43 protein-coding genes (1 of these 43 cut by a window edge) are annotated in these 41,718 nt (G+C 46.3%); 21 read left to right on the top strand and 22 right to left on the bottom strand.

Annotated features, from left to right (window positions below):
* The first annotated feature begins 52 nt into the window (after positions 1-52).
* The 7 genes from ftsA (at position 53) to VGD82_RS09025 (ending at position 8,251) form a co-directional block, all read left to right on the top strand.
* Positions 53-1,291, top strand: coding sequence for a cell division protein FtsA (ftsA, locus tag VGD82_RS09055; protein ID WP_135278625.1), 1,239 nt, complete (start codon positions 53-55; stop codon positions 1,289-1,291).
* An 88-nt stretch (positions 1,292-1,379) separates the two neighbouring features.
* Positions 1,380-2,558 (top strand): cell division protein FtsZ, encoded by a 1,179-nt coding sequence (gene ftsZ, locus VGD82_RS09050; RefSeq protein ID WP_015832935.1) that lies wholly within the window; start codon positions 1,380-1,382, stop codon positions 2,556-2,558.
* Between the two features lie 177 nt (positions 2,559-2,735).
* Positions 2,736-3,665: a UDP-3-O-acyl-N-acetylglucosamine deacetylase gene (gene lpxC / locus VGD82_RS09045; protein WP_331020087.1), complete on the top strand. Its 930-nt coding sequence runs from the start codon at positions 2,736-2,738 to the stop codon at positions 3,663-3,665.
* A gap of 76 nt (positions 3,666-3,741) precedes the next feature.
* Entirely contained in the window at positions 3,742-3,924 is a 183-nt protein-coding gene (locus VGD82_RS09040) for a hypothetical protein (RefSeq protein ID WP_331020086.1), read from the top strand.
* The gene (locus VGD82_RS09035) at positions 3,917-5,935 is read left to right on the top strand and encodes a lytic transglycosylase domain-containing protein (protein WP_331020085.1); all 2,019 of its coding nucleotides are present in this window, start codon (positions 3,917-3,919) and stop codon (positions 5,933-5,935) included. Before VGD82_RS09040 ends, VGD82_RS09035 begins: the two co-directional genes overlap by 8 nt.
* Before the next feature lie 144 nt (positions 5,936-6,079).
* Positions 6,080-7,027 carry a complex I NDUFA9 subunit family protein gene (locus tag VGD82_RS09030; RefSeq protein ID WP_331020084.1) on the top strand — a complete coding sequence of 316 codons (948 nt, stop codon included), beginning with the start codon at positions 6,080-6,082 and terminating at the stop codon, positions 7,025-7,027.
* Between the two features lie 15 nt (positions 7,028-7,042).
* A complete protein-coding gene (locus VGD82_RS09025; RefSeq protein WP_331020083.1) occupies positions 7,043-8,251 on the top strand; it encodes a multifunctional CCA addition/repair protein in 1,209 nt (402 codons plus the stop codon).
* Positions 8,252-8,336: 85 nt separating this feature from the next.
* Here the strand turns inward: VGD82_RS09025 and VGD82_RS09020 are convergent, their stop codons facing one another.
* From VGD82_RS09020 to VGD82_RS08995, 6 genes are all read right to left on the bottom strand, one after another.
* On the bottom strand, positions 8,337-8,558 hold the full coding sequence (locus VGD82_RS09020) for a DUF2788 domain-containing protein (RefSeq protein ID WP_304860071.1): 222 nt from the start codon (positions 8,556-8,558) through the stop codon (positions 8,337-8,339).
* Positions 8,559-8,594: 36 nt separating this feature from the next.
* Positions 8,595-9,152 carry a nucleoid occlusion factor SlmA gene (gene slmA, locus VGD82_RS09015; protein WP_135278620.1) on the bottom strand — a complete coding sequence of 186 codons (558 nt, stop codon included), beginning with the start codon at positions 9,150-9,152 and terminating at the stop codon, positions 8,595-8,597.
* A gap of 29 nt (positions 9,153-9,181) precedes the next feature.
* Entirely contained in the window at positions 9,182-9,811 is a 630-nt protein-coding gene (locus VGD82_RS09010) for a pyrimidine 5'-nucleotidase (protein WP_331020082.1), read from the bottom strand.
* A 111-nt stretch (positions 9,812-9,922) separates the two neighbouring features.
* Positions 9,923-10,807 (bottom strand): acetylglutamate kinase, encoded by an 885-nt coding sequence (gene argB / locus VGD82_RS09005; RefSeq protein WP_331020081.1) that lies wholly within the window; start codon positions 10,805-10,807, stop codon positions 9,923-9,925.
* 61 nt (positions 10,808-10,868) lie between these two features.
* Positions 10,869-12,470 carry an amino-acid N-acetyltransferase gene (gene argA / locus VGD82_RS09000; RefSeq protein ID WP_331020080.1) on the bottom strand — a complete coding sequence of 534 codons (1,602 nt, stop codon included), beginning with the start codon at positions 12,468-12,470 and terminating at the stop codon, positions 10,869-10,871.
* A 118-nt stretch (positions 12,471-12,588) separates the two neighbouring features.
* Positions 12,589-13,101: a class I SAM-dependent methyltransferase gene (locus tag VGD82_RS08995; protein ID WP_331020079.1), complete on the bottom strand. Its 513-nt coding sequence runs from the start codon at positions 13,099-13,101 to the stop codon at positions 12,589-12,591.
* A gap of 150 nt (positions 13,102-13,251) precedes the next feature.
* On the opposite strand from VGD82_RS08995, the gene VGD82_RS08990 reads away from it, so the two are divergent.
* Positions 13,252-13,632: a surface-adhesin E family protein gene (locus tag VGD82_RS08990; RefSeq protein WP_331020078.1), complete on the top strand. Its 381-nt coding sequence runs from the start codon at positions 13,252-13,254 to the stop codon at positions 13,630-13,632.
* 27 nt (positions 13,633-13,659) lie between these two features.
* Here VGD82_RS08990 and VGD82_RS08985 read toward each other — a convergent pair whose 3' ends face one another.
* Positions 13,660-14,394: a 16S rRNA (uracil(1498)-N(3))-methyltransferase gene (locus VGD82_RS08985; protein ID WP_331020077.1), complete on the bottom strand. Its 735-nt coding sequence runs from the start codon at positions 14,392-14,394 to the stop codon at positions 13,660-13,662.
* Between the two features lie 102 nt (positions 14,395-14,496).
* Here VGD82_RS08985 and VGD82_RS08980 point away from each other — a divergent pair, with 102 nt between their 5' ends.
* From VGD82_RS08980 to ppa, 10 genes are all read left to right on the top strand, one after another.
* Positions 14,497-15,063, top strand: coding sequence for a thioredoxin family protein (locus tag VGD82_RS08980; protein WP_331020076.1), 567 nt, complete (start codon positions 14,497-14,499; stop codon positions 15,061-15,063).
* A gap of 9 nt (positions 15,064-15,072) precedes the next feature.
* Positions 15,073-16,899: an AMP-dependent synthetase/ligase gene (locus VGD82_RS08975; protein ID WP_331020075.1), complete on the top strand. Its 1,827-nt coding sequence runs from the start codon at positions 15,073-15,075 to the stop codon at positions 16,897-16,899.
* 111 nt (positions 16,900-17,010) lie between these two features.
* Complete coding sequence (locus tag VGD82_RS08970; protein ID WP_331020074.1) at positions 17,011-18,084, top strand: Gfo/Idh/MocA family oxidoreductase; 1,074 nt, start codon at positions 17,011-17,013, stop codon at positions 18,082-18,084.
* Between the two features lie 223 nt (positions 18,085-18,307).
* Positions 18,308-20,293, top strand: a complete 1,986-nt coding sequence (tkt, locus tag VGD82_RS08965; RefSeq protein WP_135278612.1) for a transketolase — start codon at positions 18,308-18,310, stop codon at positions 20,291-20,293.
* Positions 20,294-20,491: 198 nt separating this feature from the next.
* Positions 20,492-21,511: a type I glyceraldehyde-3-phosphate dehydrogenase gene (gap, locus tag VGD82_RS08960; RefSeq protein ID WP_331020073.1), complete on the top strand. Its 1,020-nt coding sequence runs from the start codon at positions 20,492-20,494 to the stop codon at positions 21,509-21,511.
* 11 nt (positions 21,512-21,522) lie between these two features.
* Entirely contained in the window at positions 21,523-22,704 is a 1,182-nt protein-coding gene (locus tag VGD82_RS08955; RefSeq protein ID WP_331020072.1) for a phosphoglycerate kinase, read from the top strand.
* A gap of 104 nt (positions 22,705-22,808) precedes the next feature.
* Positions 22,809-24,245, top strand: coding sequence for a pyruvate kinase (pyk, locus tag VGD82_RS08950; RefSeq protein WP_331020071.1), 1,437 nt, complete (start codon positions 22,809-22,811; stop codon positions 24,243-24,245).
* A 191-nt stretch (positions 24,246-24,436) separates the two neighbouring features.
* On the top strand, positions 24,437-25,339 hold the full coding sequence (locus VGD82_RS08945) for a phosphoribosylaminoimidazolesuccinocarboxamide synthase (RefSeq protein WP_331020070.1): 903 nt from the start codon (positions 24,437-24,439) through the stop codon (positions 25,337-25,339).
* Between the two features lie 25 nt (positions 25,340-25,364).
* Complete coding sequence (locus VGD82_RS08940) at positions 25,365-25,661, top strand: YkvA family protein (RefSeq protein ID WP_331020069.1); 297 nt, start codon at positions 25,365-25,367, stop codon at positions 25,659-25,661.
* 104 nt (positions 25,662-25,765) lie between these two features.
* Positions 25,766-26,314, top strand: coding sequence for an inorganic diphosphatase (ppa, locus tag VGD82_RS08935; RefSeq protein WP_019897322.1), 549 nt, complete (start codon positions 25,766-25,768; stop codon positions 26,312-26,314).
* An 88-nt stretch (positions 26,315-26,402) separates the two neighbouring features.
* Here ppa and VGD82_RS08930 read toward each other — a convergent pair whose 3' ends face one another.
* From VGD82_RS08930 to VGD82_RS08920, 3 genes are all read right to left on the bottom strand, one after another.
* Complete coding sequence (locus VGD82_RS08930; protein WP_331020068.1) at positions 26,403-27,095, bottom strand: VIT family protein; 693 nt, start codon at positions 27,093-27,095, stop codon at positions 26,403-26,405.
* A gap of 162 nt (positions 27,096-27,257) precedes the next feature.
* Complete coding sequence (locus VGD82_RS08925; protein ID WP_331020067.1) at positions 27,258-29,285, bottom strand: sodium-translocating pyrophosphatase; 2,028 nt, start codon at positions 29,283-29,285, stop codon at positions 27,258-27,260.
* A gap of 226 nt (positions 29,286-29,511) precedes the next feature.
* A complete protein-coding gene (locus tag VGD82_RS08920; RefSeq protein WP_331020066.1) occupies positions 29,512-29,931 on the bottom strand; it encodes a DciA family protein in 420 nt (139 codons plus the stop codon).
* A 53-nt stretch (positions 29,932-29,984) separates the two neighbouring features.
* On the opposite strand from VGD82_RS08920, the gene VGD82_RS08915 reads away from it, so the two are divergent.
* From VGD82_RS08915 to VGD82_RS08905, 3 genes are all read left to right on the top strand, one after another.
* Entirely contained in the window at positions 29,985-30,953 is a 969-nt protein-coding gene (locus VGD82_RS08915; protein ID WP_331020065.1) for a M23 family metallopeptidase, read from the top strand.
* A 143-nt stretch (positions 30,954-31,096) separates the two neighbouring features.
* Positions 31,097-33,826 (top strand): preprotein translocase subunit SecA, encoded by a 2,730-nt coding sequence (gene secA, locus VGD82_RS08910; protein WP_331020064.1) that lies wholly within the window; start codon positions 31,097-31,099, stop codon positions 33,824-33,826.
* Positions 33,827-33,889: 63 nt separating this feature from the next.
* Positions 33,890-34,084, top strand: a complete 195-nt coding sequence (locus VGD82_RS08905; RefSeq protein WP_331020063.1) for a DUF1289 domain-containing protein — start codon at positions 33,890-33,892, stop codon at positions 34,082-34,084.
* 50 nt (positions 34,085-34,134) lie between these two features.
* Here the strand turns inward: VGD82_RS08905 and VGD82_RS08900 are convergent, their stop codons facing one another.
* The 12 genes in view from VGD82_RS08900 to rsxC are tightly spaced (at most 50 nt apart) and all read right to left on the bottom strand, a layout consistent with a single transcriptional unit that may run on beyond the window.
* Positions 34,135-34,884: a DNA-binding domain-containing protein gene (locus VGD82_RS08900; protein ID WP_331020062.1), complete on the bottom strand. Its 750-nt coding sequence runs from the start codon at positions 34,882-34,884 to the stop codon at positions 34,135-34,137.
* Positions 34,885-34,899: 15 nt separating this feature from the next.
* Positions 34,900-35,802, bottom strand: coding sequence for a DUF692 domain-containing protein (locus VGD82_RS08895; protein ID WP_331020061.1), 903 nt, complete (start codon positions 35,800-35,802; stop codon positions 34,900-34,902).
* A 23-nt stretch (positions 35,803-35,825) separates the two neighbouring features.
* Positions 35,826-36,152: a hypothetical protein gene (locus VGD82_RS08890; RefSeq protein WP_331020060.1), complete on the bottom strand. Its 327-nt coding sequence runs from the start codon at positions 36,150-36,152 to the stop codon at positions 35,826-35,828.
* A 50-nt stretch (positions 36,153-36,202) separates the two neighbouring features.
* Complete coding sequence (locus tag VGD82_RS08885; protein WP_331020059.1) at positions 36,203-36,460, bottom strand: zf-HC2 domain-containing protein; 258 nt, start codon at positions 36,458-36,460, stop codon at positions 36,203-36,205.
* A 9-nt stretch (positions 36,461-36,469) separates the two neighbouring features.
* Complete coding sequence (locus tag VGD82_RS08880; RefSeq protein WP_331020058.1) at positions 36,470-37,027, bottom strand: sigma-70 family RNA polymerase sigma factor; 558 nt, start codon at positions 37,025-37,027, stop codon at positions 36,470-36,472.
* 1 nt (position 37,028) lies between these two features.
* On the bottom strand, positions 37,029-37,466 hold the full coding sequence (locus tag VGD82_RS08875) for a DUF1841 family protein (protein ID WP_331020057.1): 438 nt from the start codon (positions 37,464-37,466) through the stop codon (positions 37,029-37,031).
* A 15-nt stretch (positions 37,467-37,481) separates the two neighbouring features.
* Positions 37,482-38,561, bottom strand: a complete 1,080-nt coding sequence (locus tag VGD82_RS08870; protein WP_331020056.1) for an FIST C-terminal domain-containing protein — start codon at positions 38,559-38,561, stop codon at positions 37,482-37,484.
* A complete protein-coding gene (gene nth, locus VGD82_RS08865) occupies positions 38,558-39,223 on the bottom strand; it encodes an endonuclease III (protein WP_331020055.1) in 666 nt (221 codons plus the stop codon). The genes VGD82_RS08870 and nth overlap by 4 nt, the downstream gene beginning before the upstream one ends.
* 17 nt (positions 39,224-39,240) lie before the next feature.
* Complete coding sequence (locus VGD82_RS08860) at positions 39,241-39,933, bottom strand: electron transport complex subunit E (protein ID WP_331020054.1); 693 nt, start codon at positions 39,931-39,933, stop codon at positions 39,241-39,243.
* Entirely contained in the window at positions 39,930-40,592 is a 663-nt protein-coding gene (gene rsxG, locus VGD82_RS08855) for an electron transport complex subunit RsxG (RefSeq protein WP_331020053.1), read from the bottom strand. Before rsxG ends, VGD82_RS08860 begins: the two co-directional genes overlap by 4 nt.
* 22 nt (positions 40,593-40,614) lie before the next feature.
* Positions 40,615-41,634, bottom strand: a complete 1,020-nt coding sequence (gene rsxD, locus VGD82_RS08850) for an electron transport complex subunit RsxD (RefSeq protein WP_331020052.1) — start codon at positions 41,632-41,634, stop codon at positions 40,615-40,617.
* A 37-nt stretch (positions 41,635-41,671) separates the two neighbouring features.
* On the bottom strand, positions 41,672-41,718 hold the 3' end of the coding sequence (rsxC, locus tag VGD82_RS08845) for an electron transport complex subunit RsxC (RefSeq protein WP_331020051.1). 1,891 nt of this gene lie beyond the right edge of the window; the window shows 47 of its 1,938 coding nt (coding positions 1,892-1,938); its start codon lies beyond the right edge, outside the window; it ends in the stop codon at positions 41,672-41,674.

Genomic DNA, 41,718 nt, shown 5'->3' with positions numbered 1-41,718 from the left:
GCAGTGAAAAAACGTACGGGAACCGTGACCTAATTCACGGAAGGGATGAAGAATGAGCAGAATTAAAGAAGATAAGAATTTGATTGTAGGCTTGGATATCGGCACATCTAAAATTGTGGCGATTGTTGCCGAGTTGCAGCCAGAGGGCACGCTGAAGGTGATTGGTTTAGGGCAGCACGTGTCTCGTGGCCTGAAAAAAGGCGTGGTGGTGAATATCGAATCTACCATGCAGTCAATTCAGCGCGCGCTGGAAGAGGCTGAGCTGATGGCTGATTGCAAAATCAATAATGTCTATACCGGTATTGCTGGCAGCCATATCAAGAGCCTTAACTCACACGGCATGGTGAAGATTAAAGATGCTGAAGTCTCACAAATGGATGTAGACCGTGTGATTGAAACCGCACGCGCCATTGCCCTACCGGCAGACCAGCAGATTCTGCATATCCTTACCCAGGAATTCATTATCGACGGTCAGGAAGATGTACGCGAGCCATTAGGCATGAGCGGTATGAAGCTGGAAGTAAAAGTGCATATCGTGACCGGCGCGGTAGCTGCTGCACAAAATATTGTGAAGTGCATCAAACGCTGCGGTATTGAAGTTAGTGATTTGATTTTACAGCCTTTGGCTTCAAGCCTTGCTGTACTGACCGAAGATGAAAAAGAGCTGGGCGTGTGCTTGGTGGATATCGGCGGCGGCACGACTGATATTGCAGTATTCAAACAAGGTGCGATTCGCCATACCGCAGTGGTACCTATCGCTGGCGACCAAATGACTAACGATGTGGCGGTTGCTTTCCGTACACCTACGCAGTCAGCTGAAGACATCAAGATCAAGCATGGTTGCGCATTACGCCAACTGGCTGATCCACGTGAAGTGGTAGAAGTGCCGGGTGTAGATGGCAGAGACCCGCGCCAGTTATCGGTACAGACCCTAGCTGAGGTTTTAGAGCCGCGCGTAGTAGAGCTTTATGAGCTGGTGCTAAATGAGTTACGCCGTAGTGGCATGGAAGACATGATTGCATCAGGCATCGTTATCACTGGTGGTTCAGCCATGATGCGCGGCATGGTGGAGTTGGGCGAAGAAATATTCCATATGCCAGTACGTTTAGGCATGCCGCGCTATGTAGGCGGTCTATCAGAAGTGGTAAGTAATCCACGCTATGCAACAGGTGTAGGCCTAGTGTTAATGGGCAAGCAGCAGTTGGAGCGTCATTTAACCGGCCAGATGGAATCAAGCTCATTCGGACGGATTTTGGAAAGAATGAAAAGCTGGTTCCAAGGTAATTTTTAACAGGTAAGTTGTAGTAAGTGTTTAGCAGTGAAAAGTAGTAAGGCAGAAGTAACAGTTAAAGTAAACGCTAAAAAGAGGAGGCAATAAAATGTTTGAGATTATGGAAAAAAATTCCCAGGAAGCCGTGATTAAGGTTATTGGTGTTGGTGGTTGCGGCGGCAATGCAGTGGCACACATGATTGAAAAAAATGTGGGCGGTGTTGAATTTATTTGCGCTAATACTGATATGCAAGCTTTGAAAAAGAGCCAAGCAAAAACTGTATTGCAAATTGGTGAAGCAATGACCCGTGGTTTAGGTGCAGGCGCTAAACCAGAAGTAGGCCGTGAAGCTGCGTTAGAAGACCGTGATGCGATTGCAGAGCTGATTGATGGCGCTGATATGTTGTTTATCACTGCTGGTATGGGTGGCGGTACTGGTACCGGTGCGGCACCAGTGATTGCACAAATCGCTAAAGAAATGGGCATCTTAACGGTTGCAGTAGTGACTAAGCCTTTTTCATTCGAAGGTAAGCGCACTAAAGTTGCATCTGATGGTCTAGATGAGTTATCAAAGTATGTGGATTCACTAATTGTGATTCCTAACGAAAAATTGATGGAAGTATTGGGCGAAGACGTACCGTTCTTAGAAGCATTCAGAGCCGCTAACGATGTATTGCACAATGCAGTATCAGGCATTGCTGAAATCATCAATTGCGCAGGTATGGTGAACGTGGACTTTGCCGACGTCCGCACTGTAATGAGTGAAATGGGTATGGCAATGATGGGCTCTGCATTAGCAACTGGTCCAGACCGTGCACGTATTGCAGCAGAACAAGCAGTTGCAAGCCCATTGCTGGAAGATGTCAACTTGGCGAACGCGCGTGGCGTTTTAGTGAATATTACAACATCAACTGCTTTCAAAATGAAAGAGTACTACGATGTGATGAATACCATTAAAGAATTCACCGCAGAAGATGCAACGGTAATTGTAGGTAACGTGTTTGATGACAGCATGGGTGATGGTTTGCGTGTAACAATGGTGGCAACAGGCTTGACTGGTGCACAACGCCGTCAACAAAAACCAGAGCTACGCGTAATGCCACAACAAGTAGTACGTGATGGTACGACCAACCAACCGATTTTTGTTGGTAATGCCAATATCGCTACCGATGACGAAGCACCGGCCGTATTTGGTTCAAACAGCCGTCGCGCACAAGTGGAAGCGATGAAAATGTCAGGGGTAGAAGAGTACGATATTCCAGCATTTTTACGTAAACAAGCTGACTAAGTAACATTGTACTAAGGGTCTGTGTGAATAGGGCAGTGTAGCCAGCGAAAGGCTGTCCCCGCGAATTATGTTATTATTTAGTTGATTCGTAAGGAAATAGTCTTGTTCGAATTGTTGGTGAGTGCGCTGTATTGGAGCTAGTTGCACTGGAACTTAGAGAATGGAAATTAATTAAGCATGTTAAAGCAACGTACACTTAAAAAAGCGATAAGCGCCACAGGCGTCGGGTTGCACAATGGCGAAAAGGTTACTCTTACCCTCCGCCCAGCTGCACCAGACACTGGTATTGTTTTCAAACGGGTTGATCTGCCTCAGCCCAATGAAATCGTGGCTACTCCAGGCGTTGTACATGACACAAGAATGTGCTCTGCGCTGGAGGCTAATGGCGCACGCGTTGCTACTGTTGAGCATGTGATGTCTGCACTTGCAGGTTTGGGTGTGGACAATGTGTATGTAGAGGTTGATGCTTCTGAAATTCCGATTATGGATGGAAGCTCAGGTCCTTTCGTATTTTTATTGCAGGAGGCGGGCATTGTTGAGCAAGCCGCTGCTAAAAAATTTATACGCATTACTAAAACAATAGAAGTAAAAGAGGGTGATAAATGGGTGCGGTTTGAGCCATATCATGGTTTCAAAATTGATTTCACCATTGATTTTAACCACCCGGTATTTGAACACTCAGGTAATAACGTCAAAATAGATTTCGCCGCAGATTCTTATATTAAAGAAATCAGCCGCGCACGTACTTTTGGCTTTATGCATGAAGTTGAGTATTTGCGCTCCAATGGCTTGGCGCGTGGCGGTAGCTTGGATAATGCAATTGTGCTGGATGAGTACCGTGTATTGAACGCGGATGGCCTGCGTTATGACGATGAGTTTGTTAAACATAAAGTGCTCGATGCGATTGGTGACTTGTATATGTTAGGTCATCCAATCTTGGGGGCTTTTTATGCTTACAAATCCGGACATTCGTTGAATAATCAGTTGTTGCGTGCACTTATGCAGGACACAACGGCATGGGAATACACTACTTTTGAGAAGCAAGAAGATGCACCAGCTACATTCTTGACACAGCAAGCCCAGTTGCTGGCAAAGCCTGTGTATTAAGTTGGAAAAAATAATTGGTGGTATAGCTACCAAGTTTGGTTGTATCAAGTTTAGTGATTGTTAAGTGGAGGCGTATATGTTGATGATTCGCCTGATATTCGTGTTGCTAGTGATTACCGCAATGGTATTGCTAGGCCTGTACTTGTTATCAAGCGATAAAAAGTATCTACATTATTTCAAACAAACTGTTAAATATACGTTCTTTTTGGCCATAGTCGCGGCCGTACTTTTTGTGTTGCGTCGTATTCTCTATGTTTAGCCTATTCGAAAAACTATCTTTACGCGTAATGCCTAAGCAGCTAAGTCAACTATGCTTAGGCGCGTTGCTAGTGTCTGGCCAAGCCGCTGCTATGTCCGATCAGGCCTTGTTTGAGCATGCGCGTGAGGCTTATGCTAAAAAGAATGAATTAGTATTGGCTGAAGATGTGAGCCAGCTCAGCAGCCAGCAATACATACTGGCGCCCTATGCCGCTTACTGGTTAATGTTGCTGAGGATAGACCAAGCTGATAACGCAGAGGTGCAGGCCTTTATTACCCAATATGCCGATATGGCATTTGTAGACCGCTTACGGGGTGAGTGGCTTAAAAAACTGGGTAAAAAACAAGACTGGACAGTGTTTTTTGAGCACTACCCAAATTTTAAACGTAGCGATATAGCTGTGGAGTGCTATGCACTGTATGGCAAACACCAGTTTGATAATCAGGAAGTATCTGTACAGGTTAAGAAAATATGGATGAGCTCTGCAGACTTGCCAAGTAGCTGCACTCCATTGTTTGATGCGATGCAGGAGGCTGGCACGCTGAGTGCTAACGATATCTGGGCACGGCTGCGCATAGCCTTGCAGGATGGCAAGCTGAGCGTAGCCAAGAGCATCATTGCGCGTTTACCTAACTTTGATAAAAGCAATCTGGAATTACTCGCGGTGGCAGAGCAAACACCAAAACTTTTGCTCACCAGCAAAACCGTAAATATCAAAATTAATAATAAAAAAGCCACATTAAAAACGCCGGCTTTTAAAACACGTGATGATATAGAGGTCAATCTATACGCACTGGATCGATTAGCGCGTACCAATATAGTAGATGCGATTACTGTTAATCAGTCATTGCAAGATAAATGGTCTGCGAATGATGCAGCCTTTGCATGGGGACGCATTGCTTATCATGCAGCACGTACGCATCACCCTCAGGCGCTTGAGTTTTATGCCAAAGCCAATGAAACGCCATTAGATAAAGAGCAGCTGGCATGGATGGCACGCGCCGCCATGCGTACCCAAAACTGGGATGTGCTGTTAGATGCCATAGGCAAAATGAACCCTGAGCAACAGCAAGAGGGTGCGTGGCGCTATTGGAAAGGTCGCGCGTTAAAAGAGAAGTCTATGGTGGTGGATGCCAACAAAATATTAGGTCCACTGTCTACTGAGCGTCATTATTATGGCTGGCTTGCGCTGGAGGAGTTAGGCAGTGTGATGAATAGCCCGCAACAGCAATATACGCCAGTGGAACAAGAGGTACTGGCGATTGCCAGCCAACCGGGAATCAAGCGTGCATTAGAGCTGCAAAAGCAAGATATGCGCTGGGAAGCTAAAGCAGAGTGGGTGTGGGTCACACGCGATTATGATGACAAGCAGTTGCTGGCCGCCGCTGAATATGCCCAGCGGCAGAAATGGTACGATGTTGCGATTAGCACCGCGGATAATACCAAACAACTGCATGATTTTAACTTGCGCTATCCTGTCCCCTATCGCGATCTATTCCGCGCTGCAGCCGTTAACGAGAACGTAGATGAGGCCTGGATTTATGGCTTAACCCGTCAGGAAAGCCGTTTTATGCACTATGCTAAGTCAGGCGTAGGCGCATCTGGCTTAATGCAGTTGATGCCGGCTACTGCTAAATGGGCAGCACAGCGCATGGGCTTAAGTGACTACAGCCAAGAGATGATTCATGACATCAAGTTTAATGTTGGTATCGGTACTTACTACATGCGCTATACCCTGGAGGCTATGAACGGACAGGCTGTGATGGCAACCGCTGCGTATAATGCAGGCCCTAGCCGTGCGCGGCGCTGGGCGGCAGATGAGCCAATGGAGGCCGCTATTTATATCGAGACCATCCCTTACGGTGAAACCAGAAGTTATGTGCAAAAAGTGATGGCAAACGCGCAGATTTATGCGCCTAAGCTCGGTTACCCGGTGCAAACTTTAAAAGCCAGAATGGGGACGATTCCAGGGCGCGCAAAACCAGACGTGATATTGGCAGATGTTGAATAATATTGATTGATGAGTAAGGCTGTCTCATCATTAGTTAAACATTGCCTTTGCGACGATTGCCAGATGCCAAGTTTGCCAAATAATGAGTATAGTAGACGGTTGGTGATATTTTTTAGAGTGAATACGTAAGTTAGAAGGATAGTCATGCAGTTAAACAAAATATGTGTGTTAGGCGGATCAGGATTTGTCGGTAGCGCTATTGTTGCTAAGTTGGATGCAGCTGGGTACGAGGTAACCGTATTGACGCGCAGAAGAGAGACTGCCAAACATTTATTTTTGTTGCCGAATGTGACTGTGGTTGAGTGTGATGTGCTGGATTATCATGCTCTGAATGTACTGCTCAGGGGAACTGATGCCGTGATTAACTTGATTGGTATTTTGCATCAGAGCCATCGTTTAGGCTTTAATGCGATTCATCACCAGTTGCCAGCCCAGCTCGCCAAGATTTGTGTTGATTTGGGCATCAAGCGCCTGATTCAAATGAGCAGTTTGCGCGCAGATGAACATGCGCCAAGCCAATATCTGCGGTCAAAAGCTGCCGGTGAGGCGGCATTAAAAGCACTGCAGGACAAAATTAATATCACCATCTTTAAGCCATCTATCATTTTTGGGCGCGGTGATAAATTTACCAATCTTTTTGCCACGTTGATTAAGCTGTTGCCAGTGGTGTTATTGGCAAAGTCGAATGCTAAGTTTCAACCGATCTGGGTAGAAGATGTATCGAGCTGTTTTGTGAATAGCTTGGAAAACAATGGTACCTACGGCCAGACCTATGAGTTGGCTGGGCCCAAAGTGTATACCTTCCGTGAATTGTTGCTGCAAATCATGCAAGCCTTGTCGATTCAACGTCCGATTATTGGCTTAAATAATACACTTTCATATGTGCAGGCGTTAACCATGGAGTTTCTGCCAGTAAAGTTAATGTCACGTGACAATATTAAGTCCCTGCAGGTTGATAGCGTTAGCCAGCAGCCCTTACCTGCAATTTTAGCGGTGGAGCCTAGTGCATTGGAGGCTGTGTTACCTGAGTACTTGGTAGATCGTAACGCACGTGGTGCTTATGATCGTTTCCGTAGTGTAGCGGCACGCTAACTCGTAGGCTGCGTTATGCAAACTTATATCGTGGGTGGCGCAGTACGTGATGAACTGCTGGGCTATGCGATTAAAGATAAAGACTATGTCGTCGTCGGTAGTACGCCGGAGCAAATGGTAGCTGCCGGCTTTAGGCCGGTTGGTAAAGATTTTCCCGTGTTTTTGCACCCGGCTACACAGGCAGAATATGCGCTGGCACGTACCGAGCGCAAAACTGCAAAAGGTTACAAGGGGTTTGCTGTACATGCATCACCCGAAGTCACGTTGGAGCAAGATTTAGCCAGACGTGATTTAACCATCAATGCCATTGCCAAAAGTGAGTCAGGTGAATTGATTGACCCGTTTAATGGTATTGCCGATATCCAATCCAAGACACTGCGTCATGTTAGCGAGGCCTTTGCTGAAGACCCTGTGCGCATTCTGCGAATTGCGCGCTTTTCTGCACGCTTTACCGATTTTCATGTGGCGCCAGAAACACTAAGCCTGATGCAGCATATGGTCGAAGCGGGTGAGGTAGATGCCTTGGTTGCCGAGCGTGTATGGCAGGAACTGGCTAAGGGTTTAATGGAGTCTCAGCCGTCACGTATGTTTACCGTATTGCGTGCATGTGGCGCTTTAAACAGACTCATGCCTGAGCTAGATAGGTTATGGGGGGTGCCGCAGCCACCGCAATATCATCCGGAGGTGGATACCGGGGTGCATGTGATGATGGTAGTGGATTATGCCGCGCGCAATGGTTTTACACTGCCAGTGCGTTTTGCTGCATTGATGCACGACCTTGGCAAAGGCACTACGCCTAAAGAGATTTTACCCAGACATATCGGTCACGAAGAGCGTGGGGTGCATTTGGTGACAGACCTATGCAAACGATTGCGTGTGCCGAATGATTGTAAAGAGCTTGCGTCAATCGTGACTAAGTTCCACGGTAAGCTGTACCAATCGTTAGAGATGCGCCCCAGTACCTTGTTGGAGTTTTTAACCCATTTAGATGCAATCAGGCAGCCCACAAGGTTTAAAGAGTTTTTATTGGCGTGTGAGGCTGATTCACGTGGTAGAACAGGCTTTGAGCAGTGCCCCACGGCGGCTGCAGATTTAATGCTTAAGGTATTAGATGCTGCACTGAGTGTGGATGCAGGTGTTGTTGCTAGCGCTCACACCGAGGTTGAAAAAATCAAAGCTGCGATTTTTGAGGCTAGAGTTAACGCAATTAAAGCTGTGCTTTAGTGCTTGCTAACACAGCGGTCGCTATCATGCTTTATTAGTGACGAAAACAGCCACACACTTTGTGGCTTGCTGAAGAGGGCTCGATTTAAATACCCAGTGAGTTCTGGATGAAGTACTTAGCCACGTAACCAACCAGCCCAAAGGTCAGCCCCAGAAATAATACAAATGCGCCAAACTTACCGGCTTTTGATTCCCATGCCAGGTGCCCCACAATAAATAGCATCAGCAGCATTAAGCCGCCAACGCCAAATGTCATACCAAATTCGGTGATTTGTGCTTCAGTGAAGCCAAAAATTGTACCTTCCAACGTGATCTCCTAAGTAGGGTTGGCTCGTGGTTTTAATTACAGTAAGTTAGGCAGTTGCTGCTCAATAAACTCTGTAGGTTTGCGTTTGAAACCGCTTTTTGCGTATTGGTTCCAGCGGCCGATAATATAGCAAATAATCAAGTTTGCCTGCGCTTCTGCATCTTGCTTTTGTCCGGTTTGTGTTTCCGCAATACGCAAACATTGTTTCAATGTGACCTCAATACGGTCATATAGCTGGTTAATGCGCAATTGTAATTTGTCGTCTTCATTAACTAGCGCATCGCCGATCAGTACGCGCGTCATGCCTGAGTTTTTTTCTGCAAACACCATGAGCATGGTGACGATGCGTTGCACCTGTCTTAAGCCTTCTGGTTCTTCTGTGCTAATTTTGTTAATCAGGCCAAAAATGGTTTCTTCAATAAACAGAATCAAACCTTCAAACATTTGTGCTTTATTTGCAAAGTGACGGTAAAGCGCAGCTTCACTCACTTCTAATTTTGCTGCTAATGATGCGGTGGTGATTTTCTCTCTTTTTGGAGATTCCAGCATTTTTGCTAAAGTTTCTAGAATTTGCTGTTTACGTTCGCCGGCCATTTTATTTCCTTAACAAATAATTGATTTAATTATAGCTTAATGTGAGTAAGTGCTAACACTGAGGTTAGGCGATAATCCACAAAATTTGGTTTATTTAATTGTTTTGATATCCAGATGGTTCTCATGCCTAGGCGCTTGGCGGTCATCAGTGCGGGTAGGTTATCTTCCAGCATGATACAGTCACTCGCTTTGGCATTAATGGTTTTGAGTAAACGCTGAAAGCCTCGGGGCGACGGTTTAGCATGAAACTGTGTAGATTCCACGCTGAAAATTAGCTCAAACACATCCGCTATATCTAGTAATTCCAATACGCGCATAGCGTAACTGCGAGGTGCGTTGGTGAATACTAACTTACGCCCTGGCAGCGATGTAAGCATGTGTTTCAAGCGTTTAGTTTGAATTACCATCTCAGGTAAGCTGGTTAAACGGTGTGTTTCATGCAGAAAGTGATGCGGGTCTGTACCATGGTGGCGCATCAGCCCTTTGAGGGTGGCTCCATAAATACGCCAGTAGTGTTGGCGTAGTGCATGGGCTTCAGGCTCGCTCATGGAAAGTTCATCCATGATGTACTGCGTCATGCTGCGGTTCATGACCGGGAAAATATGCGCACTGGCATTATGCAGTGTGTCGTCCAGGTCAAAAATCCAGATTCTGCTCATGCTTGATGTAGAGGTTTTATATGGGGCACAGATACGTTTAACTGCAGTTTCATCCGATTGAGCGGCTCCGCAGTAAGCTATCTGTGCCTTGTGGGCTATTTGGCTTTAATACTATTTAGCTTTAATTAAAGTGCCAACACCCTCGTCTGTTAGTACTTCTAACAGCAAGGCATGCTCAACACGGCCATCAATAATATGCACAGCTTTTACGCCGCTGCGTGCAGCATCTAAGGCTGAGCTGATTTTTGGCAGCATGCCGCCAGATAGCGTGCCATCTGCCACCATGTCGTCAATTTGTCTTGGAGTTAAGCCGGTGAGTAGTTCGCCGCTTTTATCTAGCACGCCTGGTGTGTTGGTAAGCAGAATCAACTTTTCGGCATTGAGAATTTCAGCCAGTTTGCCGGCAACTACGTCGGCATTGATGTTGTAAGTTTCGCCATCTACACCTACGCCAATCGGGGCAACCACAGGGATAAAATCACCCGTATCTAAAAAGTTGATGATGCTAGGGTCAATCGCAGAAATTTCACCAACTTGCCCAATATCAATCATCTTGGTAGCATCGTCTTTATCTGCCATCAATAGCTTGTGTGCGTGGATAAAGTTACCGTCTTGACCGGTCAGGCCAACCGCCTTGCCGCCGTGACGGTTGATTAAGTTAACAATCTCTTTGTTCACTTGGCCGCCGAGCACCATTTCTACAACATCCATGGTTTCTTCATCGGTTACGCGCATGCCTTGAATAAACTCGCCTTTTTTGCCTAGTTTGTCCAGCATTTCGTTAATTTGCGGGCCGCCGCCATGTACCACAACAGGGTTCATGCCCACCAGTTTCAACAGTACTACGTCTTTGGCAAAGCACTCTTTTAAGTGCTCATCTGTCATGGCGTTGCCGCCGTATTTAATGACGATGGTTTTATCAAAAAAACGTTTAATGTAAGGTAACGCTTCAGCCAGCGTCTTTGCTTTTTTTGCAGCAGTTGATTGGTTTAGCATGAGTTTTCCGTAAGCTTAATTTTTGGTCAATTTGGTTTCCGTCATTGTAACTAAATTTTGTTTACAATGTTTTGCTAAACACCTTAGATTTACGTTGGTAATTGTAAAGTTTTTGTTTCTCCGCCGGCAGCTTTTCAACCCCTTGTTCAGTGAAACCGCGCTCCAGAAACCAATGCTCGGTACGTGTAGTCAGGCAGAATAAACTTTTAAGGCCGCGCTGTTTGGCAACGTTCGCGCAGTAATAGAATAATTTATCACCGCGCCCGCCACCACGGTATGCGGGGTCTATGGCTAGGCATGCAAATTCGGCGGTCTGTTCTGATTCAAACGGGTAGAGCGCAGCGCAGCCGATAATACGGTTGTCGTGCTCCATCACGTGAAAGTGATTGATCTCCATTTCCAGCCGTTCGCGGCCGCGCCTGACCAAAATACCATCGTTTTCCAGCGGCTCTATCAGCTTTAAAATGCCGCCCACATCGTCAATATTGGCTTGGCGCATGCTTTCTAGGCTTAGCTCGGTCACCATGGTGCCAATGCCATCCAGCGTGAATAGCTCTTGAATAATGGCACCATCGATATGCCGGCTGATTAAGTGTGTTCTGGCGACGCCATGCTCACAGGCGCGCACTGCTGCAGGTAGGTAATAGGTCACGTCTTCCGAAATGTTGATGGCTTGCTCGGTTTCTCTTACGTTTCTTAGCAGATTTTTGGCTTTTTCTGCTGTCATTTCACGCAGGAGTTCACCGCGCAAGTTGTGTACACCTTCTGAATCCATTAAGAAGATGAGTTTGTCTGCGTCTAGCGCCACTGCGGTGCTCACTGCAACGTCTTCCAAACTGAGGTTAAATGCTTCACCTGTTGGCGAGTAGCCTAGCGGTGATAGCAATACCATCTCGTTGTCATCTAAGCGTTTTTGGATGCCAATTGCATCTACTTTACGTACCTCGCCTGTGTGCTGCAAGTCCACGCCGTCATGTACGCCTAGTGGTTTGGCAGTGACAAAGTTGCCGCTTGCCACGCGGATATCTGCGCCTGCCATTGGCGAATTGGCAATGCCCATGGAGAGTAGTGCCTCAATTTCTACGCGGATAGCGCCATTAGCTTCTTTTACTGCCTCCATTGCGTCATCGTCGGTAACCCGTAACCCGTTGTGGAAGAGCGGGGAGATGTTGTCACGCTTTAAACGCTGCTCAATTTGTGGACGAGAGCCGTGCACTAATACCAAGCGTACCTCCAAGCTGGCGAGCAGGTTTAAATCGTGCGATAACGCAATAAACTGCTGCTCACTCACAACCTCGCCACCAAACGCAATCACAAAGGTGCGTCCGCCAAAGGCATGGATGTAAGGTGTGGCGGAGCGGAACCATTGCACAAAGTCTTTAGCATTGGTGCTGCTAGCAGGATTGGCTTGGTTTTTGTTGTAAGTGGGCACTTGCTCACGCACTTGGGTAGGCTGCTGTTCTGCATCACTTTCCGCATAAAGATTGGCTGGCGTAGTATCTAACGCGGACGCAATTTTGCGTAGCAATGATTCTGAAACACCCAGTTCGCCACGTTCAATACGCGACAAATTACCTGCGTCTGCATCAATTTTGGATGCGAGTTGTTGCAGCGTTAAGTGGAGTGATTTACGTTTACTGCGTATGCATAGACCAAGCGACATGATTAAACCTTAGTTTGTATCTTAGAGTTAATTTGTATTATTTACATTAATGTAAATTAAAAATGTAAAAAATACAAATTAAACATGTGGCTGATGCGTGGTTTGGCATGCACTAGGGCTAAATGTTCTTTTGTGCGCAAATTCGTTGCAGCATCGCAGGCTTAGGTTCTTGTACTTCACCTTGTTCAAAACTAAGCACGTTGAGTAGCGGTGTGTAAGTGTTTAGCAGTTCATCTGGCATTAACAGGAAGTCAGGGTTGCTAGGTTTGCCGTAGCGCTCGTTGCCGCGCATAAAGGTTTCATAAATCAGTACACCGCCGGGCTTGAGTATGGCTGCCAGTGTGGTCAGTAGCGGGCGGTGCAGATAGCGGCTGACGATAATGCCGTCATAAGTGTGCTCAAAACTTGGCGGCTCGTCTGTTTCAAGATCTATCAGCTGGGTGCTTATGCCATCAATGCCTTGAATGCTAGCAATTGCAATCGGGTCGCGATCTAGTGCGTGCACCTGATAGCCTTGCTGCGCCAGCCATTTGGCATGGCGCCCGCTGCCGCACGCTAAGTCTAATACATGTCCTTGGCTTTTGATCAGCGGGGCAAATTTTACAATCCAAGATGAAGGTGGTTCTTGCATATTGAGCCTAGGGTTAATAATGCTGCGACATTGATATTTTATAGAAGTGAAGCACGCATGCGATACCCGATACATTATTTTTAGTTTGCATCAGGATTTAATCCTATAGAATCCAGCAATTGCAATCCATATAAGGCACCAAGGTAAAGTATGCATAAATTTTTGATGGTAGTTTTAGTTATGTGGTCAGGCCAAGCACTGGCTGATTGGACCATGGTGCAAACTAACGATAATGGCAATATGTATATTGATTTTGATACAGTGCAGAAGTCTGCAGGCTTGGTGACCGTATCAACCTTGAATGACTATTATGTGCAGCAGGCCAAGGGTGAAATGTCGTCGCAATGGCTGGAGCTCCATGATTGTAAAAATAAGAAATTTAAGGCGCTTTCAATTCAATACTATGCTGACAATATGGCAAAAGGCGAAGTGTTGGCGACTTATCGCCTGCCGGCAGCAGAGACTGGCTGGTCAGATGTGGTGGCGTATAGCATAGGCGAAGTAAAAGCCAACGTGATATGTAGCCGCTAACTGTTTCAATATCCTGAATCTTGTTGGCTAAAAATCCCCCCACGCCAACTGCATGGCGGCAATCGCAGTTAAGGCGGCGGTTTCTGTACGTAAAATACGTGGGCCCAATACAATAGACTGAAAACCATGGGTAGTAGCCAAGTCAATCTCTTCTTGGCTAAGCCCGCCCTCTGCGCCAATCAGCAATTGAATCTCAGTACTGGGCTTAGTGATTTCTGTCAGCCGTACTGCACCGATTGGATTAAGTAAAATACGCGTGCTATTAGCGCTAGGGTTCTTGCTCAGCCATTGTTCAAGTGATGTGGGCGCGAGTACACTAGGTACGTAGGCACGGCCAGATTGCTCACATGCCGAAATGGCAATATTCTGCCAGTGTTCGGTGCGTTTCTCTGCACGTTCGGCAGATAGCTTTACCACACTGCGCTTACTGCTAATCGGCTGGATATTTTTCACGCCAAGTTCCACTGCTTTTTGAATAGTGAAATCCATTCTGTCGCCGCTGGAAATCGCTTGTACCAAAGTGATGTTGAGCGGTGATTCGTTATGCACTGCGGTGGCGCTGTTTACAACTGCGGTTACGCTATTTTTTTTAATATCGGTGAGTGTGCAATTGTAATTAAAGCCATCGCCGTTAAACAAAATCACATCATCACCAACGTTAAGACGGAGCGCACGAGTGGCATGCGCGGCCGCACTTTCTGAGAGTTGAACCGATGCACCAAGTGCTAAAGGTGAAGGGGTGTAAAAGCGCAAATTGGCCATAAAACGGGCGACTCCAAAAGTAAAGCAAACAGTAAAACAAAAGTGATAATATAAACATTAACGTTGTCAGAGTAATAAGTATAACGAAATAAGGAGAATAAAATGGTTAGCTTAAATCCCCCAGTCTGTAATTTTGGTCAGCCAGCGGTAGATTTCGATTTGTTAGGGGTGGATGGCAAGCGATACACGTTAGCAAATAGTGCAGGTAAAAACGGCTTGCTAGTGATGTTTATCTGTAACCACTGCCCTTATGTGAAAGCCATTAAAACGCGCTTGGTGGATGATTGCCGAGAGCTTTTGCAGTACGGCATCAACACGATTGCGATTCAGAGTAATGACACTGTGAATTACCCTGAAGATTCTTTCGAGCGCATGATGGAAGAGGCTAAATTATTCCATTTCCCTTTCCCTTATGTGCTGGATGAGACGCAGGAAGTGGCTAAAGCCTACGGCGCGGTCTGTACCCCGGATTTCTTTGGTTTTAATGCAGATCTAGAGTTGCAGTATCGTGGGCGGTTTGATGCAGCCGGACGCCGTCAGTCGGATGAAAATCACCCGAGAGACCTGTTTAACGCGATGAAGATGATTGCTGAAACCGGAGAGGGCCCTAAAGAACAAGTAGCAAGTATCGGTTGCAGCATTAAGTGGTTCCCGCAGGAGTCCATTTAAAAGCTAGCGATGAATCCGTGTGTTGTGGATTACATTTCACCTGAGGCAGTACTCACGCTAGATGGTTTGTTTCATGAGCGTGTCAGGCGCTCGCCGCATCATGTTGCGTATCGCTATTTTGATGAGGGGGCGGGCGATTGGTGTGAGATAACTTGGTTATCCGCCATGCAGCAGGCGGTTAGCTGGCAGCAGGCGTTATTGGATGAAAACTTGGCAATTGGCGACCGTGTTGCCATTATGCTTAAAAATTGTCCGAGTTGGGTGATGTTTGACCAAGCCGCATTAGGGTTGGGTTTGGTTACGGTTCCGCTTTATGTTTCCGACCGGGCGGAAAATATCGCGCATGTGCTGCAAGACTCTGGCGCTAAATTATTGCTGGTAAGTAGCGTTAGTGATTGGCTGGCGGTTCATACACTGGGTGTTGATTTCAAAAACTTGCAGCGCGTGGTCGTCTGCAAGCCTGTGTCCGCCGATGCTGACGATCAGCGCATACGTAGTCTGGACGCATGGCTGCCGGCTACTGGTGCGCAGAATGAGTTTCAGCGCCGTGTATCGGACGCCAATGCGCTGGCAACCATCATTTATACATCAGGCACAACCGGTAAGCCTAAGGGTGTGATGCTCACGCACCGTAACCTCATGCACAATGCTTGGGACTCGTTACACTACTTCGCTGTTTACCCGCATGATGTGTTTCTCTCGTTCTTGCCGTTGTCGCATGCGCTGGAGCGGATGGCAGGATATTGTCTGCCGATGATGTCTGGCGCCAGTGTGGCGTTTGCACGCTCTGTGCAGCAATTGCAGGATGATTTGCTTAAAGTGCAACCTACTATCATTGTGACCGTGCCGCGCATCTTTGAGCGGATTCAAGTTGGGTTACGCAATAAGTTAGAAGCGGGCCCTACTTACGCGATGCGCTTATTTACGCTGGCGGTGCGTGTAGGCTATAGCCGTTTTGAATATGCGCAGGGTCGAGCTAATTGGCAGTGGCGGCATTTGTTATGGCCGATTTTAAAGCGCTTGGTTGCCAGTAAATTACAGGCACGTTTAGGTGGGCGCTTACGTTTGGCTGTTGCAGGCGGTGCTGCATTGTCTGCAGATAATGCGCGCACTTTTATTGGCTTGGGTGTACCCATCGTTCAGGGTTATGGGCTCACTGAAACTAGCCCGGTGATTAGCGTAAATAGGGCTGAAAGTAATGTGCCAAGCAGTGTAGGGCATGCTTTACCAAGTGTGCATGTGCGCTTAGATGCGTCTGGTGGTTTGGAGGTGCGTGGCCCTAACGTGATGCAAGGGTATTGGAACAATCCGGATGCAAATAACGCTATATTTACCGCCGATGGCTGGCTAAAAACCGGAGACGTGGCAAACATTGACCCGACTGGACGCATAACCATTACTGGGCGCATTAAAGAAATTATAGTGTTGTCCAATGGCGAAAAAGTGCCTCCTACCGATATTGAAGCTGCAATAATGGCAGATCCCTTGTTTGAGCAGGTAATGCTGGTAGGTGAGGGTCAGCCATATTTAAGTTTACTGGCGGTAGTGAATCAGGATAAATGGCTGGAATTTGCGCAAAAGCATCATTTACCTAGTGCTTGGCCGGAAGTGCTGGGGGAGCGTGACGCAATTGCTTTAGCTCTTGCGCGTGTGGCAACGCAGATGAAACCATTTCCTGGCTATGCCAAAGTTAGAAAAGTTGCTTTGCTACCTACACCGTGGACTATAGAGAATGGTCTGCTCACACCTACTTTGAAGGTTAAGCGGCACCTTGTTTTGCAGCAGTATGCTACGCAGTATGAAAAGCTCTACGAAGGCTTTAATTTTAATCTGTAAGCTTTGTCTGGCCTGGCGGTGATGTGTAAATTGCGATATGTATTATAGTGCGCATAGCTGCAAGCTACAGCGCAAATTTCAAGTTGATTTAATAAGAGTAAAGGATAAATTGTGACGCAGGCCGTGATTGAGCAGAAAAAATTACGTTGGGGTATATTAGGGGCTGCGCGCGTTAACGAGCGCTTACTACCAGCGATTACCGAAGCACCTAATGCCCAGCTGGTGGCGATTGCCAGCCGCCGTGCGGGTGCAGCTAAGGCTACTTTGCAAAAGTACGCGCCTTGCCATGCGAGCGAAGTGCAATGTTATGACGAGATGGATGCGCTGATTAACGATACCAATGTAGAGGCGGTTTACTGCCCTATGGCCAATAATGAGCATGCCGACTGGGCGCTCAAGGCAATCAATGCCGGTAAGCATGTGCTGATTGAAAAACCGATGGCACTGACCGTGGCTGATATTGAGCGCATTGAGCAAGCTGCGCTTAAGAATAATGTGAAAGTGATGGAAGGCTTTATGTATCGCTTCCATCCGCAGCATGCGCGTATCCAGGAAATTGTGGCGTCTGGCCTGATTGGTGACGTGCTTTCTGCACGTGCCAGCTACTCATTCCTAATGCGCCCGGCGCGTATGTATCGTATTGCCAGCGCTGTCGCACAAGGCGGCGGCGCGATGTGGGACATTGGCCCTTATGCCATCCACTCTTTGCGCTGGGTGATGGGCTTGCAGGTTGGTAGCAATAAGGTGCAGCCGTTAGAGCCGGTATCCGTAATGGCGCATGCTAAATTAAACGACGTAGGTGCGGATATTGTGACCAGTGGCGTGCTGGATTTTGGCCGCGATGCAGAAGGTCGTGCGTTATTTGGTCATTTTGATGTGAGTTTTGAGCGCTCTCGTAAATCTGAGTATGAAATCATCGGCACTAAGGGTTGGGTAAAGTGCCATGCTGCGTGGGTGTTTCAGAATGATGTGCCAGTCATTTCATGGGCAACTGAAGATGGCAAATATACCGAAGAGCGCTTTGCGCCAAGCAATCACTTTAATTTAGAAATAGAGCATTTCAGCGATTGCGTACTCAACAATCAGCCTACACACCTCACTTTTTCTGATGCAAAAGCAAATTGCAAAGCAATTGAGGCAGTGCTTGAATCTGTAGCTAGCCAACACTTGGTAAAAATGGATTAAATTCAGCGGCATTTAGCCAATATTTTGAGAGTGGGGTCTCCTTGAAGGTCCCACTTTTCTTACGTTCTACTTGCCGAAAAAAGCTATCTAAGCAATAATTTAGCTTTCACGGAAAAGCAGTGGATTTTGCTGTCTTTTTGAGAACTTCAATTAAGGTTTATGAGGTTTCGCGCAAAACGCTATCTTTATAAGTCCTCAAGTATTAATCATTAGGGAGAAAACAATGGCAACACGTAAAGACCTAGCTAATGCAATTCGTGCGTTATCTATGGATGCAGTGCAAAAAGCTAACTCAGGCCACCCAGGTGCGCCTATGGGTATGGCTGAAATCGCAGAAGTATTGTGGAATCACCACTTGCGTCACAATCCAACAAATCCAAACTGGGCTGATCGTGACCGCTTTGTGCTCTCTAACGGCCACGGTTCAATGTTGATCTACTCATTGTTGCATCTAACAGGTTACGACTTGCCTATGGATGAAATCAAAACATTCCGCCAATTGCACTCAAAATGTGCTGGTCACCCAGAGTACAGCTACGCACCAGGCATTGAAACAACGACAGGTCCATTAGGTCAAGGTATCACCAACGCAGTTGGTTTTGCAATGGCAGAAAAACTATTGGCTGACCAATTCAACAAACCAGGTCACGACATCGTTGACCACTACACATACTGCTTCTTAGGTGACGGCTGTATGATGGAAGGTGTATCTCACGAAGCTTGTGCTTTGGCTGGTACATGGGGCTTAGGCAAATTGGTTGCTTTCTGGGATGACAACGGTATTTCTATCGATGGTCACATTGAAGGCTGGTACACAGACGACACAGCTAAACGCTTTGAAGCTTACGGCTGGCACGTTCAATCAGTAGATGGTCACGATTCTGCAGCTATCGACGCAGCTGTTAAAGCGGCTAAGGCAGTAACAGACAAACCATCATTGATCTGCTGTAAAACTATCATCGGCATGGGTTCACCAAACAAATCTGGTTCACATGACTGCCACGGCTCTGCATTAGGTTTAGAAGAAGTTGCTGCTACTCGCGCTAACATCGGCTGGCCACATGAGCCATTTGTTATTCCTGCTGACGTTTACGCTGGTTGGGATCAAAAAGCTAAAGGCGCTTCAACTGAAGCTGCTTGGAACGAAAAATTTGCTGCATACGCTGCTGCATTCCCAGCTGAAGCTGCAGAGTTCAAACGCCGTATGGCAGGCGACTTGCCAGCTAACTGGAAACAAGCAACTGATGCATTCATCGCTGCTACAAACGAAAAAGCTGAAGGCGTTGCAACACGTAAAGCTTCACAAAATGCAATTACTGCACTAGCTCCATTATTGCCAGAGTTCTTGGGCGGTTCTGCTGACTTGACAGGTTCTAACCTGACTGCAGCTGCTAGCTTCAAACACGTATCTGGTAAAGAGCCAGGTAACTACATCTCTTACGGTGTACGTGAATTCGGTATGTACGCAATCATGAACGGTATGGCATTGCACGGTGGTTTGATTCCATTCGGCGGTACATTCCACATGTTCTCTGACTACGCGAAGAGCGCATTACGTATGGCTGCATTGATGAAACAACGTACTATCGCTGTTTTATCACATGACTCTATCGGCCAAGGTGAAGATGGTCCTACTCACCAACCAATCGAAAATACATCAGGTTTACGTTACATTCCTAACATGGATGTATGGCGTCCTGCTGACTCAGTAGAAACTGCAATCGCTTGGGTTGCTGCTGTAGAACGTAAAAATGGTCCATCAAGCTTGGTGTTAAGCCGTCAAAACGTGCCTGGCATTAAACATGATGCTAAAGACTTTGACCTAATCCGTAAGGGTGGTTATGTGTTCTCAGACGTTGCTGGTAAAGCTGACGTGATCATCATCGCTAACGGTTCAGAGTTAGACTTGGCTATTAAAGCTGCTGCTGAATTGAACGCTGCTGGTACTAAAGTACGTGTGGTTTCAATGCCATCAACTAACGTGTTCGATCGTCAAGATCAAGCATACAAAGACAGCGTATTAACAGCTGGTGTTAAACGTGTTGCAGTAGAAGCTGCTCACCCAGACTTCTGGCGTAAATATGTTGGTTTAGAAGGTGCTGTAGTTGGTATCGCTACATTCGGCGAATCAGCACCTGGTGGTGTATTGATGAAGCACTTCGGCTTCACAGTTGAAAACGTAGTTGCAACTGTTAAATCGGTGCTTTAATACACTACTACTGACCAAGCCCATTTGTAATATCAGTTTGGTCAGTTAGTTTTTAAAAGGCACCTCAAGTTTGGGGTGCCTTAATTTTTTATAGCGTTGGTGTTTTTGTAGCGGATGTCTAGCTTTAAGTGGTAGATGAATTTAAGCTATGTATGCTTTAACTGGCTTGCAGTTAATTGAAAATATTTAGGAATTATCATGGCAATTCGAGTGGCAATTAATGGTTATGGTCGTATTGGACGCATGGTGTTGCGTGCTTTATATGAGTCTGGTCGCAAGGATATTGAAATTATCGCGATCAACAGTTCAGGCGGTGATGCGGAAGAGAATGCCCATCTGACGCGTTATGACAGTGCGCATGGCAGATTTCCATTTGATGTCGGTGTTGATGGCGATGCCATGATTATCAACAGCCATAAAATCAAAACATTTTCAACGCGTAACCCAGCTGAGCTGCCATGGCGTGATTTAGGCATTGATGTGGTGCTCGAATGTACTGGTGCCTTCAATAGTAAAGCCAAATCGCAAGCACATATCGATGCAGGCGCGAAAAAAGTATTGTTATCAGCCCCTGGTGAAAAAGATATCGACGCAACTGTAGTTTATGGTGTTAACCATCAAGTTATCAAAGCCAGCCATACCGTGATCTCTAACGCTTCTTGCACGACTAACGGTTTAGCGCCAATGGTACAGCCATTGCACGAGAAAATCGGTATCGTGAATGGTTTGATGAATACCATCCACTCTTTCACTAATGACCAAGTGCTGACTGACGCACACCACAAAGACATGCGTCGTGCGCGTTCTGCAACCGCTTCGCTGATTCCAACCAAAACCGGCGCGGCTGCGGCTGTGGGCTTAGTGTTGCCAGAGTTGAATGGCAAGTTAGATGGTTTTGCGATTCGCGTACCAACTATTAACGTGTCGATTGTAGACTTAACCTTTACGCCATCACGTCCTACGACCAAAGAAGAAGTTAACCACATCATGCACGAAGCGGCTAACACCGGAGCGCTGAAAGGTATCTTGTCTTACAACGAGGCACCATTGGTATCTATTGATTACAACCACACTAGTTTCTCATCCAACTTTGATGCGACTTTAACTAAAGTGACTAAAGATGGCATGCTGGTTAAAGTATGTGCATGGTATGACAATGAGTGGGGCTTTAGCTGCCGTATGTTAGATAACGTAGTTGCTATGATGGCGGCTGAATAAGGAGATTTGTCATGAACGTGATCAAAATGACAGATCTGGACTTAAACGGCAAACGCGTACTGATCCGTGCCGACCTTAACGTACCAGTAGCTGATGGTAAAGTAACATCTGACGCGCGTATTACTGCTTCAATGGCAACAATCGAGTTTGCCATGAAGGCAGGTGCCAAAGTGATGGTGACATCACATTTGGGTCGCCCTGAAGAAGGCGTTTACTCAGCAGAGAACTCACTGCAACCGGTAGTTGATGTGATTTCAACTAAACTGGCAAAGCCTGTGCGCCTAATTAAAGATTGGGTGGACGGCGGCTTTGATGTGGCTGCTGGTGAGTTGGTGGTATTGGAAAACTGTCGCTTTAACAAAGGCGAGAAGAAAAGCAATGACGAATTGTCACAAAAATATGCGAAGCTATGCGATATTTTTGTGATGGATGCTTTTGGTACTGCGCATCGCGCAGAAGCCAGCACACATGGTGTTGCAAAGTTTGCACCAGTGGCAGCAGCCGGCATACTATTAGTAAACGAGTTGGAAGCGCTGACTAAGGCGTTATTGAGCCCTGCACGCCCGATGGTGGCGATTGTTGGTGGTAGCAAAGTATCTACTAAACTGACAGTACTTGAGAGCTTGTCTGAAAAAGTGGATCAGCTGGTAGTGGGCGGCGGCATTGCCAATACCTTCTTAAAAGCCTCTGGTTTTGAGGTTGGTAAATCATTGTGTGAAGATGATTTGGCGCCAGTAGCGCGCACCTTAATGGACAAAATGTCCCAAAGAGGCGCAGCAGTGCCAGTAGCAGTAGATGTAGTCTGTGCTAAGAAATTTGATGCAAATGAGCCAGCAGTCAAGAAAGACGTGGCTGATGTGGCAACAGATGATATGATTTTTGATATTGGCGCGAAATCTGCTAATGAATTAGCAGAGATCATTAAAAATGCCGGCACTGTGGTGTGGAATGGCCCTGTGGGTGTGTTTGAGTTTGACCAGTTTGGTGAAGGCACTAAAACTATTGCGCATGCGATTGCAAACACAAAAGCATTTACATTAGCGGGTGGTGGTGACACGATTGCTGCTATTCAAAAGTACGGTATTGAAGATAAAGTAGACTACATTTCAACTGCGGGTGGCGCTTTCTTGGAGTTTTTAGAAGGTAAAAAATTACCAGCAGTGGAGATTTTGGAATTACGTGCTAAAAGTTAACTAGCTCTAACCTTTAGTGCTAAAAAAAGTAAGACTTAAAAATGGGGCTAGTAGCCCCATTTTTATTTTGCGAGCGTTATTTTTTGAGAAATTAAGGTAACAGTTTGACACTGCGTAAAACAAAGATTGTAGCGACATTAGGTCCATCATCAAGTAGCGATGAGATGCTGGCACGCATGATCACTGCCGGTGTTAATGTTGTACGTTTAAACTTTTCACATGGTAATCCGGAAGATCATATTAAGCGTGCTGAAATCGTACGTAATATTGCCCTAAAGCTCGGTCGCCCTGTTGGCGTGTTGTGCGACTTACAGGGTCCAAAAATCCGGATTGGCAGATTTGAGCTGGGCAAAATAACGCTCAAGACTGGTGATATCTTTATCCTGGATGCAGATTGTGAGTTGGGAGACCAATATCACGTTGGATTAGATTACAAAGCACTGCCACAAGAGGTGGTAGAAAATGCGATATTGCTGCTAGATGATGGTCGCATCACGATGCAAATTAATCGTGTCAAAGGCAATCAGATTCATTGCGTAGTGCTGAGTGGCGGCGTGCTATCTAATAATAAAGGGATTAACCTGCAGGGCGGCGGCTTGTCTGCAGATGCATTAACCAAAAAAGACCGAGAAGACATTAAAACTGCGGTAGCGCTTGATGCGGACTACATTGCAATTTCATTCCCTAAGTCTGCACTGGATGTTGAGTTGGCAAGAACCTTAGTGCGCAAGGCCGGTGGTACTGCAAGTATCGTCGCCAAAATTGAGCGTGCAGAGGCAATTAATGATTTAGAGGCAATTATTGACGCTTCAGATGCCATCATGGTGGCGCGGGGCGATTTGGGGGTTGAGGTCGGTGATGCAGCAGTACCTGGCCTGCAAAAACGCATGATACGTATGGCGCGCGCGCAAAATAAACTGGTGATTACCGCGACGCAGATGATGGAGTCGATGATTACCAGCCCCATCCCAACCAGAGCGGAAGTTTCTGATGTCGCCAACGCGGTGCTGGATGGCACTGATGCTGTGATGTTGTCTGCTGAGACCGCGGCAGGGCAGTACCCATTAGAAACGGTAGAGGCGGTGCATCGCGTAGCCCTTGAGGCCGAGAAGGAGTACTTTAGCCAGCAACATGCGCAAAAGCTTGATCAAGTGTTTATTAAGACCGATGAAGCGCTAGCCGCAGCCGCTATTTATACAGCGCAACACCTAAAAGTAAAAGCAATAGCCGCGCTGACGCAATCTGGTAATGCGGCGCAATGGCTGTCACGTGCTGATGCCGAGGTGCCGATTTACGCCTTGTCGCCAGACAAATATGCACGCAGAAAACTCACCTTGCACCGTGGCGTATACCCTTACCCAATTGAGCAGGCTGGCAAAAATCGAGATGAGATTATCATGGAGATGGAGCAGGTGCTGCTAAGGCAGCGTGTGGTAAATCTGGGGGATCTTGTGTTGTTAACCTTCGGTGAACCGATTGGCCACCCAGGCGGCACCAATACGCTAAAAATCATTAGAATTGGCGAAAACCTAAAAGATTAAGACCTAGGTTAATATCTGTTTTAATCGATTGTGGATAGCACCTTGCAATATTTGTGTTTGCTCGCTCCGCAAGCCTAATGTTTATTCCAATATTTTTGTGCTGGATTCTGCATTTTAAATTCATCAGAATTAAACTACGTTTATAATGTCCGCTTAGGTTAATTTACCCATTTATATAGTCATCATCACTCATGAATAATCCACTATTAGAAACCAGCATCCAAAGTTTAAAACGTATCCATCAAGGTAAGGTGCGTGATATTTATGATATCGACGCCAATACGATGTTGCTGGTGAGTACAGATAGATTATCTGCATTTGATGTGATTTTGCCTACCGGTATTGCCAATAAGGGCGCAATGCTGACACAGATGGCTAACTTCTGGTTTGAGCAGCTAAAAGATGTAGTGCCTAACCATTTGACTGGGATAGAGCCAACCAGCGTGGTGACTGACCCGGCAGAAAAAGCACAGTTAGCTAATCGCTCTGTGGTGGTGAAAAAGCTGAAGGCATTGCCGATTGAGGCGATTGTGCGTGGCTACTTGGTTGGTAGCGGCTGGAAAGAGTACAAAGCCAAAGGCACAGTGTGCGATATCCCGCTGCCAGCTGGACTGCAAGAAGCATCTAAGTTACCAGAGCCTTTGTTTACGCCATCTAGCAAAGCAGCGGTAGGCGAGCATGATGAAAATATCAGTTTGGCACAATGTGCAGCGCTGATTGGCGACGAGATGGCTGCGCAAGTGGCAAAAGCTGCTATTGCTTTGTACACACAGGCTGCTGAGTATGCGCTTACCCGCGGCATTATCATTGCCGATACCAAGTTTGAATTTGGATTAGATGAAAACGGTGTATTGCATGTAATGGATGAAGTTTTAACTCCGGACTCTTCACGCTTTTGGCCGGCAGAGAGTTATGCGGTAGGTAAAAACCCACCTAGTTACGATAAACAATATGTACGCGATTGGTTAGAAGCTAGTGGTTGGGATAAAACCCCGCCAGCACCAGCGTTACCAGTCGATGTTGCCAGCAAGACCAGCGAAAAGTACATGGAAGCGTTTGAGCGTTTAACCGGGCAGCCATTGACGCTTAAATAAGCGATTATCCGTAGCCAATTTTGACGTGTTAAAAAAACTTAAATCACTGGCCAAGCAACTCAAGCAAGAGTTAGCGGTTTATCGTTTGGTGTTAAAGCACCCACAAACCCCTTGGCTGGCAAAATGCCTGCTATGGTTGGCTGTGGGTTATTTATTGCTACCGTTTGACTTAATTCCCGACTTTATCCCGATCTTGGGTCAGCTTGATGACTTAGTGATTATTCCTGCTTTATTGTACTTTGCCTTGTTATTAATTCCCCCCTCTGTACTGCAAGCCTGCCGAGAGCAAGTGCAGCAAGCAGTGATAGCAACAGATATTTAAGCACCAATACACTTTGTTACGACTTTTTTCTGTGCGTTTATTGCGAGCTTGCTATAATTGCGCCTACAAAATTCATTAGTAGTATTTATATTTAGGAATAGACCATGTCATTAAACCAAGTGCCAACCGGTAAAGATGTCCCTAACGATTTCAATGTAATCATTGAGATTCCAATGCAGGGTGACCCAGTAAAATATGAAGTAGATAAAGAGAGCGGCGCAATTTTTGTTGATCGCTTCATGGGCACTGCGATGCAATACCCAACTAACTACGGTTACGTGCCACACACCTTGTCTGATGATGGTGACCCTGTTGACGTATTGGTAATGACACCAGTGCCGTTGATTCCTGGCGTGGTAGTGCGTTGCCGTCCACTAGGCGTGCTGTTGATGGAAGATGAAGCAGGCTTGGATGCAAAAGTGTTGGCAGTACCTGTAGACAAAGTTTGTGGCCTATATGGTCACTTGAAAGCACATACCGATGTTTCAGAATGGCGCTTGAACATGATTGCCCACTTCTTTGAGCATTACAAAGATTTAGATAAAGGCAAATGGGTTAAGATCAATGGCTGGGGCGATATCGAAGCAGCTAAAAAGGAAATTTTGCAAAGTGTAGAGAATTACAATAATGCACAAGTTAAACCAGCGTTTTAATTAACCTAGGTTTAAACTAACAAAAAAGGCAGTGTAAGCTGCCTTTTTTGCATTTAGGGTTTAGTTAAATCTTGTTGATATTAAAAAGCTAAGCTGTCACCACGCCAAATAGCTTACCCACACTGGCTGTGGCAGCCATTGCCACTACGCCCCAAAATGCAACGCGCGCTACGCCCACCATAATATTGGCGCCGCCCGCCTGTGCCGCTAGCCCGCCTAGTACCGCCAAGAACACGAGGGATGATGTGCCTACATACAGTGCAGTGCTGGCTGCAGGCGCAAAATAAGTGACTAATAGCGGTAATAAAGCGCCGACCGCAAAGGTTGCGGCAGACGCCAACGCGGCTTGCATCGGGCGTGCATTCATGGCCTCGGTAATGCCAAGCTCGTCTCTGGCGTGTGCGCCCAATGCATCGTGATGGGTCAGTTGCACCGCTACCTGATGCGCCAGCTCCGGGGTTAAACCGCGGCTGATATAAATGCCGGTCAGTTCTTTTAGTTCGCTTTCGTGGTCGCTGGCTAATTCTAAGCGTTCACGTGCCAGGTCTGCTGTTTCGGTGTCTGCTTGTGAGCTGACAGAAACGTACTCACCTGCTGCCATCGACATTGCTCCAGAGACCAAGCAGGCTACACCCGTGATGAGTATGCTGCTGTTTGATGCCCCAGCAGAGGCCACGCCTATGATTAAGCTGGCAGTGGAGATAATGCCATCATTTGCCCCTAGTACTGCAGCACGCAACCATCCAATACGATGTGAGCGGTGAAATTCGGAGTGTCGCATAAGGGCTCTTCACTTAAAGTTAAACGTAGTGTTATTGTATAACGTAAGTTTGGTGATGTTTAGATTGCTGCGGCTATATACATCTTGGTAATAGCGTATCAGCTCTGTGAGCTTTAAGGCTAATGAAAAAGGCGGCCTAAGCCGCCTAGTGTGAGTTGTGGCTTAAAGTAAAGGCACAATCAGTAGTGCCACTATATTGATAATTTTAATCAATGGGTTCACTGCAGGGCCAGCCGTATCTTTGTATGGGTCGCCTACCGTGTCGCCGGTTACCGCAGCTTTATGTGCATCAGAACCCTTGCCACCATGGTTGCCATCTTCAATATACTTCTTGGCGTTATCCCATGCGCCACCGCCGGTACACATGGATATGGCAACAAACAAACCAGTCACGATGGTTCCCATCAGCAACCCACCAAGGGCGACTGGGCCAAGCGTTAAGCCTATAATCACTGGCACAGCCACTGGTAAGAGTGAAGGGATCATCATTTCCTTGATCGCTGCTGTGGTCAGCATATCTACCGCTTTGCCGTACTCTGGTTTTGCCGTGCCCTCCATAATGCCTTTAATGTCGCGGAACTGGCGGCGTACTTCTTCAACCACAGCGCCAGCAGCGCGACCTACGGCCTCCATTGCCATGGCCGCAAACAGGAACGGAATCAAACCGCCAATAAATAAACCAATAATCACCATTGGGTCACTTAAATCAAATTTGACTGCAATGCCTGCGCCTTCCAGTTTGTGCGTGTAATCAGCAAACAGCACTAGCGCTGCTAAACCTGCAGAGCCAATAGCATAGCCTTTAGTCACGGCTTTAGTGGTATTACCGACAGCGTCTAATGGGTCAGTAACATCACGTACGCTACTGGGTAATTCTGCCATTTCTGCAATGCCGCCAGCGTTGTCGGTAATTGGGCCATAGGCATCTAGCGCCACCACGATGCCTGCCATGCTCAGCATTGCTGTAGCCGCAGTTGCAACACCATATAAACCCGCTAAATGGTATGAGGTGTAGATGGCGATACATACAGAAATAACGGGTAAAGCGGTAGATTTCATTGAAATGCCGATACCAGCAATGATGTTGGTTGCGTGGCCGGTGGTAGAGGCTTGTGCTACATGCCTAACCGGAGCGTAATCCGTACCAGTGTAGTATTCAGTAATCCACACCAAAGCGGCAGTTAGCACTAAACCAACGGCACACGCGCCAAATAATTGGTTGGCAGAAATAGCTAGCTCTCCAGCAGTTACGCCATTTGGAAACATTTTAGTGGTAACAAAGTAAAAGGCGATCAGTGATAGTAAGCCTGCTACTGCTAAGCCTTTGTACAGCGCTGGCATCACGTTTTTCATGCCAGGGGAGGCTTTAACGAAGAAACAGCCAATAATGGATGCCACGATAGAAACTGCGCCCAACATTAATGGGTAAATTACGCCGTTAGCGCCTGCGCTGGTAAGTAGCAAGCTGCCCAGCACCATCGTCGCAATCAAGGTTACAGCGTAGGTTTCGAATAAGTCAGCCGCCATGCCTGCACAGTCACCTACATTATCTCCTACGTTATCGGCAATTACCGCCGGGTTGCGTGGGTCATCTTCCGGAATGCCAGCCTCTACTTTACCTACTAAGTCAGCACCAACATCGGCACCTTTGGTAAAAATACCGCCGCCTAAACGTGCAAAAATTGAGATAAGAGATGAGCCAAATGCCAAGCCGATTAAGGGGTTTAAGTTGGTGGTTGCCTCTCCGCCTAAATAAGCATAAAAGCCAGTTACGCCTAATAAACCTAAGCCTACCACCAGCATGCCGGTAATGGCACCGCCATTAAATGCTACATTAAGTGCGGGAGCAATGCCTTTTGTGGCTGCTTGTGCGGTACGTACATTGGCCTTAACGGAGACATTCATGCCGATAAAGCCACATGCCCCTGATAGCACTGCGCCTATCACAAAGCCTATAGCAGTAGCGGCGTTCAGGAATACCCCAATTAAAACGGCTAGGATGATACCAACGATAGTGATGGTTTTGTATTGACGGGCAAGATATGCGGCTGCCCCTTGTTGAATTGCACTGGCAATTTCTTGCATGCGTGCATTGCCAGCTGGTAAACCTGTAATCCACTTACTCATTACTGCGCCGTATAGTACCGCTAACAGCGCGGCGCCTATGGCAATCATTAGTTCGACTGACATGACTTCTCCCTATCTAAATTTTTATTAAAACTGCAAAATAAAACTCGTGTGAAACGAAACTAGGTACTAAATAAAATCAGGTGCTAAACATGTTGCAGATAAAGCTTAAGTTGAGGTTTAACGCTCCTTAAAATTGTAAATAAAATGTAACGTGACTTCATTATTGCACTATTAAGCTAGGTCAACAATAGCAGTGATTGCTAACTGCTGGTTGCATCGTGTTAGGTTACTTGTTTGCGTTCTTAAGGAGTCTGGTGAGTGAGTCACCCAGGGTGGTGCCAGATAGTCTTAGCTCAAGTTTTTGCAACTGACTAACAGCCTCTAAGCTCAGCGATTTTGTGGATTTTGGTGTAGGTAACGGGTTAGATTTTGCTTGCACTTTTATGCGAATTGCAGTAACTTCGTACCCTTGCTTTTCTAGCTTAATCAATAAGCTAGGAATTAAAAGTTTAATTTTTGCAGCCACCGCGTTGTTGTTTGCATATACGGTAATTTGTTTGTTTTTGATGCCGCTGATATGGCTGTAATTTGCCATGCCGTCAGGCGCAATCTCCGCCCAAAGTTTTTGCGAAGCCTGTGCTTCCAAAGTGCGTTGATTGAGCTCGTTTAACTCAGGCTGCGTAAGTAATGTATTAAATCTTTGCATAGTGCTTGATAGTTAAGTGCTTTTATAAGTGGCTGGCAGGGATTAGGGGTAGTATGAATATCATTTTAGTCTCAAACAATATGGCAAAAGCCAAAACGCTGTCTATACTGCAAGTCAGTATGGTTGTGTTTGCACTGGTGATGTTGCCAGTCCTGTTCATGCTTATGTTCATTGTGCCACAGGAGCCTTCTGCACAGAAGGGCGTAAAGTCACTGATTCCACATCATTTGCGTTTTTCTTTCAATAATCCACAAAAACATCTGGATGCTTACGCAGTGCAGTTGGGCGAAATGCAGGCGCGTATGATGCGTCTTGATGCGCAAAGCGAGCGTTTAGCCAATCTAGCTGGCGATAAAAAAAACGTACGCAATAATAAAGTTGAACCCAGTGTTACCCCTAAACCAAATTACTCACCAACCTCTAGCCTTGATTCTACCCTCGCTAACCCTGTCATTAATGGGTCAATCGGCGCTAATCAGGGTGGGCCATTAGTGCAAAGTGCACCGTTGTCCGAGGCTGAGTTGCAAACTAAGATTGCCGATTTAATGGCAAAAATCGAGCTCAAGACCGAATACTTAAGTGATATCGAAGCAAAGCTACTACAGCAAAGCGTTCTAAAAAACACCTTGCCGAATAGTAGCCCGGTGGATGCCGCATTTAATTCTTCTAGCTTTGGCTGGCGTTTAGACCCGTTTAACGGCAGTAAAGCCTTTCATGAAGGTTTGGACTTTACCGCCGCAACTGGTACTGCAATTTACGCTGCCGCTGGCGGTATTGTATCAACGGCAGAGCAGACCCCTGATTATGGTAAAATCGTCAAGATTGACCATGGCTCTGGCTTAGAAACACGTTACGCTCATGCTTCCAAGTTGTTGGTGAGTGTAGGGCAGCGAGTAGCAAAAGGACAAGTTATTGCCGAAGTAGGGAGTACCGGGCGTTCAACCGGACCGCATTTGCATTATGAAATCAGGTTGAATGGTAACCCGTTAGATCCAAGAAAATATCTTAGTGCATCGCGCTAACTCTTGAAATAATAAAAATAAACCCCACTTAATACCTTATGATTTATTACCTGTCAGGCATTTCGAGTTTACAATCTCACACTTAACTTCAATCTTTACTCAATTTAAAGTTGTTTATCCTCTAGCGGAAAGTATTTCATTTCATGATATCTACGTTGTTCAAAAAATTATTCGGTAGCCGTAACGATAGGCTGGTTAAGCAATATGCACAGAAAGTAGAGCAAATTAATGCATTAGAGCCTGCAATGCAGGCGTTGAGTGATGATGGCCTACGCGCGAAAACAGAGGAGTTTAAGCAACGTTTTGCTAATGGCGAATCTTTAGAAAAATTGCTTCCTGAAGCGTTTGCCGTGGTACGTGAAGGCGGTCGTCGTGCCCTAGGTATGCGCCACTTTGATGTGCAGCTTATTGGCGGTATGGTGCTGAACGCGGGCAAAATTTCCGAAATGCGTACTGGTGAAGGTAAAACCTTGGTGGCAACTTTGCCTACCTACTTGAATGCTATTACCGGTAAAGGTGTACATGTCATTACGGTGAATGATTACCTAGCTAAACGCGACGCGGAGTGGATGGGTAAGCTTTATAACTTCTTAGGGTTATCGATAGGCATTAATTTATCGCAAATGCCGAATGAAGCTAAGCGTGCCGCTTATGCAGCAGATATTACTTACGGTACCAATAACGAATTTGGTTTTGACTACCTGCGTGACAACATGGTTTACAGCCGTGAAGAGCGCGTGCAACGTGGTTTGAACTATGCATTGATCGATGAAGTGGATTCGATTCTGATTGACGAAGCACGTACGCCGCTGATTATTTCAGGTCAGGCTGATGATAGTGTTGCCCTCTATACGCAAATCAATGAAGTGGCTGCCAAATTGATTCCACAAAAAGAGGAAGAAGGCGAAGGCGACTTCTGGGTGGATGAAAAAGCACAAAATGTGGTCATGTCTGAACAAGGTCATGAGCATGCTGAGGCGGTATTGGCTGAGGCTGGCTTGTTGGCTGAAGGCTCAAGTCTATACGAGGCATCTAATATTACTTTAGTGCATCATTTATATGCTTCGTTACGTGCGCGCAACCTTTACCACCGCGATCAGCACTATGTGGTGCGTGATGGCGAAATCGTGATTGTGGACGAGTTTACTGGCCGTATGATGGCAGGCCGCCGTTGGTCTGATGGTTTGCATCAGGCAGTTGAGGCTAAAGAAGGCGTTGAGATTCAAAAAGAAAATCAAACGCTGGCGTCTATTACCTTCCAAAATTACTTCCGTATGTACAACAAACTGTCTGGTATGACAGGTACGGCCGATACCGAAGCTTATGAATTTAACCAGATTTATGGCTTAGAAACCGTTGTGATTCCGACACATCGCCCGATGCAGCGTAAAGATGCAATGGATAAAGTGTACAGAACCTCACGTGAGAAATATGAGGCGGTGATTTTAGATATTAAAGATTGCCAAAGCCGTGGACAGCCAGTGCTGGTAGGTACGACTTCGATTGAGAACTCGGAGCTGATTTCTAAATTATTAACTGAAGCCAAGCTTGAGCATCAGGTATTAAATGCTAAGCAGCATGAGCGTGAGGCGCATATTATTGTGCAGGCAGGACGTCCGGGTGTGATTACGATTGCTACCAATATGGCTGGCCGCGGTACCGACATTGTATTGGGTGGTAATCCTGAGCCTGAAATCAGTGCTGTGCATAATGATGAATCATTGACCGAGGCGCAAAAAGAAAGCCGCGTAGCCGAGATTAAAGCGGCCTGGCAGCAGGTACATGATGCTGTGTTGGCAGCCGGTGGTTTACATATCGTGGGTACTGAGCGCCATGAATCACGCCGTGTAGATAATCAACTACGTGGACGTTCAGGCCGTCAAGGTGATGTGGGCTCTAGCCGCTTCTATTTGTCTTTAGAAGACCAATTGTTAAGAATTTTTGCTTCTGATCGCGTTTCAGCGATTATGGGTAAACTGAACATGCCGGATGGCGAGGCGATTGAGCATCCTTGGGTTACCCGTGCGATTGAAAACGCACAACGTAAAGTTGAAGGCCGTAACTTTGATATTCGTAAGCAATTATTAGAGTTTGATGATGTATCGAATGACCAACGTAAAGTAATTTACGAGCAACGCAATGAGTTATTGGAAGCTGCGGATGTTGGTGAAACGATTAAAGCCATGCGTGAAGACGTGATTGTGACGATGGTGGCTACTCATATTCCACCTGATAGCGTGGAAGAGTTGTGGGATGTGCCAGCGTTGGAGCGTGAGCTGAAAGCTGATCTTGGTTTAGAGGTTCCATTGCAAAAAATGCTGGAAGAGAACCCAGACCTGCACGAAGAAACATTGCGTGAACGCATCCTTGCTGCTGCAAATGCGGCGTATCAGGCAAAAGAAGATTTGGCCAGCCCAGATATCTTGCGTCAGTTTGAACGTTCAGTCATGCTGCAAAGCTTAGATAACCACTGGCGTGAGCATTTGGCAGCGTTAGACCATCTGCGTCAAGGCATTCATTTACGCTCTTACGCGCAGAAGAATCCTAAACAGGAATATAAACGCGAAGCGTTTGAGCTGTTTGAAGGCTTGCTGAATATCATCAAAACTGAAGTAACTAAAGTGACCATGCTGGTACAGGTGAAAACTGAGGCGGATGTTGAGGCAGTGGAAAGACCGGTTGAGGTTGAAAATGTACAATACCAGCATGCAGATTATGCAGAGGCGCTGGCGAGTGATGCATCCGATACCGCTGAGGTGAATGTTGCTGCACAGCAGCCAGTGGTGCGTGATGGCGTTAAAGTAGGCCGCAATGATCTATGCCCATGCGGTTCAGGTAAAAAATACAAGCAGTGCCATGGTGTATTAAGCTAAGCGTATTAAGCTAAAACATGGTGTATTAAAAGCAAGCTTATTAAGTTAAGAATAGGGTTAGCAATGTCAGACAATACAGTAGAAGTACAATCTCCCTGTATCGGGGTTTGTAGCATTGATGAAACAACAGGCTTTTGTCATGGTTGTTATCGTACCATTCCGGAAATTAGAGGCTGGTGGGATATGCAGCCAGCAGACCAGCAGAACCTGCTGGCTGTGTTAGAAACGCGTCAGAACGAGACTGTTAGTTTCGATTAAGTAAGGCGAAGGGTGTTTTTCGGTATTAGTCGATGATTATCCCTTTGATATTATAGCGGAGCTGTCCCAAGGATAATGCCCTGGTTTTTCAAGTCCAGTAAAACCCCTAATCCAAATTGCATAATGATTTGTGGTTGGGGGTGTTTTAATTCATCCGCAAGCATTGTTAGAGCTTGTTCCGCAGTAAATTCTCCAGATTTTAATAGTGTAATCAGTTTAAATGTCATCGGGTTTAGCTCGATAAATTTAATCTTATCGTTTACATCACGGTGTACTAGCAGATAGCTAGGTTCTTTGACCTTAGGTTTCTGCCTAGGGGAGATTTTATGTACTGCGTAGTCGTAAGCGAGCAGTTGCATCGCCTGTGTAAATATTAACGCTTGATGCGCTATATCACCATACATGTCTACATCTTGATGGTTGGGTGCAGGTAAGGCACTTAGGTAAAGCTCTATCCACTCATAGTGGCATAGTGCCTGCAAATAAGGCGGCAACACCAGATTGGTGTGTTGTAAAAAAGCTAAGAACTCTTCTGGAATTTTACGGAACAGTGGCGAATTTGCTGAGTGCTCTTTTAAAAAAGCCTGCACTAATTTTAGCCAGGTGGCTTTACCTAAGGTTTTACGTGCTACCGGAAAGCATGCTGAAACGGATTCCAACATATTGTTAAATACAATTTCGTCATAAACCGCCATGCGTTCAGGCGCTACACCTGTCGGAACTGGCTGATTGCGTGCGTCGCGTAAGCGTGCAGTAAACGCTAGTTGATATTGCTGAAAATTGGGCAGTTCGTTAGTCATGATGATTAGACTGATTTAAATCGCCACTGGAGTAAGCCGATTTACATCAAGTTTACTAGGGCGAGGTATGGCCTGACGCTGCAAATCAGCGATTTGGTTCACTTCATGCATCAGGATGTCTAGCGTTGGAATATTACTATCGCGCTCTAGTAAGGTAGGAAACACGCCAAATAAGTCGTAGGCGTCTTTTAGAAGCGCCCAAACCGGGTCGATGACATCCTCACCATGAGTATCAATGAGTAAATCTGCGGATTGCTGATAATGCCCAGCAATATGGCTATAAATAATGCGTTCATGCGGTATGCCACGCAAAAATGCGAATGGGTCAAAGTTAAAGTTTACGCTGTTGACGTATATGTTATTAATATCCAGATGTAGCAGGCAATCTGCCTCGCTAAGCACTGCATTAAGAAAGGTGAGCTCACTCATTTCTGAGATGGGGGCAGCCGCATAAAACGAGGCGTTCTCTATGCCGATGCGTCGCCCAAGTATTTCTTGGGTTTGACGAATGCGCTTTGCCACGTAATACACTGCTTCTTCGGTAAAGGGGATAGGTAACAGGTCGTATAAGTAGCCTTGCTTGCCTTGGTAGCCATCTGTGCAATAGCTTAAATGTTCAGTGTAGATATAAATGTCATAGTGGTCTAAAAACTTCTTAACCTGTTGCAGGAAGTCAGTATTAAGCGGACTAATGCCGCCTAGTGATAAGCAAAGGCCATGACATACGATAGGGTAGCGTGCCGCAAACCAGTCCAGCTGTTTGGTGGCTTTACTGCCTGCGTCTATCCAGTTTTCTGGTGCTATTTCAACAAACTGGATATTAGAGATTAATGTTTGGTTGTCAAGTGACTGAATCTGAGGTATCAGCTCTCGCTTCAACCCCAGACCTGCGCCATGAATTTGACTACGATTCATCATGCACTATACCAATTTACTGGTGCTTATTTTTTCTCACCGCCGCATGAGCCTTCTTTGGCCTTTTCACCACCACATGCACCTTCTTTAGCTTTTTCTGCACTGCTGGTTTTGCTGGTGCCGCATTTTGCATCTTGCATTTTCATTTCTTTGGCTTTTTCAGCGGTGCCACACTTACCAGTGCCACATTTACCGTCGGTAGACTTTGCGTCGTGCGCATCTGCTACTTGATAGCCACTAGCAAGAGATTTTAATGCAAATGGATTTTCTGCTGCATTGACTGTGGTTGCCGCAACTGAAAGTGCTAACGCGCCACCGATAGCAAGAGAAATGGTTTTTTGTGTTTTGTTCATTGTCGTTTCCTTTAATTAAAAGAGTTACCGCTTATTACAACTAATAAAAGTTACTGAGATTCTTGGTCAGATTCTATCTGCTCAATAATTCTCGCTTTTGCAGCTAACGGGAGCGTAATAGCACTATTGTTTTCCATATTGGTCCTGATGTTTTGCATTGCTACACGCAATAGATTCAATTGTTTTTTGAATCGGCTACATGCATCGCAAATCATGAGATGCAGTTTTAACTGCATAAGTTCAGACCAAGATAAAGGACGGTCCAGAGATTGCGAAATGAGTTTGCTGGCTTGTTTACAGGTCATCATCTTAATTACCTAGCCTTTAACCCAATTTGTCTCTAGACATTTTCTTAACACCATCCTAGCTCTATACAACATTACCCAAGCATTGGTCGGCGTAATATCGAGTTCCTTACAAATATTTTCATTATCTATTTCATGAACGTCTCGTAACATGAAAATGACTTTAAGTTTGCTTGGTAGTTTTTGCATGCAGGCGTCCAGCACACTTAAAAATTGGCTTTGCTCTAGCGCATGGTCTGGCATATCGAAAGATTGCGGTTTATCCAGCCAATGGCCGGTTTTGTCAAAGAAGTCGTCCATGCCTTCTTCTCCAGCATCTAAATCAATGAGGTCTGATACTGGCTGCTCACGGATTAGTTTGCGCTGCATATCCACTATTTTATGTTTGAGTATGCCGGTGAGCCATGTGCGTACTGATGAATCACCTGCAAAGTTATTATGCTTAATGGCGGCGAGCATGGTTTCTTGTACGGCATCTTCAGCCTGATGCGTGTCCTTTAAGCGCGCTAGCGCAAAGCGATACAGGTAGTCCCCATGTTCATTCAGCCAGTCGTGAACATTGCTGTGCATATCAGGCTGCCACTCTTTGTTGTAACAGGCCGAGGTAGTGCGCAGAGTCTAACGGCGTGTTGTTGCGCTGTGATTGCCATATGGTTTCGGCCAGACAGTCTAGGATGTCATGTTGCGCTAGGTGCTGGTCTTGGTGTTTTTGTTTGAGCTGTTCGTAAATACCATGAATGCCGATGGGCTGATTGATAGATATTTGCTCAATCACTGATAAGTGCAGGCTTAAATGTAGAAACGGATTGGTTTCCCCCATTTCTGGAAAGTACTGTTGCTGCATATAGCGCTCTGGTGCATCGAGTATCGTGTGATATTCGGGGTGCATTTGCATCACCTCGACTGCAATTTTTTCTAAATCTGACAACGGGGCTTGTTGTTTAAATTTTGCCCACGCGTCAAATAAAAACTGTCTGGCTTGGTCGCGGCTGGGGTTATATAAACTCATAAAATACCTATTGCGCTATAACGCTGAAAATAATGAAAGAACGGTAGAGTAAGATAACAGTTGGTTTTGCCCATTGATACAGGCAATTTCACCGTTACCATAAAATCCCAATAATGGCATGTTTGGGAAGCGCTTGGTCACGACTTTTAGGTCTAGGTCTTCTCCATCGTATAGGTATGGTCCGCGCCCTAAGCATGAAAATAATAAGCCAAAGTCAGGGAGGCTGCCTAGCTCTGTTGATAGCGTATCTGCAGCTAGCGTCATGTCAGCCTGAGCGCTGTTTGCATCACGCAGTGCCCAGCTTAAATATTGCCCCACTGGTAAGCTATGCGCGAGTGTGACGCTGCCGTCAGCTTCATCGCAGCTGATGATGGTGGTTTGATGATAATTACCTTGTAGAATTGCCTCTGCACTCTCGGCATATACCGCCATGATTAAATGTAGCGGCAACGGCTCTGACGTCTCCCGATAGCTATCCCACGCTTTTTGTAATGATTTAAGTGCTTTATATTTGCCTAGCTGCTGCACATCAAACTGCTGGCTAGCTTGTACCGGTTTAGGCGTGCTAAGCATGCTTAAACCATGCGCGGCTTTGGTTGCCACTCTTACCCCAGAAATAAACGTCTCTATATGGCCGGTGACATCACCTTTTGCATTTTGCCATACGGAGAATGGCCCCTGTCCAGTGACGTCACCAGAGATGCCGCCATAGCGGACGTGATGGTCTAGCCATATGCTGTTAATTGCACTCGGTGCCGCAATGGTCAAAAGTGGCTGCTGGTCATGGTTGTGACGTGCCAACTCTAGCCTGATATCGCCGCCAAACACCATTGCTGCAGCGGCTGGTGTGTCCAATACCCAGTCTTCTTCTGTAAAGATGCCGGTTGCCGAGCAGCCCGTCACCTGTGTGCAAGCCGCTGCCTTGGCCGCAGCTTTAATTGCGGCTTGCGGGTTGCTTGCGAACTCTGAAGTCAATAACAGTATCACGGCGTTGGCACTAGTGATTCCAGCTTTGCTCATGGCATTGTTCACGGCCTGCGCAGCGAGTGCAGGTTGTGCTTGGCGCCCTAACACAATGCTGGTGGCGACTTTCATTTGCTAGTGGCGCCAGCGTTAGGCGACAGGTGGTATTCTTTTGCCTGATATTCGCATAGGTCTTCTATGCAGCATTCTGCGCACTTAGGTTTGCGTGCTGTACACACATAGCGCCCATGTAATATGAGTAAATGATGTGCATCCTGCATGAACTCTGCCGGAATGGTCTTAATGTATTTCTTTTCTACATCCAGTACGGTTTTGCCAGTAGCGAGCTTGATACGGTTGCCCAGCCTAAATAAGTGCGTATCCACTGCGATGGTAGGTTCACCAAATGCTGTATTTAATACCACGTTGGCAGTTTTGCGGCCAACACCTGGTAACGCCTCTAATGCGCTACGCGAGTGTGGTACTTGCGATTGATGTTTTTGTATCAGTATTTGACAGGTAGCTAACACGTTTTTGGCTTTAGAGTGGTACAAGCCTATGGTCTTAATATAGTGCTCTAAGTTTTCAAGCCCCAGTGCCAAAATGCTCTCGGGGGTGTTGGCGATAGGAAAAAGCTTGTCCGTTGCCAGATTAACGCTTTTATCCGTGGCCTGTGCTGATAGCATTACCGCGATCAGCAATTCAAAAGTAGTACTGTAGTTTAGTTCTGTAGCTGGATTAGGGATGGCTAATTTTAAGCGTTTAAATATCTCTAAGCGTTTTTCTGCATTCATAGTGCGTGCTTGACTGGTTAAGGGTGTAGCGCTGGTTGCAGTGGCGATGTAGTTGTATGCTCGTCAGCAGATTTTGCTTTGTTTCTAATCTCCATCCAGTTGCGTGCCGCAATCAGTATACCTAAGCCTAGAAATGCGCCTGGTGGTAACACCGCCAATAGGAAACCATGGTAATCCGGGATGATAGTGAGTACAAAATTTTTGGCTGCTGGTCCAAACACTAAATCCAAACCTGAGAATAAGGTGCCTTTACCTACAAGTTCGCGCATGCCGCCTAATAATCCTAATACCATGGTTAATCCTATGCCCATCATAAATCCGTCCAGAATAGACTGTATAGGCGCATTTTTAGCGGCAAATGACTCAACGCGTGCCAGCACGATACAATTTACAACAATTAATGGGATAAATATCCCCAGCACTTTATGTAGCGGGTGTGCGAACGCATTGATTGATAAGTCAATCACGGTTACCAGTGCTGCAATCACTAAAATAAATACAGGAACGCGAATCTCGTTGGGAACATACTTACGCACGGGGGAAATAGTGCCGTTCGCTGCGGCCATCACCAATACTGTTGCCAAACCAAGGCTAACACCGTTGACGACGCTAGTGGTAACGGCTAACGTAGGGCACAAGCCTAGTAGCTGCACTACGCCCGGGTTTTGCTTCCAAATCCCATTTAGGGTGATTTCTTTATAGATACTCATGTCGCGTCCTTGCTTTGCGCTACTTTATCTGCAGTCTTGTTTTCTAATAACAGGGGCTTGTTTTCATTAAAAAACTGCAATGCCTTTGCTACCGCTTTTACGACTGCGCGCGGTGTAATTGTAGCACCAGCCATGTATTCGAACTTGCCACCATCTTTAATCACTGCCCAATCTTTGGCAACGGTTTTAGTCAAAGATTCATTGCTAAACTGTGTGATCCAGGCATTGCGTTCAATTTCAATGTAGTCACCAAGCCCAGGTGTTTCTTTGTGTGCCAGTACGCGCACGCCACTGATAGTGCCATCAGCACGAATAGCAAGTAACAGCTTAATGTCACCAGCATAGCCATCATGAGCTATTGCCTCCAGAATGACACCCACGGTTTCATCCCCTAATTTAGCAATATTGGCTTTACTTGGAGCGCGGTTACCCAATAACGGATTAGGCGGGATAGCGACTTCTGTTTTAAGCAGGTTATTGTTGTAACTGTTATGCGGCAATATCTGTGAAAACAAGGCTAGGCGAGCATCAGCCTCGCTCGCCTCTATTGGCGCACGCGTGATGATAAATATATAAGCAAGTATGGCCGTTCCCACTAGCGCAAATGCAGTGAGCGTGCCTGCTGTTTTAACGGCGTGTTTAATAATGGTTTCTGACATTCTTCAGCCTGTTGGTGATGAATTAACGCTTATGCCCAAATACACGGGGCTGGGTGTGTGCATCAATCAATGGTACGCACATATTCATGATTAATACCGCAAATGCAATACCATCCGGATAACCGCCATATACGCGAATTAAATACGTGAGCACACCTACCCCAGCAGCAAAATATAGTTTGCCTTTGGGTGTGGTGGGGCCGCTGACCGGGTCGGTAATAATAAAGAACGCACCCAGCATGGAAGCGCCAGCCATTAAGTGCAGGCTTGGGCCTGCAAATTGGCTAGGCTCCACTATGTTAAAAATGAATGAAATCAACGCTAGGGCTGCGATAAATGCAGTGGGTAAATGCCAAGAGATAATGCGTTGCTGTATTAAATATAGACCACCGAGTAAATACGCTGCAGTGACAAATTCTCCACCTTTAGCACCAAAATGACCAAAAATAGGCCCTTGTGAAATGGCCTCAACCTCATGTTGTAGCATACGTTGTGTTTTTAAGTAGTCCAGCGGTGTTGCTGAGGTCACGGCATCCAGTGGCACGCCCGTGGGTAATACACTGCCAAAAATTAATTTAAATTGTTCGGTCCATCCTAGTGGTGTTGTGGCCAGCTCTAGTGGTGCTGGCCATTTGGTCATGATGACAGGAAAAGAAATTAATAGCACCGCATAGCCAACCATGGCTGGGTTAAACGGGTTGTAGCCTAATCCGCCATACAGTTGCTTGGCAATTGCAATTGCAAACAGTGTACCTACCACCACCAGCCACCATGGCGCAAGCGGCGGCAGTGCAAGTGCCAATAACCATGCCGTCACAACGGCACTAAGGTCCGCCAGGCTAGGCGCAATCGGCCGCTGTCTAATTTTTAAAATAGCAGCTTCGGTGATTAAGGCGGTGATTGTAGCTAGTGTGAGCGAAAGCAAAATGCCGCCGCCATAAACCCATGTGTAGGCCATGATGCCCGGTACCAGCGCAAGCAGCACTTTTAGCATAATCATGCTTACACTAGGTGCATCAGTGATGTAAGGAGAGCGGTTCAATTGTCGTATCCTAATAACAATAGAGTAGATATAGCCATTAATCAGGTGTTTTATTTTTAACCATTTGCTGTGCTTTTGTGCGTA

The organism is Methylotenera sp., assembly GCF_036401095.1.
GTDB lineage: Bacteria > Pseudomonadota > Gammaproteobacteria > Burkholderiales > Methylophilaceae > Methylotenera.
This window is presented reverse-complemented; position numbering and strand designations above follow the sequence as displayed.

Bases quoted from the DNA above. Each gene is read 5' to 3' on its own strand.
- ftsA (WP_135278625.1), top strand. From the start codon at position 53: ATGAGCAGAATTAAAGAAGATAAGAATTTGATTGTAGGCTTGGATATC.
- ftsZ (WP_015832935.1), top strand. From the start codon at position 1,380: ATGTTTGAGATTATGGAAAAAAATTCCCAGGAAGCCGTGATTAAGGTT.
- lpxC (WP_331020087.1), top strand. From the start codon at position 2,736: ATGTTAAAGCAACGTACACTTAAAAAAGCGATAAGCGCCACAGGCGTC.
- VGD82_RS09040 (WP_331020086.1), top strand. From the start codon at position 3,742: ATGTTGATGATTCGCCTGATATTCGTGTTGCTAGTGATTACCGCAATG.
- VGD82_RS09035 (WP_331020085.1), top strand. From the start codon at position 3,917: ATGTTTAGCCTATTCGAAAAACTATCTTTACGCGTAATGCCTAAGCAG.
- VGD82_RS09030 (WP_331020084.1), top strand. From the start codon at position 6,080: ATGCAGTTAAACAAAATATGTGTGTTAGGCGGATCAGGATTTGTCGGT.
- VGD82_RS09025 (WP_331020083.1), top strand. From the start codon at position 7,043: ATGCAAACTTATATCGTGGGTGGCGCAGTACGTGATGAACTGCTGGGC.
- slmA (WP_135278620.1), bottom strand. From the start codon at position 9,152: ATGGCCGGCGAACGTAAACAGCAAATTCTAGAAACTTTAGCAAAAATG.
- VGD82_RS09010 (WP_331020082.1), bottom strand. From the start codon at position 9,811: ATGAGCAGAATCTGGATTTTTGACCTGGACGACACACTGCATAATGCC.
- argB (WP_331020081.1), bottom strand. From the start codon at position 10,807: ATGCTAAACCAATCAACTGCTGCAAAAAAAGCAAAGACGCTGGCTGAA.
- argA (WP_331020080.1), bottom strand. From the start codon at position 12,470: ATGTCGCTTGGTCTATGCATACGCAGTAAACGTAAATCACTCCACTTA.
- VGD82_RS08995 (WP_331020079.1), bottom strand. From the start codon at position 13,101: ATGCAAGAACCACCTTCATCTTGGATTGTAAAATTTGCCCCGCTGATC.
- VGD82_RS08990 (WP_331020078.1), top strand. From the start codon at position 13,252: ATGCATAAATTTTTGATGGTAGTTTTAGTTATGTGGTCAGGCCAAGCA.
- VGD82_RS08985 (WP_331020077.1), bottom strand. From the start codon at position 14,394: ATGGCCAATTTGCGCTTTTACACCCCTTCACCTTTAGCACTTGGTGCA.
- VGD82_RS08980 (WP_331020076.1), top strand. From the start codon at position 14,497: ATGGTTAGCTTAAATCCCCCAGTCTGTAATTTTGGTCAGCCAGCGGTA.
- VGD82_RS08975 (WP_331020075.1), top strand. From the start codon at position 15,073: ATGAATCCGTGTGTTGTGGATTACATTTCACCTGAGGCAGTACTCACG.
- tkt (WP_135278612.1), top strand. From the start codon at position 18,308: ATGGCAACACGTAAAGACCTAGCTAATGCAATTCGTGCGTTATCTATG.
- gap (WP_331020073.1), top strand. From the start codon at position 20,492: ATGGCAATTCGAGTGGCAATTAATGGTTATGGTCGTATTGGACGCATG.
- VGD82_RS08955 (WP_331020072.1), top strand. From the start codon at position 21,523: ATGAACGTGATCAAAATGACAGATCTGGACTTAAACGGCAAACGCGTA.
- VGD82_RS08945 (WP_331020070.1), top strand. From the start codon at position 24,437: ATGAATAATCCACTATTAGAAACCAGCATCCAAAGTTTAAAACGTATC.
- ppa (WP_019897322.1), top strand. From the start codon at position 25,766: ATGTCATTAAACCAAGTGCCAACCGGTAAAGATGTCCCTAACGATTTC.
- VGD82_RS08930 (WP_331020068.1), bottom strand. From the start codon at position 27,095: ATGCGACACTCCGAATTTCACCGCTCACATCGTATTGGATGGTTGCGT.
- VGD82_RS08925 (WP_331020067.1), bottom strand. From the start codon at position 29,285: ATGTCAGTCGAACTAATGATTGCCATAGGCGCCGCGCTGTTAGCGGTA.
- VGD82_RS08920 (WP_331020066.1), bottom strand. From the start codon at position 29,931: ATGCAAAGATTTAATACATTACTTACGCAGCCTGAGTTAAACGAGCTC.
- VGD82_RS08915 (WP_331020065.1), top strand. From the start codon at position 29,985: ATGAATATCATTTTAGTCTCAAACAATATGGCAAAAGCCAAAACGCTG.
- secA (WP_331020064.1), top strand. From the start codon at position 31,097: ATGATATCTACGTTGTTCAAAAAATTATTCGGTAGCCGTAACGATAGG.
- VGD82_RS08905 (WP_331020063.1), top strand. From the start codon at position 33,890: ATGTCAGACAATACAGTAGAAGTACAATCTCCCTGTATCGGGGTTTGT.
- VGD82_RS08900 (WP_331020062.1), bottom strand. From the start codon at position 34,884: ATGACTAACGAACTGCCCAATTTTCAGCAATATCAACTAGCGTTTACT.
- VGD82_RS08895 (WP_331020061.1), bottom strand. From the start codon at position 35,802: ATGATGAATCGTAGTCAAATTCATGGCGCAGGTCTGGGGTTGAAGCGA.
- VGD82_RS08890 (WP_331020060.1), bottom strand. From the start codon at position 36,152: ATGAACAAAACACAAAAAACCATTTCTCTTGCTATCGGTGGCGCGTTA.
- VGD82_RS08885 (WP_331020059.1), bottom strand. From the start codon at position 36,460: ATGATGACCTGTAAACAAGCCAGCAAACTCATTTCGCAATCTCTGGAC.
- VGD82_RS08880 (WP_331020058.1), bottom strand. From the start codon at position 37,027: ATGCACAGCAATGTTCACGACTGGCTGAATGAACATGGGGACTACCTG.
- VGD82_RS08875 (WP_331020057.1), bottom strand. From the start codon at position 37,466: ATGAGTTTATATAACCCCAGCCGCGACCAAGCCAGACAGTTTTTATTT.
- VGD82_RS08870 (WP_331020056.1), bottom strand. From the start codon at position 38,561: ATGAAAGTCGCCACCAGCATTGTGTTAGGGCGCCAAGCACAACCTGCA.
- nth (WP_331020055.1), bottom strand. From the start codon at position 39,223: ATGAATGCAGAAAAACGCTTAGAGATATTTAAACGCTTAAAATTAGCC.
- VGD82_RS08860 (WP_331020054.1), bottom strand. From the start codon at position 39,933: ATGAGTATCTATAAAGAAATCACCCTAAATGGGATTTGGAAGCAAAAC.
- rsxG (WP_331020053.1), bottom strand. From the start codon at position 40,592: ATGTCAGAAACCATTATTAAACACGCCGTTAAAACAGCAGGCACGCTC.